Here is a 56777-nt window from a genome sequence, read left to right as displayed (position 1 = left end):
AGCTGCAGGAGGCCTACAGCAGGTTCCGGCGGACCCGGCTCGGCGCTCACCTGCGCCCGGTCTGGTCGGTGATGGCGCTGCACCGGCCGGCGGAGTTCAACAAGAGCCACATCCCGGCGTTCCTGGCCGAGGAGGAGTCGCGCCGGTTCGTCTGCGTCTACCCGTTCGTCCGGTCCTACGAGTGGTACCTGCTGGAGGACAAGGAGCGGCGCGCGCTGCTGGCCGAGCACGGCAAGATGGCTCGCGACTACCCCGACGTCCGGGCCAACACGGTCGCCTCCTTCGCGCTCAACGACTTCGAGTGGATCCTGGCGTTCGAGGCCGACGAGCTGCACCGGATCGTGGACCTGATGCGGCACCTGCGCGGCTCCGAGACCCGCCGGCACGTGCGCGAGGAGGTGCCGTTCTACACCGGCACCCGGCGCAGCATGGCCGAGCTGGTGGAGTCCCTGCCCTAGCCGGAAGCCGTCAGCTGGCGTCGGTGAACCGCAGGCTGATCGAGTTGATGCAGTACCGCAGGTCGGTCGGGGTGGCGTAGCCCTCGCCCTCGAAGACGTGCCCGAGGTGGCTGTGGCAGTTGGCGCACAGCACCTCGACCCGGCGCATGCCGAGGCTGTTGTCGACCCGTTCCACGATCGCTGAGCCGGCCAGCGGCGAGAAGAAGCTCGGCCAGCCGCAGTGGGAGTCGAACTTCTGATCCGACCGGAACAGCTCCGCGCCGCAGGCCCGGCAGGAGTAGACGCCGGTCTGGTGGTTGTCGGTGTACTCGCCGGTGTAGGGCCGCTCGGTGCCGGCCTTGCGCAGGACCGCGTACTCGGCGGGGGACAACTCGGCCCGCCACTGCTCGTCGGTCTTGGTGACCCGCGGGGCGCTCTGGTCGGTAGTCATGCTTTCAACAGTACGCAGCGAAGTGCCGCATGGTGTCTACAACGGCGGACTCACAAGCTGGTCAGGATGGCCAGCACGCTGAGCACGATCGGAGCCAGGATCAGGATCACCAGCATGATCGCCATCGGGCGCGAGACGGCGCCGCGACGGCTCAGGCCGGAGGCGAACTCACCCATCATCTGGATCTCGCCCTCCGGCGAATAGGGGCTTACCGCCCGATCCAGCTTGGGATCCAGGTACACGATGTGCCGCCCGGTGACCGGTGGCCGGCGCAGTTCTTCATCCACCTGCACAGCATGCCTTGTTTTGGCATTTGATGTCAGGCGCGGGTCAGTCGGTGAAGGCCAGCTTCCGAAACCGGGTCACCAGCTGCTCGGCGGCCGGCTGGTCACCCGAGCTGCCGGGCGTGATCGGCAGCGGCACCCGGCCGTAGAGCCACAGCAGCAGATCCGAGGCGGTGCCGGTGATCCGGGGCAGCCCGGGGTCGGCCGGCCCGGTGCTGAACTTCACCGTGCCGGGCACGCTGTCGTCGGCGATGGTCCACTCCAGGCCGGCGTCACTGGCCGCCAGCACCAACGGGCCGTCCAGGCGCGGCAGGACAGTCTCAGTCTCGGGCGGGTCGTCCACCGTGTACATCGAGAAGGTCAGGAACTCGTCGATGGCGTCGGCCGACATCGCCGTTCCCAGCGCGATCTCGCGACCGGCCGCGTGCTCGGCGTCCCAGCGGTGCACCGCGGCCTCCTGCACCTGGTGCCGCAGGACGAAGCCGGCGTTCTGCTGGGTGGGCGCCCAGGTCCAGCACGCGGCGGCCGGGTCAGCCTGGCCCAGCACCCGCACCAGGTGGGCGGCGCCGGCCGAGAACCGGCTGACCAACTGGTCGGGCGCCGCCCGCTCCGGCCGCTGCAGGTCCTCCGGCCGCTCGGACGGCAGCTCGGCCACGATCTTGGCCCAGAACCAGTGCACATCACTCAGGTGCCAGACCAGGTCGGCCACCGTCCAGCCCGGACAGTGCTCGACCGGCGCGTCCAGGTTGGCCTCGGCGGCCCGGGCCAGCCCGGCGCTGTGCTCGGCGATCTCGGCCAGCGGGTCGAACCCGGCGAAGGTGGGTGGTGTCGTTCCTGTTGCGACGTGGGGTTTGGTCACGGGGTGGAAAGTAGCGGCCGGGTCCGACATCCACCATGGAATATCGCCTACCGTGTCGGATATGGCATCGCCGTTCATCGAGCTCGAGGTCGGAGACCGGGTGGTCAAGATCACCAACCCGGACCGGGTGTACTTCCCGGCGACCGGCGCCACCAAGCTGAACCTGGCCGAGTACTACCTCGCGGTCGGCGACGGCATCGTCCGCGCGCTGCGCGAGCGGCCGTGCATGCTGCACCGGTTTCCCGAGGGCACCGGCGGCGAGCGGATCTATCAGAAGCGGATTCCCAAAGGAGCCCCGGACTGGGTCGAGACGGTGCAGGTGCGCTTTCCGTCCGGGCGCGCCGCCGACGAGCTGTGCGTCACCGAGCTGGCCAGCGTGATCTGGGCGGTGCAGATGTCCAGCGTCGAGTTTCACCCGTGGCACTCGCGCCGGGCCGACACCGAGCGTCCGGACGAGCTGCGCATCGACCTGGACCCGCAACCGGGAACCGACTTCGCCGACGCGGTCGAGGTGGCCGGCCTGGTGCGCGAGCTGCTGGACGAACTCGGCGCCGTGGGCTGGCCCAAGACTTCGGGGTCCAAGGGGCTGCACATCTACCTGCGGATCCATCCCGAGCACGGCTTCACCCAGGTGCGCCGGGCGGCGCTGGCCTTCGCCCGCGAGGTCGAGCGGCGCGCCCCGGAGCTGGTGACCACCAAGTGGTGGAAGGAGGAGCGCGGCGAGAGCATCTTCATCGACTACAACCAGAACGCCCGGGACCGCACCATCGCCTCGGCGTACTCGATCCGGGCCAGCACCGGCCTGGTGTCGGCGCCGATCAGCTGGCAGGAGCTGGCCGGGGTCCGGATGGAGGACTACACGATGGCCACCATGCCGGCCCGCTTCGCCGAGCTGGGCGACCTGCACGCGGGCATCGACGACAACCCGTTCGACATCTCCGTGCTGCTGGACTGGTCAGAGCGCGACGAGCACGAGTTCGACCAGGGCGACGCCCCCTACCCGCCGAACTTTCCGAAGATGGAGGGCGAGCCGATGCGAGTGCAGCCCAGTCGGGCCAAGAAGAGCTGAGCCTGCATGTGGGGGGCTGGAAACCTCTTCGCTGATCGAGTCGAGGCCGGCCGGCGGCTGGCGCGTGCGCTGGAGTCGTCGGAGAACCTGCCTGGGGGAGACCCGGTCGTCCTCGGACTGCCCAGGGGCGGCGTGCCGGTGGCCTTCGAGGTCGCGAAGGCCTTCGCCGCTCCGCTGGACGTCATAGTCGTGCGCAAACTCGGCGTGCCGTACCAGCCGGAGCTGGCGATGGGCGCGGTGGGCGAGGACGGCGCGCGCGTGATCAATGCCGAGGTGCTGTCCGGCTCCGGCGTCTCGGCTGCCGGGCTTGCGGAGGTGGAGCGACGCGAACGGGCGACCCTTGAGGCTCAAGTCACCCGGCTGAGGCAGGGACGCACGCGCGTCGAGCTGACCGGCCGGACGGCCGTGCTCGTCGATGACGGGATAGCCACCGGAGCCACCGCTCGGGTCGCCTGCCTGGTGGCCCGCCAACTGGGCGCCGCCAGAGTCGTCATCGCAGTGCCGGTGGCCCCCCTCGCGGCGCTCGGGGAATTCCCCGAGGCCGACGCCGTCATCAGCGCCTGCACCCCCCATCCGTTCCGAGCTGTCGGGGTCCATTACCGCGACTTCTCCGCGGTCAGCGAGGACGCGGTGATCGACCTGCTCGACGAGGCCACCCGGTGGACGCGCGACTGAGGCGAGACATGGGTACCCCGAGTCAGCGGCAGACCGTACTTAAAAGAGATGATCAGCGCTGGGTGTTGGTGAGCGTGCGGTGTATGTCATCTACTTCTTACGGGTCACTCGACTAGCTCCGGCTTGCCTCAGAGAAGAAGTAGAGCTAGTCCTTCTCGAAGCAGCCGCCTTAGGTACGACCCTCCCAGTGCGAGCCGATCTTGCTACTTGGGCGGGTTTCTGGTCGTGGGACGTACCGGTGGATTCCGAACGGGATGACTCAGATGTCTTATTCGACTCGCCGGGTGCTGGGGTGCGCGGCGGGGGTGGTAGCGCCCCCCGAGCTTTACCGCGGCTTGCGTATCCGCTACCTGGGATTCTGCGATCAACCATCGGAATACCCACCACGGCGTTCGATTTCGCTGTCTCGACTCCGCTCAGGTGCCATCTGCGCTCACCTCCGTAAATTCGAGTATTTCCAGTTCTTCCCAGCGTACGAGGAGCCACCCGTCGAGGGATTGTGCACTGCCGTCGGCCGCTGTCACATAGTCGCCTGATTCAGGATCGATGTCGACCCTACGAGTTATCAGTAGATCTTGGTCGTGAGGAAACCCGGCCGCATAAGACTTGCGCCCGTCCGGTGCTGTGCCGAAGTAGCCGGCGATCCATTGGCCCGACTTGAGCCGCGCACGTATGAAGCCCTCGGGGCCACGCGCGAAAAGGTCGTCCCAAGCTCGGGGAGCCTGCGCGTCACCGATTGCCCACGCTAACCACCTCGGTCGACTCCGCGCTGCTTGTCCGAGGAGGAAGCCTGCCACCGCTGGCACCAGTAGATAGGTCATGGCTAGCGCCTCGACCTGCCAGCCGCTTACTTCACCCCTGCCGAGTTTGCCGCTTCGGAAGAGTTCTACGTAGGCCCGGTACTCGCGAAGGCAAAGACTGCGTGAAATACAGCGCTGGCTGACAAAAACCGGATCACGCGGTCAGTGAAGTTGACGCCGAAGGACCCAACTTGGCGTTCGTAAGTGAACACATAAACCGCTCCTGGCAGCAATGCGAGGAGGGTCGCGAAGAAGGCTTGAAAGCTTGCGGGCACTACCTCTCCCGTCTTACCAGTCCAGTGTGTATGCGAACCGTATCGGGGATTCAGCTTGGACGGCTGATGATCCTGGAGGCTGTGCATGGCGGTCAGTCGTGCGGGCTTGGGATCACAAGCAGCACGATCGCCCGACGGTGATGCCCAGTCGGCTCGTTCGAGGGCACTGGTGTGCACCAGCACCAGGCGGTGCCGGTTGGCCAGCAGGAAGATGAGGGTTTACGCCCAGCCCAGGCTTCCTGCCAAGTCGAGTACCGGTCACGAGTAGCGTTTGGACACAGTGCTAGCGAGTCTTGGCAGGAGGTGAGTGGTCATGTTGTTCCCGCCGATGCCGCTGGCTGAGTGGCAGGACACCAAGCAGACGCTGCACCGCTTCCTGCAGATCGCCGGCAAGGTCCGCCTGGATCAGAGCCCGCTGCGCAATCACTGGTGGAACGTCCCGTTCCACCTGACCGCCCGCGGCCTCACGTCCCGGCCGATGGGTAGTGACACCTTCTTCTCGATCGACTTCGACTTCGTGGAGCACCTGCTGCGCGTCGAGTGCAGCACCGGGCAGCGGGTGTCGTTCTCGCTGACAGACCTGTCGGTGGCCGGGTTCTACCGGCAGCTGCTCGACGCGCTGGCCTCGGTCGGCTACCAGGTGCGCATCGCCCAGCCGGTGCCCTTCGACCTGGCCGACAGCACGCCGTTCGCCGAGGACGACCAGGACGCTAGCTACGTGCCCGAACACGCCAACCGGTACTGGCAGATCCTCGGGCAGGTGTCGCTGGTGCTGGAGGAGTTCGCCGGCCGCAGCTACGCCAAGACCAGCCCGGTGCACCACTTCTGGCACACCATGGACATCGCGGTGACCCGGTTCTCCGACCGCCCGGCCGACCTGCCGGACGGCGTCGACCCGGTCACCCGGGAGGCGTACTCGCACGAGGTGATCAGCGCGGGTTTCTGGTTCGGTGACGACGAGTTCGGCGAGCCGGCGTTCTACAGCTACACCGCCCCGGAGCCGGCCGGGCTGACCGAGGAGCCGCTGAGCCCGGCCGAGGCCGCCTGGGTCCCGAGGGGCAGCTCGCATCTGGCCCTGTTGCGCTACGACGACGTCCGGGCCAGCGCCGACCCCCGGGCCACCGTCCTGGAGTTTTTGGAGAGCGCCTACCTGGCGGGAGCCCGCCGGGCCGGCTGGGATGTCGAGAGCCTGCGCCATCCGCGGGCAGCGCCGTCCTCAGCCTGATCATCAGCCCACCGCATGGCTGACCATCGCGATCAGCTCCAGCGGAGCAGGGTATGGGCGATGTCGTCCAGCGCGAGCTGACCTTGGCACACCGCAAGCACGAACTGCTCGCCCTCAGCCACGCTCGGCGCTGTCACGATCATGTCGTTGAACAGGCAGAACACCATGGTCGCGAGCCAGGCCAGCCGCTTGTTGCCATCTACCAACGCATGATTGCGGGCAAGGGACTCCATCAGCGCGGCGGCCTTGAGCGCCACGATGGGGTAAGCGTCGCGCCCGAACGCGCTTGCTTGCGTGCGGGCGACCGCCGACTGCAACAGCCCGAAATCTCGGACGATCACGTCCGCCGGGGCGACGGCATCGGAGGCCAACGCCAGGATGTCGTCGAACGTGAGATGGACGATCACTGCGCGAGGCGGTCCAGAAGTTCTCGATCACGCTCGCGGATCATCCGGCTGAAGGTGTCCCGGCGCTCGCTGTGCGTGAGCTGGCGAACGGCCTCCCGGGCTGCTTCCTGCATGGAGACCCCGTGAGCCTGCGCGTATTCGCGTAGCGCAATCGTCTCTTCCTCGCTGAGGCGCAAAGTCATAGCCACAACCAAAACGATACCAGGCATGGTATCAGCCAGTGCGGCAAGTTCTGTCACTGCCCGCGAGGCCTCTAACAGGCTTGAGTACCGGTGCTAGCGGGTCAGCAGCACGACCGCGGCCGCGGCGACGCCCAGCCCGACCCGCTGAACGGCGCCGGTGCGCTCCTTGAGGATCAGCACCGCCAGCAGCACCGTGCCGGCCGGGTAGAGCGCGGTGATCACGCTCGACAGCGACAGCAGGCCGTGCCGGCTGGCCAGCAGGAAGGCCAGGTTGGCGACGGCATCCAGGATCCCGGCCACTGCCGCCAGGGCGAGCACCGGCCGCGGGATCCGGACGAAGCCCGCGAGCGCGGCGGCCAGCGGCACCACCAGCAGCACCGCCATCATCCGGGACAGCACCACCGGCCACAGGCCGGAGTCCTCGTCGGTGCGGGCCAGGCAGATGAAGTAGGCGCCGAAGCCGACCCCGGACAGCACCGCCATCGTCAGCGGCCGCCAGCCGACCGGCCCGTGCGGGTGGTCGGCCGGCTGGCGGGTGATCAGCGTCACCGCCACCAGGCCGAGCACGATGCCGATCCAGGCCAGCAGGCGCGGCCGCTCGCCTTGCAGCACCCCGGCCACTATCGGGACCACCGCCGTCATCACCGCGGTCACCGGCGAGATCACGTTCATCGGCGCCTGGCCGAGCGCGTAGTAGAGCAGCGCCACCCCGACCAGGCCGGCCGTGCCGCCGGACAGGCTCCAGGCCAGCGTGCCTGCCGAGATCGGGCCGCCGTACACCGGCAGCGCCGCCGCTATCAGCACCGTGCCGATCGGGTAGCTGGCCAAGAGCACGGTGATCGCCGGGATCCGGCGGGACGCCAGGCCGCCGACGAAGTCGCTCACCCCGTACGCGGCGGCAGCAAGCAGCGCGAAGAGCACCGCCATTCAGACCGTGCCCCGCCTCAGCCGCGGGGGCAGCTCTCACCGGACGCGGGGGGCGTGGCGGTGATCAGGTAACTGTCGACCTTGGTGGTGATGCAGGCGGTCTTGGGATAGGCGGTGTGGCCCTCGCCCTCCCAGGTCAGCACCACCCCGGAGCCCAGCGCTTTGGCCAGCACGCCGGTCGCGGCGTACGGGGTGGCCGGGTCGTTCCGGGTGCCGATCACCAGGATCGGCGGCGCGCCGGGCGCCGACGCCGGTGGCAACGGGTGCTCCGAGCGCGGCCAGGAGTAGCACGAGTACAGCGAGGCGGCGGCGTTCGGCCCGAAGATCGGGTACTTCGAGATCCACTTGGAGGCCACTGTGGCGACCAGCTCGTCGGTGACCTGCAGGGTCGAGTCGTTGCAGTTGATGGCCAGGTTGGCGTCCAGGATGTTGGAGTAGTGCCCGGTCTCCGGGTCCCGCTCCAGGTACTGGTCGGCCAGGTCGATGATCTCGGCGGCGTCGCCGTCCTGGGCCGCGATCAGCGCCTGCCCCAGGTCGTTCCACTGGGACTGGTCATACAGCGCCGAGGCGACCCCGATCGTGACGATCCCGCCGGTGGCGCGCCGGCTCGCGGTCTCGCCGCTGCCCGGGATCGGCTCCCGGTCGGCCCCGGCGATCAGCGCCCTGACGGCCGAGCGTGGATTGCCCAGCGTCGCGCAGTCCGGGCGCTTGAGGCAGTCGGCGGCGAACTGGTCGAAGGCGTCCTCGAAGGCCTTGGTCTGGCGCTCGCTGACGGTCAGCTCGTCAGCCACCGGGTCGACCGCGCCGTCGAGCACCGCCGTCCGGATCCGGGTCGGGAACTGGTGGGCGTAGGCCGCCCCGAGCCGGGTGCCGTAGGAGTAACCCAGGTAGTTGAGCTTGGCGTCACCGACCGCCTCGCGAATCAGGTCCATGTCGCGGGCGGTCTCTTCGGTGTTGAAGTGGCCCAGGTCCGAGCCGTACTTGCTGACGCAGGACTTGACGACCGCGGCCGAGAGGGCCCGGGACTGGGCCCGGCCGGCCGCGGTCCGGACGTCGGGGTTGGCAGCGGTCAGCTGGTCCTTCTGCTTGTCGCTGATGCACTGCACCGGGTCAGACAGGCCGACGCCCCGGGGGTCGAAGCCCACCACGTCGAAACGATCGAGCAGGTCCTCGCTCAGCGCGGTCACCAGCCCGGCCGCCAGGTTCACCCCCGAGCCGCCCGGGCCGCCGGGGTTGACCAGCAACGAGCCCAGGCGCTGGCCCTGGTTGTCGCTGCGCACCCGGACCACGAAGATCTCGGCGGTCTCGCCGTCGGGCGCGCTGTAGTCCAACGGCACCGCCAGCTTGCCGCAGGAGAACGTCATGCTCTTGGCCCTGGCCGAGCTGATCGCGGCCTGGAACTGCTGGCTGCAGTCGGAGAAGTCGATGCTCGCCGCTGGCTGGCTCGAGGACGAGCTGGCCGAGGCCGAGTCGCTGGCCGAACTCCCCGCGCCGGCTGACGTCGCCGAGTTCGCGGTGCTGGCCGGCGGGTCGGCCTGGTCGGTCGAGGTGCACGCCGCGGTCACCAGCAGCGCCGCACCCGCGACGAGCACGGACAGGCGGGTCATAAGGCGAGTGGCGGGCACCTGTTGAGGTTACCCAAGGGTTGTCACTCAGCACGCCTGGCTGAGCACCACGCCAGCCACCGTGTGAGCCGGGCGGCCACACTAGGGGCCGGCAGCCCACGGACTGCCGGCCCCAGCACTGCTCGGGTGGCGCGTTATCGCCGCCTGTCCGGCGGCGAGTCGTCAGGCGTAGTCCCGGGCCCAGCCGGTGCAGGCGACGAACGAACCGTTGTCGGTGAGGCAGACCTGGTAGTTCACGGCCCTGCCCTCCGCGATGCTGGAGTTCTGGGTCGCGCAGTTGCCGTTGTTTCCGTCACCGTCGCGAACTGAACCGCTGTTGGACGGGTTCGCCACGACGTACCAGTTGACCTGCACGCCGTATCCATCGGTTTTGACGTCGCATGCCGAGAAGATCTCACCACTGCTGTTGAAGTGTCCGACGCCAGCAGCGGTTCCGTTGCTGTAGACGGTGATCTGGCTTGTGGCGCTCGCCGGAGCAGCGAGTGCGAGCCCGGCCACCACCACCGCGCTTGCCGTTGTGCTTACCAATGCGGCACGTTTCCACATGAGAACCTCCAGGGTTGTCGTCCTGAGCCGCGAGCCGCGGCTCGGAAATTCGTTGAACGCCAGCACTCCGGAGTACCTGACAACAATGTATATCTTCGGCCTAAAACGGTCAATAGCCTCACTTGACCGACTGTGTGCTCAGCCGTCGGCCGGCTCGCCCAGGCCGGGGACGATGTCGCTCAGCTGGAACTTCAACGGCCGCTCGAGCTGGGAGTAGGTGCAGGACTCGGGCGTCCGGTCGGGGCGCCAGCGGATGAACTGGGCGGTGTGCCGGATCCGATCACCCTCCATCTGGCTGTAGCGCACCTCGACCACCCGCTCCGGGCGCAGCGGCACGAAGGACAGGTCCTTGCCGACGCTCCAGCGCGATTGCTCGCTCTTGCGGGGCGTTCGCTCGCCTGCCTCGTGAGCTGCCCAGTTCCACGGATGCTCCTCGAAGGTGGTCACCAGGGGTTGCAGTTCTTCGAACAGCTCGCGCCGCCGGGTCATCGGGAAGGAGCCGATCACCCCGATCGAGTTCAGCACGCCCCCGTCGGTGTAGAGGCCCAGCAGCAGGGAGCCGACCACGTCCGGGCCGCTCTTGTGTACCCGGTAGCCGGCTACCACGCAGTCGGCGGTGCGCTCGTGCTTGATCTTGAACATCACGCGCTTGTCGGGCTCGTAGACCCCGTCCAGCGGCTTGGCGATCACCCCGTCCAGGCCGGCGCCCTCGAACTCGGTGAACCAGCGCTGGGCCACTGCCAGATCGGTGGTCACCGGGGTGAGGTGGAGCGGGGCCGTGACCCCGGCCAGGGCCGTTTCCAGCGCGGCCCGGCGCTCGGTGAACGGCCGGCCGGTGTAGTCCTCATCGCCGAGGGCGAGCAGGTCGAAGGCGATGAACGAGGCGGGGGTCTGCTCACTCAGCAGCGTCACCCGCGACGCGGCGGGATGCAGGCGCAGTTGCAGGGTCTCGAATTCCAGACGGGCCTTGGTGGCCACCACGATCTCGCCGTCGATCACGCACCGCTCGGGCAGTTGCGCCTTGACCGCCTCGACCAGTTCGGGGAAGTACCGGGTCATCGGCCGCTCGTTGCGGCTGCCGAACTCGACCTCGTCGCCGTCGCGGAAGACGATCGATCGAAAGCCGTCCCACTTGGGCTCGTAGGACGCGCCGGGCGGGATGGTGGTCACCGACTTGGCGAGCATCGGGGACACGGGCGGCAGCACGGGCAGTCTCATCGGCTCATTGTGACGCCTCGCCCGCCCGGCCAGGCCTCAGGTGGCGCCTTCTGCCGCCGGGCGCTCGAGGAGGTAGCGGCAGAACAGCGCGCTGTCCTCGGTGAGCAGGCCGGTCAACCGCAGCCGGGGAGTCAGTTCGGCAGGCCACGGCTGGCCGGTGACGATCCGCGGGCCGTCCGGCCCGGTGAGCATCGGTGACACGGTCAGGCACAGCTCGTCGACGGCGCCGCCGGCCACCCCGGCCGCGAACAGCCGGGGGCCGCCCTCGCAGAGGATCCGCTGGTAGCCCAGCTCGCGCAGCCCGGCCACCGCGCCGGCGAAGTCCACCCCGCCGTCGGCGTCGGAGGGCGCCTGCACCAGCTGCAGCCTGGTCTGCTCGGTGCCGGCGAGGTCGATGATGTCGGTGCGCGCGCCCATCGGCGCCGCCGATCCGGTGACCACCAGGGTCGGGGCCTGCGTGGCCGCCGAGAACAGCGGCACGGACAGGTCCAGCTGCAGGCTGGCCGACATCACCGCGATGGCCGGCACCTCTTCAAGCCCCAGCCCGGCCCGGATGGCGCGCCGCCGCGCGGACGGGCTCGCCGGGCGGTAACCCTCGGCGGCGGCGGTCGCGGCTCCGACCAGGATCACGTCGGCAAGGTCGCGCAGCACCGCGAACACCGCGTTGTCACCGGGGGTCTGCAGCCCGCGGGACAACCCGGCCGCGGCGGCGGCGCCGTCGGCGCTGCACACGAAGTTGACCCGGACGCCCCCATCGGGCAGCCAGCCTTCGGCGTAGTGGGCGTGCAGGTCGACGGAGGCCTCGGAGGCCGCCGCGTCGGGCGGGGAACCGGCGGATAGCAGTGCGCGCATGGCTGCTATCTCAACACAATCCAGGCTCAGCGCCGTTCAAGCCCGCGGCCTCGCCACGCTCATTTCGGGCCTCGGGGGCGCATCTTCGAAATTGCTCGTCACATTCAGGAACGATTTCCGCGGGTACGGAGTTGCTAAAGATTCAGACTAGTCAGCCGACTAATGTGCTTATTACGACACAAGGACTCTCCATGACGATGATCGTGCCTTCCCTCTCACCGTCAGCCCATGCCGCCCTGATGGCTCGGTTGGAAGACCTCAAAGCACAGCGGGTGCAGACCGCGCTGGAGAGCATTCCGCCCGGCGGCTCCGGCGACGCGGCCGACCACGCCGGCAACGTCGAGGCGCTGATCCGCCTCGGCGAGCTCGACACCCGGATCGCGGCGTTGCAGGTGCAGCTGCAGGCGCCGATCGCCCAGGCCTCCGCCGGGCAGGTGGCCGAGATCGGCAGCCTGGTGACCCTGCGGTTCTCCGACGACGACGAGGACCAGCAGTTCCTGATCGGCCTGGTCGAGCAGGCCGGCCCCGGCGTCGAGGTGATCACCCCGACCAGCCCGCTGGGCGCGGTGCTGCTGGGCGCCCAGCCCGGCGCCGAGCTGACCTACCGGGTCGCCAGCGGGGCGAGCATGACGGTCACGCTGGTCGAGATCGCCGCCTGAGCACTCCACGGGCGCGCCCGCCCAGGCCGTAGGGTGGCCCCATGACCCCAGCGCCAGTCCCGAAGGCCATGTCGCTGCGTGAGGCGCTGCGGGTCGCCGAGGGTCCGGTCACGCTGCTCGGCTATGACCCCGCCAGCAAGCCGATGTCCCCGGGGTCGAAGGTCAAGGCGCTGGCCGAGCTGGCCACCACCGGCGAGGTGCTGGCCAGCCAGCAGGAGATGCTCTACGCCAACGGCGTCAGCGGTGACCCGCGTCGGGTGCTGCTGGTGCTGCAGGGCACCGACACCTCGGGCAAGGACGGGGTGGTCCGGCATGTGGTGGGCCAGGTCGGGCCGGCCGGGGTGAGCATCAAGTCGTTCAAGCGGCCGACCGCCGAGGAGGCGGCGCACCACTTCCTCTGGCGGATCGGCCGGGCGCTGCCGGCAGCCGGCATCATCGGGGTCTTCAACCGCTCGCACTACGAGGACGTGTTGGTTCCCCGGGTGCACGGCAGCATCGACGCCGACACCTGGGCCGAGCGGATCGCTGACATCAACGCCTTCGAGCAGCAGCTGGCCGACTCCGGCACGGTCCTGATCAAGTGCTTCCTGCACATCAGCTACAGCGAGCAGCGCAAGCGGCTGCTGGCCCGGCTGGACGATCCGAGCAAGCACTGGAAGTTCAACCCGGCCGACATCGACGAGCGGGCCTACTGGTCGGACTACCAGAGCGCCTACGCCGCCGCGATCGCCGCCACTTCCACCAAGTCCGCGCCCTGGCACATCGTCCCCAGCGACACCAAGTGGTATCGCAACTGGGCGGTGAGCCAGTTGCTGCGCGACGCGCTGCTCGGGCTGGACCTCAGCTACCCGCCGGCGGACTTCGACATCGAGGCCGCCCGGGTGCGGTTGCAGCCGCCGTTCTGACTTAAGTGCCCCGCCGGTTGTCAGAGCATGCTCGTACTCTGAACGCATGCGGGTAGACAGCGACATCATCCCCTCGAGCGGCAAGTTCGAGGTCATCAGCGACTTCACGCCCTCGGGTGATCAGCCCACCGCGATCGCCGAGCTGGAGAAGCGCATCAGGGCCGGCGAGAAGGACGTGGTGCTGCTCGGCGCGACCGGCACCGGCAAGTCCGCCACCACCGCGTGGCTGATCGAGCGACTGCAGCGGCCGGCCCTGATCATGGCGCCGAACAAGACGCTGGCCGCCCAGCTGGCCAACGAGCTGCGCGAGATGCTGCCCAACAACGCCGTGGAGTACTTCGTCAGCTACTACGACTACTACCAGCCAGAGGCCTACGTCCCGCAGACCGACACCTACATCGAGAAGGACTCGGCGATCAACTCCGAGGTCGAGCGGTTACGGCACTCGGCGACCATGTCGCTGCTGACCCGCCGGGACGTGGTGGTGGTGGCCACCGTCTCCTGCATCTACGGCCTGGGCACCCCGCAGGAGTACGTCGACCGGGCGGTCCGGCTGCGGGTGGGCCAGCAGATCGAGCGCGAGAAGATCCTGCGAGGTCTGGTCGGGGTGCTCTACGCCCGCAACGACATCGCCTTCACCCGCGGCACCTTCCGGGTCCGCGGTGACACCGTCGAGGTGTTCCCGGTCTATGAGGAGCTGGCGATCCGGGTCGAGATGTTCGGCGACGAGATCGAGCGGCTCTACTACCTGCACCCGCTGACCGGTGAGGTGATCCGCGAGGTCGACGAGGTCTTCATCTTCCCGGCGACCCACTACGCCGCCGGCCCCGACAAGATGGAACGGGCGATCGCGGGCATCGAGAAGGAGCTGGAACAGCGCCTGGAGGAGCTGAACAACCAGAACAAGCTGCTCGAGGCCCAGCGGTTGAAGATGCGCACCAGTTACGACGTCGAGATGATGCGCCAGGTCGGCTTCTGCTCGGGCATCGAGAACTACTCGCTGCACATCGACGGCCGCCAGCCGGGCAGCGCGCCGAACTGCCTGCTCGACTACTTCCCCGAAGACTTCCTGCTGGTGATCGACGAGTCGCACGTGACGGTGCCGCAGACCGGTGGCATGTACGAGGGCGACATGTCGCGCAAGCGCACCCTGGTCGACCACGGTTTCCGGCTGCCCAGCGCGATGGACAACCGGCCGCTGAAGTTCGAGGAGTTCGTCGAGCGGATCGGCCAGACCGTGTACCTGTCGGCCACCCCCGGCAACTACGAGCTCGGCCGCACCGGCGGCGAGTTCGTCGAGCAGGTGATCCGGCCGACCGGGCTGGTCGATCCCGAGGTGGTGGTCAAGCCCACCAAGGGCCAGATCGATGACCTGGTGCACGAGATCCGGGTTCGGGCCGAGAAGAACGAGCGGGTGCTGGTCACCACCCTGACCAAGAAGATGTCCGAGGACCTGACCGACTACCTGCTTGAACTCGGGGTCCGGGTGCGCTACCTGCACTCCGAGGTCGACACCCTGCGCCGGGTCGAGCTGCTGCGTGAGCTGCGGATGGGCGAGTACGACGTCCTGGTCGGCATCAACCTGCTGCGCGAGGGTCTGGACCTGCCCGAAGTGTCGCTGGTGTCGATCCTCGACGCCGACAAGGAGGGGTTCCTGCGTTCGGGCACCTCGCTCATCCAGACCATCGGCCGAGCGGCGCGCAACGTCTCCGGGCAGGTGCACATGTACGCCGACAAGATCACCCGCTCGATGGCCCAGGCGATCGACGAGACCAACCGGCGCCGGGCGATCCAGGTCGCCTACAACACCGAGCACGGCATCGACCCGCAGCCGCTGCGCAGGCGGATCGCCGACATCACCGACATGCTGGTCCGCGAGTCCGAGGACACCGAGGAGTTGCTGGCGACCGGGGGATCGGGCCGGTCCCAGTCGCGGGGCAAGTCCCCGACACCGGGGCGCTCCGGTCGTGGCGCCGGAGCGGTCGGCGTGGTCGGGGTCGGCGCCCATGCCGACGGCAAGCTCGACGTGGCAACGCTGCCGCGCGCCGAGCTGGCCGACCTGATCCAACAGCTCAACGAGCAGATGATGGGCGCTGCCCGCGAGCTGCAGTTCGAGGTGGCCGCCCGGCTTCGTGACGAGATCAGCGAGCTGAAGAAGGAGCTCCGCGGCATGGACGCAGCCGGCGTCCGGTGAGCTTGCGGGCTGGGCGTCAACGTGGGCGCCGGGCTGGACGGCGACGCGCGCAAGGCAGCCGTTCGCGAGCATGCGCACCGCCTGGTGGCTGCAGGCGCCACACTGGTGGCCGAGCGCGATGAAGCCATGAGCTGGTGGATAGTCCTCACTGATCCGGAAGGCAACGAATTTTGTCTGCAGTGAGGCCAGCGCGGCCTGCCAGGTCGAGATCGCTCCTGCGTGGCCTGCTCGTCTTCGCCCTCGTCCTGGCGGTGCTGGTCGTCGCGGCTGACCGGATCGGCCTGCTGGTGGCAGAACGGCAGATCGCTTCCAAGGTGCAGTCGTCCCAGAACCTGAGCAACCGGCCTTCGGTCGACATCGAAGGCTTTCCCTTCTTGACCCAGGTGCTGGCCAATCACTACCCCGCCGTGCGGCTGCAGGCTCAGGACATGGCGGTCGGTGACCGCGACCGCAAGGTCCGGTTGGCCGATCTCGATGCCCACCTGCGTGACCTGCGCACCATCGAGAGGTTCTCCGGCGCGACCGCTGAGACGGCCAGCGGCACCGCGCTGCTGACCTATCAGGAGCTGTCCCGGGCCCTCGGTGTCGAGCTCGGCTACGCCGGCGGCGGCCGGGTGCAGGCCAGCAGCTCGGTCGAGGTGCTGGGGCAGAAGATCACCGGCACCGCCAGCGCCGAGGTGGGCATCAAGGGCGGTGACGAGCTGACCTTCTCCTCGATCCGGGTCGGGGTGCCGCAGGCCGGCATCGCGGTGCCCGAGCAGCTCACCGACCAGTTCAGCTCGATCTTCGCCAACAAGCTGTCACTGCGCGGCCTGCCCTTCCACCTGCAGATCCAGAACCTGGTCGCCACCGCTGACGGCGTCCGGATCTCGGCGACGGCCCGCGGCCTGACGCTCAGCTAGGGCTCTCACCCTCAATGCTGCCGGCTGCTGAGGCGGCCAGGCCAGAGCGCAGCAACTCCTGCTGCAAGTTATACAGCTCAGCGTAATGGCCGCCGCGGGCCAGCAATTCGGGATGAGTGCCCCGCTCGACAATGCTGCCCCGGTGCAGCACGCAGATCAGATCGGCATGCTGCACGCTGGCTAGCCGGTGCGTGATCAACAAGATCGTCCGGCCGTCGGCGAGCCTGCGCAGCGCGTCATAGACCGCACGCTCGGCCCGGGCGTCCAGCGGGGCCGTCGGTTCGTCGCAGATCAGCACCGGGGCGTCCCGGAACAAGCCGCGCGCGATCGCCATCCGCTGCCACTGGCCGCCGGAGAGCTCCTGGCCGTCCCGGAACTCCCTGGACAGCAGGGTCTGCCAGCCGTTGGACAGGACGGCCACCACCTCGTCGGCACGGGCCTGCTCAGCCGCTTGGCGAAGCAACGCGTCGTCCGGATCGTGCCGATCGTGGCGGCCGAGCCGGACATTGACGCGTGCGGTGTGCGGCCACCGCAGCGGGCTTTGGGAGACCATCACGATCCGGTCGGCGACACCGGACCTGTCGAGCTCGGTCAGCGGCCTGCCATCCCAGCGGATCTCGCCCGAGGTAGGCGCGTACAGGCCCGCGATCAGCTTGGCGAGCGTGCTCTTGCCCGAGCCGTTCTCACCCACCAGGGCGATCGTCCGTCCGGCGTCGACGCACAAGCTGACATCCGAGATCGCCTCAGTGCCGGGACGACCGCCCGGATAGCTGAAGCTGACCCGGTCGAGGTCGATCCGTTGAGGGTCGGCGGTCACCGGGGTGCCGTCCCGGCGTGGGATGCGCCGGCCTGCGGTGGTGAGGAAGTCCTGGTAGTCACCGACGAACAGGCCTTGCTCGAACAGCTGATTCACCGCGACCACCACCCGGCCGAGCGCGCTGGTGGCCACCCGGATCGCGATCGCCGAACCGCCTGCCACCGCTAACGGGATCCAGCCGGCGTGCAGCAGCAACCCCAACATCACGAAGGTGGCCGCGGTGCCGGCGCCGGCCAGCGCCCGGCCCAGCGCGCGGGACCGCGCCTGGGCCGTCTCGATCCGCGTCTCCTCGGCACGCAATGTCTCGGTGACCTGCCGGTACTCGGCGAGGACGAACGGCTCGGCCTGATAGGACCGCAGCTCGGTGGCCGCGGCGCGGTCGGTGAGCAGCTCACCCAGCATCCACATCCGGCGGCTGAGGGTGGTCATCCGAAGCCTGCCCAGGTACCCCAGCCGGGCGGCGCGCAGCACCGACCATGCTTCGGGCACGACACTGAGCACCAGCACCGCGACCAGCAGCGGGTGCAGGATCAGCAGGGTGCTGGCGGCGGCGAGCATCCCCACCGCGGCCGCGATCAGTTCGACCAGGCTGGTGACCGAGCGGTCCAGGTGCAGCAGGCCCCGGTCACGCGCCCGGTGCAGCCGGTCATAGAAGCCGTCGTCGTCGAAGGCGGCCAGCTCGACCCCCACCGAGGCCTCCATCAGCCTCATCGCGGACAGCCTGCGCACAGCCGGCCCCACCCGGGCCTTGGCCAACCCCACCGCGGCCTCCAGCCCGCCCCAGGCGCTGTAGATGACTGCCACCGCGATCAGCGCCGGCGTGGCTGCCGCGACCCGCTCGGAGGTGGGGCCGGCGGTCAGCAGCCGGTCCAGCACGGCAGTCGTGGTCAGCAGCCCGAAGGCCGACACCACCCCGGCCAGCAGCTGCAACACCAGGATGCTCACCGCCGCACCCGGCGCTGCCCGGAACACCATCGCCAGGATTGGACGGGTCGAGCGTGGCAGTTCGCGCACCATGGCAGCCAGGCGTGGCGCGGTGTCGGCGCCGGTGTCCAGCGCCCAGTACGGGGGTGCGACGTCTGCCATCCCAGCGGCTGGCTCGTGGTCGCTCACAGGCGCCAGACCTCAGCTAGGGACCAGGAGTGACGGCAGTTCCGATCGCGGGCCCATCCGGAGCAGCTGATAGGCCACCCCGCCGAGCCCAGGCATCAGGCCTGGACAGAAGGCAGCCCGGGCCAGGCCACTGGCCGGACCGTACTTCTCCAAGCTGCCGATGATGTAGGCCGACACTGCGAGTGAGTCCAGACCGGCCGGGGCCGCGCCCAGCTTCAAGGCGCTGTTCAGCAACTCCCAGCAACCGAGGTCGCCGTGGCAGAGAGTGTGGTTCCAGCCCATTCCGCGCGTCCAGCACGCGCTGGCGGCTCGCCGGACGGTCTCCAGGTGCTGAGCCGTGTCGCCGAAGCCGCGCTCGATCAGATCGGCCGAGGCCAGCCCGATGCCAGTGGCGCCGTGGCACCACGCCATCCCGACGCCCGTCTCCTCGCGCACGTCCCGCCAGCTGCCCTCGACCGGATCCCACAGGGTCTGTTCGAAGGCGAACGCCGCTTCGGCCAGAGCGGCGAAGTCGTTACGCCCGGTGGCCTGGCTGAGCCGGGCCAGTGACCAGCCGATGCCGGTGGCGCCATGCCCGAAGCCGCCGAGCCCGGCCGGCCACAGCGGGGAGCGCCAGCGAGCCAGGCCGCTCTCCAGCAGGGCCAGCTCGACGAGTTGCTCGCCGGCGGTGATCGCGAGCTCGAGCCACCGGCTTTCCGATGTCAGAGCAGCCATCCGAAGCGATCCGATGACAGCGCCGGCCCGGCCGCCGAGCAGGTCGGAATCAGCAGCTTCGGCGAGCGCCTCGGGCAGCAGCTCGGCGGCCCTGGCTGAACGGTGGCTGGACTCAGCCGGATCGACGGCCCCCAACTCGGCCAGCAGGGACCAGCACCAGATCTGGGAGTGCAGCCCGACGTAAAGGCCTGGCGGCTCGGGCCTGGTGCGGTATCCCGACTGCTGGCTGGTGTGTTTGAAGTCATCAGCTGCTCGCATGCTGGCAATGGTGGCCGCCAGCAGGTCCGGCAGGCCGGCGACCGGCAGCGCCCGGCCAGCAGCCACCTCCCGCAGGTAGCCGGCCATCAGCACCGCGATGCCCGGCGCGCCGGAGTAGCCATCCATGCTCATCGGTTGCACCGACCAGCCGGTCTGGTTCATGACCGGCGCGATCCAGGTTGCCGTTCCGTCCTTGCCACGTAGGGCAGTGGCGACCAGACGGCCCAGGATGTCAGCGGTCAGCCGCCGCCGACGCCCGTCCAGCGCGTCGGTGACCGGCCGCTCCACCGACATCGGCGTCTTGGATGGCATGAAGCCGTCGTTGATGTAGGCGCAGACCAGTGAGGACTGGATCAGCTCGTGCTCGACCTGCTGATCGGCTGACCGCCAGCGGTCGAGGGTTTCGGCCAGCACGTCGCGCGGCTCGCCCCAGCTGGTGTTGCGCGGTCCGCGCAGCCAGCCGGTGCCAGGGGTGGTGGCGAAGAACGGGATGTCACCTTCGAGCAGCTCGGCTACCTCAGCGGCGATGACCGCGCGATCGCTCGGCGCCGACAGGATCGTCTCGCTCTGCTTGGCGAGCAGTTCAACCGCCTTCGCCACCGCGGTGGTCTCGTCGTGCAGGGACACCGGGTGCCACAGCATCCGGCCCAGCTCGGCGTAGGCCTCGGTGGAGCGCAGCACTGCCCGGATATCGACATCGTTGAACGCGGCGAAGGACGACTGCAGCCAGCCGGACTTGTCCAGGGCAAGCAGCCGGTCGGTCAGCTCGTCGAAGCCCTCCAGGACGTTCGGCCAGTAGACGTCGAGGTCGGGGCTGGAGCTGGGGTGGTTCAACGCGACCGGCTCCGGCACCGGCGCCATCGCCAGTCGTGCCAGATCAGTGCCGGCATCGACGATCGTCGGCGCATGCATCATCGGCTGCTGGCCAGGCAACGCGCCCGCCGCTGAGATGTCCACGCCTCGCCAGCCCAGGCCGACCCCCCGGTTGGGGAGCAGTCCGGACTGCAGCACGGTACCCGTCAACATGACCGCTGCCTGATCCAGGGCGTCGCCCATCCCGGCCGGCTTGAAGGCCTGGTTCGGCGTGAACAGCGTTTCACAGTCGATCACCACTGGCGTCGGACCGGACGCGATCAGGTTCTCGGCGTGCAGATCGGTGGTGCCGAAGAGCCTGGCAAGCGCGAGCCAGTGCCCCAGACGCGTGTAGTAGGTGCGAAGCTCGGCGGCTGATTCGCAGTAGCGATGTTCGACGAATTCCGAGAATCCGTACGTGCCGCACAGGATCACCTCGGGGACCCGGATCCGGTCCATAGCCGGGGTCGAGTCGAACAACCGGCTCAGGAAAGTGGCGATGGCCGAGTCGACTCCCAGTGATCGAGGCTTGTAGATCAACCGCCGACCCTGCAATTCCAGCATCACCACCGAACGACCACCCCGATGGCTGTCACCCTCGCCGAAGCTCACCTTGCTGAGCTCACCGGCCTGTGGAACCAGCGTGCCGAGCCGGCTGCGATTGGCGGCGAAGCGACGCGCGAGCTCTGCCGCCGCCGAGAGCCGCCCGCCGATCACGGCCTCCAGCCGGGGGAGCAGCGTGGGGTAGTGCGGGGTGAGTGAGTCCCAGAAGCCCCGGTGCGCGGATCGTTCGAGGAACTCAGACCAGCGACCCGCGCTGTCCGGCGCCTGCAGGCTGCCGGTGACTCGGGCGGCATTGAGTTCCAGCAGCAGCAACCGGCTGACCTTGCGGCGCACCGCGTCGGTGATCGATGCCGAGGCGCCGGCCAGCACCGCCTGCCGCTCACCGGCGCCGAGGAGGGTGACGTGCTGCAGCTCGACGGCCAACTCAGTGAGTGCCGGGTCGATGAGGCAGCGAAAGCTGGAGTCGAAGTCACCCTCCTCGGTTTCCACGGACGCTCAGCCTTGAATCAACAGCACTGGGCAGTGCGGGAGGCCGAACACCACGAGCACGAGCTCATAAGCGGGTCCGAGCTCGTCAGGTCGGCTTCGGCGAACGGGGTGGAGAACAGCGGACCGGCCGGGTTGTCCTCGGCGCTGGTGCGCCATGCGGCAATGAGCGAGTCGGAACTGGTGATCATGACAACTCCTTAGGAGAGAAGGATGGTTCCACTTGTGAGAAGGAACCAACCTTCACGTTAAGAGAGCTGCATAAACCGGACAATAGGCTTAATGTCCAGGCAAGTAGGCTTTCCGTCTCTGTTCGGGCATCCGCGCCTGCCGAGCGGCAAACTCAGGGTCGTCCGCCTAGCCGGCCGACCGCCGTCGCGCCGAGCCGGTTCCCCTCGACCAGCGCCTCGATCAGCTTGGCGCCATTCCACAGCGCCGCCAGCAACCCGGCGGCGAAGGCATCGCCGGCTCCAGTGGTGTCCAGCACCTCGGCAGGCTCGGCGGCCGAGTGCCAGCGTCCGGCCGCGGTGGCCAGCACGCTGCCCGCGCTGCCGCGCTTGAGCACCACGCTCAGCTGCCGGGCCACCAGGGCTTCCAGGCCCGCGTCCTGGTCGCCGGCGCCGGTCAGGGCGGCCAACTCGTCGGTGTTGGCAAGCAACAGCACGCCGGGCTCGAGCCAGTCCAGGAACCGCTGTGCTCCGAGCGCCAGGATCGGCCCGGCCGAGGCCGCGTCCACCGACACCGAGGCGCCGACCGAGCCCGCCAGTCGCAGAGCGAACAGCGCCGCCGCTCGGGAGCCGGGGTTCAGCAGGGTGTAGCCGGACAGGTGCAGGTGATCGGAAGCCGTCAGCAGGTCATCTCCCAGGTCGGCCGCGCTGAGGGTGGCGTTGGCGCCCGCCGAGGGCACCATGGTGCGCTCGCCGTCCGGGCTCACCAGCACCAGGCAGATCCCGGTCGCGGTGTCCGGATCTGTCGACACCTCGGTGATCACGCCGTGCGAGCGCAGCGCGGCGACCGCGTCCTGGCCGAACGGATCGTCGCCGACCCGGCCGGCGAACACGCACGGCACCCCCTGCTCGGCCAGCCAGGCCGCGGTGTTGGCGGCCGAGCCGCCGTGGCCGAAGCTGATCGGCGCCGGGGTGTCCGAACCCATCGCCAGCGGGCCCGGCAGCGCCGCCGAGATGTCGAGCATCACATCGCCGACGCAGACCACCCGCCCGCCTGGCCCCATCAACCGCACCGCCGGATCACCCGGCGGCCGAGGCCGCGTAGGCCACCGCGATCTCGGCCGCGACCCGGGCGTTGTTCAACACCAGCCGGACGTTCGCCCGCAGCGAGGCGCCCTCGGTCTCGCGGTGGAAGAACTCCAGCAGGAACGGCGTCACCTGCTTGCCGGTGACCCCGCCGCGGCTGAGGGCCGTCAGGCCGGCGGCCAGGGTGCGGTCGTGCAGTTGCCGGTCCAGCTCGTCGGCGGCCGGGATCGGGTTGGCCACGATCAGCCCGAACCGGTCGGTTCCCAGCTCGGTCCGGGCCCGCATCACGGCGGCCACCTCAGCGGCCGAGTCGACCCGCCAGTCCAGCCGGTGCCCGGAGTCGGCGAGGTAGAAACCGGGAAAGGCGTCCGTGCGGTAGCCGAGGACGCCGACGTTCAGCGTCTCCAGCCGTTCCAGGGTGGCCGCCACGTCCAGGATCGATTTCACCCCGGCGCAGACCACGGTGATCGGCGTCCGGGACAGCGTGCCCAGGTCGGCGGACTCGTCCCAGGACTCGCGGGCCTGCCGGTGCACGCCGCCGAGACCGCCGGTGGCGAACACCGCGATGCCGGCCCGCGCGGCCAGGTGCGCGGTCGAGGCCACCGTAGTGGCGCCATTTCCCTTGCGAGCGGCGATGGTCGCCAGGTCGCGGACGCTTACCTTCACCACGTCGTCGGAGGCCGCGATCACCCGCAGCGCCTCATCGTCCAGGCCGACCCGTGGCCGGCCGTCGACGACCGCGATCGTCGCGGGCACCGCGCCGGAGTCGCGGACCGCCTGCTCGATCTCGCGGGCGATGTCCAGGTTGGCCGGCCGGGGCAGCCCGTGGCTGATGATCGTGCTCTCCAGCGCCACGACCGGACGGCCGGCCGCGAGCGCGGACGCGACTTCGGGGTGTACCTGCACGGTGCGTTTCCTCGATCCGGTAGAGATGAGGTCATGCCGGTGAGCACGACTCTGGATCACGTCACGATCGTCGCCGAGGACTTCGAGGCCAGTCGGGCAGTATATGACGCCTTGCTGGGCTGCCTCGGCCTGGTCCCGACCGTCGACTTCTCCGACCCCGAAGGCGACTCCGACGACACCGGCACCGTCGCGGCGGTGGGCTACGGCAGCTCCGCCGGTCGGCTGGTGCTGTGGCTGGTGGCCGGTCCGGCCCCGACCAGCGGCGCGCATCTGGCACTGGCGGTCACCGAGCCGGCGCTGGTGCGCCAGGTGCACGCAGTGGCCCGGGACGCCGGCATCCCGGTGGTGCAGGCGCCTCGGGACTGGGAGTCCGCTCAGCTGGACTACTACGGAACCCAGTTCACCGACCCGGCCGGCAACCTCATCGAGGTGCTGTTGCGCCAACCCGGCAGCGCCCGCCCGGCCATGCCCTGAAGCCGCTGACCCTGAAGCCGCTGACCCTGATCCGCCACGATCTGATCCGCCACGATCTGATCCGCCCCGATCTGATCGCTACGACCTGCTCGCTCCGACCTGCTCGCTACGTCCTGATCGTGACTAGGGCCCATCACGCGAAGAACTTTCGTTATGGGATAGACACATAGCAAAGCAACGGATCCGGGTAGTTGCGACTCTTTAGCTACATGCAATGTATAGAGCCGGCCGGACGTGCTCCGGTGAGCGTGCCGACGCCCGCGCGGTGGGTCATCAGCCCGCAGTGGGGAGCTCCGCTGCTGCTCGCGGCTCTCAGCGTTTCCCTTGTCGCGCAAGGGGCTTTCTACCCGCGAGCGCAGCTCTGGGTGGCCGCGTTGCTGGGTGCGGCGTTGCTGGCGCTACCCGGCTTGCACCGGCTCGCGCGTGCGGACCGCCCGGTCACGCTCGCGCTGGCCGGCCTGGCGGGGTGGGCGGTGATCGGCGCGGCGCTGCATCACGATCCACGCGCGGCTGTTCCCTACCTCGCTCTGCTGATCGGGATACTCGCAGTCTTCATAGCGTGTCGCGGGCTGGACGCCGGCGCCCGTGACCTGGTGCTGACCGGACTCGTCGGCTGCGGGGTGCTGATCGCGCTGCTTGGCTGGCTGGGACTGGCGCTGCACTGGCAACGGTGGACCTGGCAGGGCCAGGGGTTGTGGCGGGCCTCGTCGACCCTCACTTATCCGAACGCAACGGCGATCATCCTGGCGATGCTGGCCTTGATCACGTTGGCCTGCCTGACCGAAACGCCGCGCTCGACGCGGCTGGCGCTCGGCACGACCGTGTTGCTCACCGGGCTGATCGCCACCCTCAGCCGCGCCGGCCTGATGGCGGTGGCGGTAGGGCTGCTGGTTCTCGCCGCCGCGCGCGGACCACGGGCGCTGCTGCGTGCCGGGTGGGGACCGGTGCTCGGGGCGGTGGTCGCGGCGTTCGGACTGGTCCCCACCATGACGGCGAGCAGTCCGCGGCCGGTCCTGGCCGGGATGGCCCTTGCCGCCGGCCTCGCGATCAGCGTTGGTGCGACGGCTCTGCGGCCCAGCCGACACAGCCCGTTCAGCCGGTACAGCCTGGTCGCCGTCGGCGGCCTGGCGTTGCTGGCACTCGGATTCAGGTTGCCGGGGTGGAGCGGCGTCACGGCTGTCACCGGCGCCCGGTTGACCGTCGATGACCCTGAGCGGGCTGCCTCGTTCCATGCGGCTCTAGAGGTTTTTCAACAGCACTGGCTGATCGGCGCCGGGCCCAGCCTGCCCAGCCTGACCTGGGCCCCGGGCACCGGTAGCAAGGTTTACCGCTACGCCCACAACGAGTACCTGCAGGTGCTCGCCGAACTCGGCATTGTCGGGGGAGTACTGCTGGCCACGCTGCTGGTGACCCTCCTGCGGCGGCTCTACCAGCGCCGCCGGACCGGCGGGGCGGTGAGCGCGGGCGCCCTGGCGGCAACTGCCGCGCTGGCCTTTCACGCCGGCTTCGACTTTGTCTGGCATATCCCGGCCATCCCGCTATTGGCAGCGGCACTGGTCGGTCTGGCCTCACCGGAAGCGCCGGCTGGCCGCATCACCCAATCAGCGGGGGAGACTTCGCGGAAGGAGTTCCGATGAACACCAACAAGATGAAGGCAGGCGTGATCGGCGTCGCACTGGTCGGCGGGACCGCGCTCGCGCTGCTCAGCCCCAGCTCACCGGCGGTGGCGTACTACTCCGGCGGCCTGCACCTCGACGTCACCCCACTGTCGCCGGCCAGCCTGGTCAGCCGGGGCGCGGCGGTCGACGTGCCCGTCGACGTCTACTGCAACGCCACTTACGCCGAGGTGTACCTCAGGGTGACCGAGCGGGTCGGCAGCGCCACTGCTGTGGGCGCCACCTACCAGCGGGTCTCCTGCACCGGAAGCCACCAGCGGATCCTGATGCGGGTCACGGCGAGCCCTGGCAAGGCGTTCGCCAAGGGGACGGCAGTCGCGACCGCGGAGATTTGGGGCTGCCGGAACCACTGCGGCGACGAGATGAACAGCGTGACGATCGAGATCACCAGGTAGGCGCAGGGTGTTCCGCGGTGGCGTCGCTCGGGGGACGACGCCACCGCGGTGCCCAGCCGCAGCGCCGTCGCCTGAGTGCTCAGTTGGTCTGTCTGATCAGACATTCGACAAAGCGGAGTTTCCGGTGTGCCGACAGCCTTTGCGGGTTTGGCTGCCTCAGCCCACGTCGGTGAAGTGCTCCACGTGCGGCGGCTGGGCCAGGTGCGGACCGATCCCGGAGCGCCAGACCGGAAACCGGTCCGAGTCCCGGAACGCCTGGTGGGCTTCCAGGGACTCCCACTCGACCAGCAGCACGAAGCGGGTGGGGGTCTCGACCCCGTGCGTCATCCGCAGGCTGAGCAGGCCGGCCGACTCGCGCAGCACCCCGACGACGCCGCGGTAGCCGGCCTCGAAGGCGGCCTCGCTGCCGGGCTGGACGTCGATCAGGGCGATTTCGAGGACCATGTGCTGATCCTGGCAGACCGGGCCAGGACCGACGCGGCCGGGACTCAGCGTCCGAGCAGGTCCGAGACGGCGGCGGCGAACAGCTCGGTGTGCAGGTCCACATCGGCCACTTCGGTCGCCGGGCACATCAACGCCATGTTGTGGAACGGCGTGAGCAGCACGCCCCGATTGGCCAGGTACAGGTGTAGATACTCGTCCAGCTCGGGGTCAGCCGCCGCCGCGGAGTCGTTGCCGGTGCGGGGCGCGGGCGAGCTGAACCGGTACTCCGCGCGGGCGCCGAGCCGGCTGATCGACCACGGCAGCCGGTGCTCGTCGATGCTGGCCTGGACCCCCGCGGTGTAGCGGGCGGCCAGCTCGCCCATCTTCTCGAACGCCTGCTCGGTCAGCACCTCGGACAGGGTGGCTCGCATCGCGGCGGTCGACAGGGCATTGCCGGCCAGCGTGCCACCGACGCCACCCACGTCCACGATGTCGGCGGCGCCGCTGCGGGTGTGCTCGGCCAGGCGGGCGGCGACCTGCTCGGTGATGCCGTACGCGCCGCACGCCACGCCACCGCCGATCGACTTGCCCACCACCACGATGTCGGGCCGCAGTCCTTCGGTCGCGGTCATGCCGCCCGGCCCGGCCGACAAGGTGTGCGTCTCGTCTATCAGCAGCAGCGCGCCGTGCTGGCTGGCCAGCCGGCGCAACCCGTCCAGAAACCCCGGCTCGGGCAGCACGATGCCGATGTTGGTCAGCGCGGGCTCGGTGACGATCACCGCGACGTCGCCATGCTCCAGGCCGGCCCGCACCGACTCCAGGTCGTTGAAGTGGGCGACCCGGGTGGTGCTGGCCGGATCGACCGCCGGTCCGACGTTTCCCGGCCGTGACCGGACGTCGCCGGCGTCGTCGAGAATCGCGAAGGTCTCATCGACGCTGCCGTGGTAGCAGTAGGAGAACACCAGGATCTTGCCGCGTCCGGTGACCAGCCGGGCCAGCCTGATCGCCCAGCGGTTGGCGTCGGTGGCCGACAGCGAGAACGACCAGTACGGCAGGCCGAACCGCCGGGCCAGCTCGGCGGCCACCCATTCGGCGTCCTCGGTGGGCAGCATGGTGGTGATGCCGCCTTGCTGCCTGGCCCGGCGGTTGATCGCCGCGGTCACGGCCGGTGCCGAGTGCCCGGCCATCGCGCCGGTGTCGCCGAGCGCGAAGTCGGCGTAGCGATGGCCGTCGACGTCGGTGACCCGCGCGCCGGCGGCGGTGTCGAGATAGAGCGGGAAGCCACCGGACCACTTGCTCATCCAGGTCATCGGCACCCGCCCGATCAGGTGGTCGGCCTGGTCGAACAGGGCTCTGGACGTCGGGTGGTCGGCGGCGTAGCGCTCACGCTCCCGCGCGGTCAACCGGCGCAGCCGGTCGCGCGGCACCGGCTCATCGCCGCGCGGGGCATCGCGGCGCGGCTTATCGCCGCGTGGGGCATCGGGGTTCGGGGCGGCCATGCTGCCTCCAGCCATCACGAGAACTCCAGCAGGACTAGTCCGACAGGGCCGGGGTGATCCGGCCGCGCACCTCGGCGATGCCGATCCGGACGCCGTCCGGACCGGGCGCGGTGGCGGTCATCACCACCTCGTCACCATCGGCCAGGAAGCTGCGCTGCGACCCGTCGGCCAACTCGAACGGTTGGCTGGCGCCCCAGCTGAGCTCCAGCAGGCTGCCCCGCTGGTCGCGCTCGGGCCCGCTGACGGTGCCCGAGCCGTACAGGTCACCCGGTCGCAGCGAGGCCCCGTTCACCGTCAGGTGCGCCAGCATCTGGGCCGCGGTCCAGTACATGGTGGCGAACGGCGGCCGGGAGATCAGCTCGCCGTTGAGCCGCACCTCGATGCTCAGGTCCAGGTTCCAGGAGTCGCCGGTGTCATCGAGGTAGGGCAGCGGCGCGGGATCGCGCGGCACGGCGGGCACCCGGGCCGCCTCCAGCGCGGCCAGCGGGGTGATCCAGGCCGAGATCGAGGTGGCGAACGACTTGCCCAGGAAGGGCCCTAGTGGCACGTACTCCCAGGCCTGGATGTCGCGGGCGGACCAGTCGTTGAGCAGCACCACCCCGAAGACGTGCCGGGTGAAGTCCGCGATCGGCACCGGGCGGCCCTGCGGCGAGCCGGGGCCCACCACGAAACCGACCTCGGCCTCGATGTCCAGGCGCTGGGACGGCCCGAACTCCACCCCGTCCCCGGCCTTGCGCTGGCCCCGAGGTCGCCGGACGTCGGTGCCCGAGACCACCACGGTGCCGGCCCGGCCGTGGTAGCCCACCGGCAGGTGCTTCCAGTTCGGCAGCAGTGAGTCGCTGTCGGGACGAAGCATCTGCCCGACGTTGCGGGCATGGTTCTCCGAGGCGTAGAAGTCGACGTAGTCAGCCACCGAGAACGGCAGCACCGTCGGCAGGCCGGCCAGCGGCACCAGCATCGGTTCGAGCTGCTCGCGGTAGGCCTCGTCGGTCAGCCAGCTGGTGACCGAGGCGCGCACGTCCAGCCAGCTGTCCGGGCCGGCCGCCAGGAACGTGCCGAGGTCCGGGCCCGCGAACAGCCCGGCGTGCTCGGGCAGCAGCGCCCCGGTGGCCGGGCGCAGCAGCAGCGCCGACTCACCGATCCGGACGGCCGGCTGCGGCTCGCCCGCGACGACCACCACGCCGTAGGGCAGCGTGGCGACTCCGAACGGGTGATCGGCCGCGTTGGCCGCCCCGCCCAGCCAGGTCTCGGTCATGCGGCGCTCACCAGTCTCAGGTCGGTCAGGTCGGTCAGGGGCTCGAGGATGCTGCAGCTGCCGATCGAGGCGAACTGGGCGCGGACGGCGACGACCTCGGCGTCGGACAGGCCACGGGCCTGCTCGGCCAGCACGGCGCCGTCCCGGACGGCCAGCGGGCCGGATGCCGCGCCGCCGGTCTGGGCGGCGTGCACGGCGAGCAGGACGTTGAGAAAGCCGTGATGGGCCCAGCCGGTGGCCTGCTCGACGTGGCCGACGGCGTTGTGCAGGCCCGCGGTGCACTTGAACCGGACGCCGGCCCCGACCGCCGCCTCGATGGCGCCCGCCAGCGCCCAAGTGTCGGGGAAGGCATCGGCCGTGGTGCCGCCGGTCCGCAGCTTGAGCCCGAGGCCGGCCTGCCGCAGCGCCGCCGCCAGCTCCCGGTCCACCTCGGCGACCGGGACCTCGGCGAACACCGCGATGCCCCGCTGCGCGGTCCGGGACAGCTCGTCCAACGCCGCGGGCAGTTCGGCCGCGGAAACCGGAAGCTCGACAGCGCTGATCCGCAGCCGCGGCAGGCCCTCGGCGACGGCGAAGGCGGGCGCCAGTTCGGCCGGCCCGCCGGGAACCGTCATCGAGACCTGCGGCATCGAGACCGCCAAGTTCGAGGACGCGGGCGCGGAGATCTCCGGCGAGGACATCACCGCCGCGGCCAGCGCGCCGTCGAGTTCAGCGAGCCGGCCGGCCGGGCAGACGAACCGGGCCACCAGGTCGGCGTACCACTCGCGCTGGTAGCGGGCATGGCCGGTGATGGCCTCGGCCATCGGCGCGTTGCCCGGCGGAAACAGCGCCGCGTCGTCGAACAGGCCTGAGAACAGCGGCGGAACGCTCACCCACGACCGCCGGACCAGCTCCAGGCATAGCGGCCGTCGTCGGCGGCCTGGCCGCCCTCGCCGAGCTCCAGGGGCCGGAACGTGTCCACCATGACCGCCAGCTCGTCGAAGAACTCCGCGCCGATGCTGTTCTCGTAGGCGCCGGGCTGCGGGCCGTGCGAGTGGCCGCCCGGGTGCAGCGAGATCGAGCCGGGGCCGATTCCCGAGCCCTTGCGGGCCTCGTAGTTCCCGGCGACGTAGAACATCACCTCGTCGGAGTCCACGTTGGAGTGGTAGTAGGGCACCGGGATCGACAGCGGGTGGTAGTCGACCTTGCGGGGAACGAAGTTGCAGATCACGAAGTTGGCGGCCTCGAACACCTGGTGCACCGGCGGCGGCTGGTGCACCCGTCCGGTGAGCGGCTCGAAGTCGGAGATGTTGAAGGCGTAGGGGTAGAGGCAGCCGTCCCAGCCGACGACGTCCAGCGGGTGGTGGGCGCTGACGTGGACGGTGCCGGCGATGCCGCCGACCGCGGTGGGATCGCGGTGCTTGATGTAGACCGGCACGTCGCTGCCCTCGCCGAACAGCGGCTCGGTCGGCCCGCGCAGGTCCCGCTCGCAGTACGGGGCGTGCTCGAGCAGCTGACCGAACCGGGACAGGTAGCGCTTGGGCGCGGTGATGTGGGAGTTGGCCTCGATGCAGTACAGCCGCAGCGGCTCATCGCCGGTGGGCAGCCAGCGGTGGGTGGTGGCGCGCGGGATGATCAGGTAGTCCCCGGGGCCGACCTCCAGCGCCCCGAACACCGTCTCGACCCGCGCCGTGCCGGACTGGACGAACACGCACTCGTCGCCCACGGCGTTGCGGTAGAACGGCGAGGGCCGGCCCGCCAGCACGTAGCTGATCCGGACGTCGGCGTTGGCCAGCACCAGCCGCCGGCCGGTGACCGCGTCGATGCCGGCCGCGGCCTCGGCGTCGAACAGCGACGGCAGCACCAGGTGCCGGGGCAGCAGCGGGCGGTTGGCGATCCGGCGCTGGTCGGGCAGCTGCCACTCGGAGGCCTCGGTGATCGCCGACGGGATGTTGCGGTGGTAGAGCAGCGAGGAGTCCGAGGAGAAGCCCTCCTCGCCCATCAGCTCCTCGAAGTACAGGTTGCCTTCAGGGTCGCGGTGCTGGGTGTGCCGCTTGTGCGGAACAGCTCCCACGCTGCGGTAGTGCGCCATCTGTCGGACTCCTTTGTCGCCGCTCGTGCACCCCAAACGTATCGCGCAGGGCTGACGAGGGTGTAGACGCGCCGTGCCGCTCGACCGCGTGCGCCCGTCGTGAGCCTAGGTGGGCCTAGGAGGGTCTAGGTGGGCCTAGGAGGGCCTAGGAGGGCAGCGGGGAGATCTTGCCGGTGACGTCAGGATCCGGCCGGGTGTCGGGCGCGAGCTCGGTCCGGCCGCCGATGTAGAGCCAGCCCCGCAGCTGCTCGCCGTCGCCGACCCCGATCACCCGGCGCACCTCGGCGAGCTCGATCGCCGGCCCGGTGCGCCACATGGCCGTCCAGCCGGCCTCGAACAGCACCAGCTGCAGGGTGCTGACCAGGGCGGCGGTGGCCGCCAGCTGCTCCCAATCAGGCACCTTCGGGTGCTCGACCGGGGTGCTGATGATGCTGAGCAGCAACGGGGCGCGCAGCGCCTTGGACGCCGTCCTGGCCGCTTCGGGGGTGCCCGGCGGGTCACCGAAGCCGGCTGCCATGGCGGCGCCGAGCCGGTCCCGGTCGCTGCCGCGCACCGTCACCAGCCGCCACGGCCGCAGGCCGGCATGGTCGGGGCTGTGCGCCGCCAACGCCAGGTAGCCGTAGAGCTCGGCGTCGGAGGGGGCGGCCTCGGTCACCGGGGCCGTGCTGCGGCGAAGCCGGACTGCGTCGATCAGTTCCATCCATGGTCCTTACTCCTCCGGGCCGCCCCGTTCGGCAGGCTCAGGTGGCAGTGCGCGGCCGCTCGGCGCACCCACTCGACCACGCAGCCTAAACGCCTGCCGGCCCACCGGACGTGGGGCAGGCTGTGATAGGCCTCTCCAGCCCTGGCTGGCTAGTCTGGCGTTCGTGAACGACGACATGGTTGCGGCCTTTCGACCAGATCTGCGTGGTCCGGACGCCGACCTGTTGCGGCACGTCCTGGGGCATTACCCGACCGGCGTCGCGGTGATCACCGCGCACACCGAGCACGGCCCGGTGGGCATGGCGATGAACTCCTTCACCTCGCTGTCGCTGCAGCCGCCGCTGGTGCTGTTCTGCCCGGCCGCCTCCTCAGCCACCTGGCCGGTGCTGCGCGAGGTCGGCAGCATCGCGATCAACGTGCTGTCGGCGGGGCAGGAGGCGGTCAGCCGCCGGTTCGCCGCCAAGGCCGTGGACCGGTTCAGCGGGGCGTCCTGGTCGGTCGGTGAGAACGGCGCGCCGCTGCTGCACGACGCGCTGGGCTGGCTGGAGTGCACCGTCCAGAGCGAGTCCGAGGCCGGTGACCACACCGTGGTGATCGCCGAGATCGAGCGGATGAACGTGCACTGGGAGATCACCGAGCCGCTGGTGTTCTTCCGCGGCAGGTACTACCAGGGGATGGTCGAAGCGGTCGAGTCAGAGATCGCGTCAGCTGAGGAAGTGCGCTGACTCGGCCGACTCTTCCAACGCGTCCATCGCGCTCTGGATCCGCGGCACCGACACCGGGTAGGCCGTGCCCAGCTTCTGGGCGAACAGGCTGACCCGCAGCTCCTCGATCATCCAGCGCAGCTCGGCCACGCCGTCAGCATCCTCACCGAGCTTGGCGCGCAGCTCGGCCAGGTCGCGGCAGACCACCTCGACCTGGGCCTGGCGGTCCCGGTCGCGGGCCAGGTTGCCGGGCGCGTCGGTGAGCCGCTGGGTCATCGCCCGCAGGTAGCGCCGCAGTTGCGGCAGCTGGGCCGCGCCGGTGTCGGTGACGAAGCCGGCGTAGATCAGGCCGTCCAGCTGGGCCCGGACGTCGGCTGCCACCGGTTTCAACGCCGGGGTGGTGCACGCCTCCAGCGCGACCTCCACCTCGTGCGCCGCGGCCATCACCTTCTCCACGACGGCCACGATGCCGGCCGCGGTGGCCGGCAGCTCGGCGCTGACCTGCTTGCGCAGTTCGAGAAAGCCGGCCCGGTCCCAGCGCGGGCCGCCGGCCGCCGTCATCAGCTGGTCCACCGCGGCCGCGACGCAGTCGGCCAGCAGCGCGGCCGGCGAGCCGTGCGGGGTCCGGCTCAGGGTCAGCCGCTGCTGCAGGCTCAACCCCCGGATCAGGTGCTTGACCGGCGAGGGCACGGTGTTGACCAGCAGCTGCCGGGTGCCGGCCCACATCTGGCGCCGCTGCTTGGCCGCCGAGTCCAGCACCCTGATCGCGACCCGGTCGCCCTCGGCCACCAGCGCCGGGTAGCCGGTGACCGGGTAGCCGGCGACCTCGCGCCGCACCGAGCGGGGCAACTCGTCGAAGTCCCAGTCGGCCAGCCGGTCGCGGGCCAGGTCGGCGGTGACGCTTTCCAGGGTCGCGGTGACGGCCGGGGCGAACCGGGCCTGCAGCTCGGCCAGGTCCTTGCCCTGACCCAGCACCGCCCCCTGCTCGTCGAGCACCTGGTAGGTCGGGCGCAGGTGCACGGGCAGCTTGTCCAGGTCCCAGGCGTCCTCGGGGATGTCGACGGCCCGCAGCTGGCGCAGCTCGGCGCTCAGCACCTTGGTCAGCCGGGCCGCCGAGCCGCCGACGTCCTCGGGCAGCGCCGCGACCAGGGCCGCCGCGGTGTCGGGCACCGGGACCACCGAGCGCCGCAGCTGCTTGGGCAGGGTGCGCAGCAGCGCGGTCACCAGTTCGGTCCGCAGCCCGGGCACCTGCCAGTCCAGGCCGGCGGCGGTGGCCTCGTTCAGCACCGGCAACGGGATGCCCACCGTGACGCCGTCGGTGGCCGCGCCCGGCTCGAAGCGGTAGCTCAGCTCCAGCTGGTAGTCACCCGAGCTCCACCGGTCCGGGAACTGCTCGGCCGAGATCGACTCCGCGCCGGGCCGGACCAGCTGGCTGGTGGACAAGTCGAGCAGGTCCGGTTGTGAGTGGCGGGCCTTCTTCCACCAGGCGTCGAAGTGCCGCCCGGTGACCACTGAGGCGGGGATCCGCTGGTCGTAGAAGGCGAACACCGACTCGTCATCGACCATGATGTCGCGGCGGCGGGCCCGGTTCTCCAGGTCCTGCACCTCTTCCACCAGGGCCCGGTTGGCGGCGAAGAAATGGTGCCGGGTCTGCCAGTCGCCCTCGACCAGGGCGTGCCTGAGGAACAGCTCCCGGCACAGCTCGGGCTCGATAGCGGCGTAGCCGACCTTGCGGGCCACCACCAGCGGCACCCCGTACAGGGTGACCCGCTCGTAGGCCATCACCGCGCCCCGGTTGCGCTCCCAGTGCGGCTCGCTGTACGTCCGCTTGACCAGGTGCGGGGCCAGCTCCTCGGCCCACTCGGGTTTGATGCCGGCGTTCACCCGGGCCCACAGCCGCGACGTCTCGACCAGCTCGGCCGCCATCACGTAGTCCGGCTGCTTCTTGAACAGCGCCGAGCCGGGGAAGATCGCGAACCGGGCGTTGCGGGCCCCGAGGTAGTCGCGGCGGGCGGGGTCCTTGAGGCCGATGTGGGACAGCAGGCCCGACAGCAGGCTGCGGTGCACCTGCTCCTCGTCGGCCGGCTGGTCGCCGATCCGGACGCCCATCCCCTTGACGATCTGGCGGAGCTGGCCGAACAGGTCCTGCCACTCCCGGATCCGCAGGTAGTTGAGGTACTCGGTCCGGCACATCCGGCGGAACTGGCTGGAGGACAGCGACTCCTGCTGCTCGCGGACGTGCCGCCACAGGTTGAGGTAACCGGCGAAGTCCGACTTCGGGTCGGCGAACCGGGCGTGCTGCTGGTCGGCGGCCTGCTGGTGCTCGACCGGGCGTTCCCGCGGGTCCTGGATGGACAGCGCCGCGGCCAGCACCAGCACGTCGCGCACGCAGGCCCGCCGGTCGGCTTCGATGATCATGCGGGCCAGCCGCGGGTCCACCGGCAGCTGGGCGATCTGGCGTCCCAGCTCCGTGAGTTTGGGTTGCTTGGGCTGTTGCTGTTGCGCGCCCGGCTTCCCGGCGGTCTGCAGCGCGCCGAGTTCGGTGAGCAGCCCGATGCCGTCGGCGATCTGGCGCGGGTCGGGCGGGTCGAGAAAGCCGAACTGCTCGACCGGGCCGAGTTCGAGCGAGGCCATCTGCAGGATCACCGAGGCCAGGTTGGTGCGCAGGATCTCGGGGTCGGTGAACTCCGGGCGGGACTCGAAGTCCTCCTCCGAGTACAGCCGGATGCAGATGCCTTCCGAGGTCCGCCCGCAGCGGCCGGCCCGCTGGGTGGCCGACGCTCGCGAGATCGCCTCGATCGGCAGCAGCTGGACCTTGGTGCGCTGGCTGTAGCGCGAGATCCGGGCGGTGCCCGAGTCGATCACGTACTTGATGCCGGGCACCGTCAGCGACGTCTCGGCGACGTTGGTGGCCAGCACCACCCGCCGGCCGCGGTGGCCGGCGAACACCCGGTGCTGCTCGGCGGCCGAGAGCCGCGCGTACAGCGGCAGCACCTCGGTGTCAGGCAGCTTCAGGGCGTTGATCGCGTCGGCGGTGTCACGGATCTCGCGCTCCCCGGACAGGAACACCAGCACGTCACCGGCCGGCTCGCGGCGCAGCTCGGTGAGCGCGTCGCAGATCGCGGTGACCTGGTCGCGGTCCTCGTCGTCGGATTCGGGGTCGACGATCGGGCGGTACCTGACCTCGACCGGGTAGCTGCGTCCGGACACCTCCACCACCGGCGCCTCATCGAAGTACTCGGCGAAGCGCTGCGGGTCGATGGTGGCCGAGGTGATGATCAGCTTCAGGTCGGGCCGGCGGGGGAGCAGTTGCTTGAGGAAGCCCAGCAGGAAGTCGATGTTGAGGCTGCGCTCGTGCGCCTCGTCGATGATGATCGTGTCGTAGGCGCGCAGCATCCGGTCGCGCTGGATCTCGGCCAGCAGGATGCCGTCGGTCATCAGCTTGACCAGGCTGGTGTCGCTGACCCGGTCGGTGAACCGGACCGCGAAGCCCACCGTCGCGCCCACCTCGGTGCCCAACTCGTCGGCGACCCGCTCGGCGACCGCGCGGGCGGCGATCCGCCGGGGCTGGGTGTGCCCGATCATGCCCTTGACGCCGCGGCCGAGTTCCAGGCACAGCTTCGGGATCTGGGTGGTCTTGCCCGAGCCGGTCTCGCCGGCCACCACGACCACCTGATGCTCGCCGATCACTTTCAGCAGGTCCTCGCGGCGCTGGCTTACCGGCAGGTCTTCCGAGTAGCTGATCTCCGGCACGGCGGCCCGGCGCTGGGCGAGCCGGTGCTCGGCCCGCTCGACGTCTTTGGCGAGCGCTTGTACTCGGTCGGGGCTTGAGCTGCTGCCGGCCAGCCGGCGGCCCAGCTGGTGCCGGTCGCGGGGGCCCAGCTCGTCGATCCGGCGGGTCAGCTCGCGGACCTGCTCGGCCGTTGCCGGGGTAGCGGCGGCGGCACGTTCGGACTTCGGCCGCTCAGACTTCGGTCGGTCCGACCTCGGGTGCTTGGATTTCGAATCCTCGGATTTTGGCTGTTCGGTCCTAGGCCGGCGGGACGGTCCTGACCGCCGTGGCCGGGGTGGCCGGGACGGCTCGGGCGGCTGCGCTGGCGAGGACATGTGATTTCCCAGCGTAGTGCCGCTAGATGAAGGTTTTTCCGAGACTGCGGGCGGCGTCCGCCACCGCAGGGTGGTTGACATCCAGGAAATCCCAGTCGACCAACTTGTGGATGGGGGCCTCTCCGCGGCTGTACCAAAGTCCGTAGACGGTCCAGTGTGGGCGTTGAAATGACCACCACTGAACGCCGGCCCACTGGCGGGCACCGGTGTCCTCACTCTCCTTGAAGATGTCCAGCGCCCAGGATTGAGTAACCGCACGGCGGCGGGCGATGACCTGGGTTGGACGAAGCCGGCGCTCGTAAAGAGCCTTGGGGTCGTCGAGGTCAAGCAGGTTGGCGGAGTCGGGAAGTTCGAAGATGCCTAATACCCGCAGTGCGTTCGGTAATGCTGGGAGTTCAAACATGTCATCGCCCCACGTGGTGAGGTCTCCGAAAACCTCGCCCACTGCCGCCTCGGGGGTCGCAGCGAAGTACCACGTGTCGTATGAGGCCGGGTTGTCGAGACGGCCTTGTCCTTGGGGCTTGTGGAGATACTCGGGATGGCCTGGCTCGCCTGGCAGGGCGTCCTCGTCAAAGGGAAACACTCGATATACAAGCATTGCGGTCAGCCGAACGCGCCGGCAGAGGCGGCATCGAGCGAAGCGATGACGTCAGCGGACCCTCTCGTTTTCACAACGTCGATCGGCCGGGCGCCATCGAGGTAGGAGTTGCTGCTGTACAGCCAGTCGATCGCCACCCGCTCGGGAAACAGCATCAGTGCGCGGGTGAGGACGTGATCGAGGTCGACAAGATTGCGCGCTGCGTCAGGGCCAGGACTCTCCTCGCCGCTTCGCCACCTGGTCGGCTGGCTTCGCGAGACACCGATGAGACGCGCCAGCTCAGCACTTCCGAGATGATCGGCGAGGAACGCAGTGCGTTCTTGGGCGAGGGGGGTCTTTGCTGGCGTACTGGCTTGCCCGGTGGGCGTACGTCGTTTCCGGGGGACTGGCTTAGTCGACTTAGGCTCTTTCAAGTCGATCCGAACATCACCGGAGCCCTCTAGCGCGGCTATGGGGAGGGCCGCAATGTATTCGACGAGTTCGTGGAGACTCGCCCGCATCCGTGCTAGCTCGTCCATTTCTACAGTGCCAGGCACGTCGCTTTGTGGGAGGACGGGCTCAGCCGAGCTTTCCGTAGCGCTCATTAGGTTAGAGTACCCCAACGAATTCGTTGGGCGGTAGCACAACGCGAGGCCCAAGTGAAGGATGCACTAGCTTGGTGCGCAGATATGAAGGAGCCAATGTGGCAGACCGGCCTCGATTCCTTGCCGCGGTGCCGGCGCTGGCGGTCTCCGATGAGCGGCGCGCGGTCGCGTTCCTGCAGGACGCGCTGGGGTTCACAGAGCTGCGGCACGAGGGCCGCGGCCTGGGCATCCTGCGGCGGGACCAGGTCGAATTGCATGTGTGGGTGGCCGACGGCAGCGCCCCGGGCGCGGAGCGGCACCTGGCGGGCAGCGTCTCCTGCCGGATCGAGGTCACCGGCGTGGACGAGCTCTATCGGCACTGCCGCGAGCTCGGGGTGGTCCATCCCAACGCCCCGTTGAGCGAGAAGCCGTGGGGGACGCGCGAGTTCGCGGTCCTGGACCCGGACAACAACCTGATCGCGCTGTACGAGCGGACCGCTGACTGACTGTGCGAGGCTCTGCAGGTGGCCGGCTTCCGAATGCGTAACCCTCCGCCCTACGCTGACTACTTGCACGAGCCGACCTGGCAGGTGGGTCTGGAGATGTGCGACGGGGTGCTGAACCGCAACGTCGACGACCTCACCCCTGAACTGCTGGCCCGCTACCTCCGCTGGATGACCGACGAGGCGCGACTGCTGATCGCCGCCCTTGAGGAACGCGGGGTTGAGTTTCCTGAAGACTGAATTCGGACGAAGAGGGGCTTCGCCATGACAGGCCTGTCTCAGCGGCCCGGTGACTGGATCGTCGGGTGGGCCGCCTTCATCTGCGGCGCTATCGGCCTGGTGACCGGCCTGGTGTGGGGCCTGACCGTCTACGTTCCGACCGCCTGGGCCGCGGCGTTCGAAGTCGGCATTCCCGCCGCAGTCCTCGGGGTCGTCATCGGGCTCGGCATCGTCGGCGTGCGCGGCATCGTGCGGTGGATTCGCGCGCGTTCCGCGTAGGCCGGCGTCAGCCGCCTATATGACGGATCATGAAGTCGCGGTTGGTGTCGCGGCCGCCTTCGGGGTCTCGCGCGACGGTCGTGTCGTGAGTCTCTACGGTGTCTTCCAACCTCACGCGCTCAGGCAGCCGCTTGAAGCGCTGGGAGTCCGGCGCCGGCTCGGCGACGGCGTCTCGTTCATCCTCACCCATGCTCGGATTATGCGCCCTGGTGCGGATGTTCAGCTCGCTTCTAGGGTCGAATCAAGGCTGCCCGCCCAGGATGAGGACTGTCCCGCCACCACGATGGGAGATCGAGATGAGCACGGTGATCATGCAGGCAGTGGTGTCGGTCGATGGCTACATCGCCTACGACGACGACCTGCCGGGCCACTTGTTCGACTGGTACGGCAACGGTGACGTTGAGCTATTGCCGGGCCTGCGGGTGTCCCAGGCGTCAGCCGATTACGTCCGACCGTTCTGGGAGGACATCGGGGTGATCGTGATGGGCAGGCACCTGTTCGACTTCGTGAACGGGTGGGAGGGCCGGCCGCCGACCGGCGAGCACGTTGTGGTGGTGTCGCACCGGCCGAAGCCGGAGGGCTGGCACCCCGAGGCGAAGTACCACTTCGTCGACTCCGTCGAGAAGGGGATCGCCAAGGCCAAGGAGCTGGCCGGCGAGCGGCTGGTCTGCGTCACCGCCGGGAAGGTCGCCGCGCAGGCGCTCGCGGCCGGACTGGTCGACGAGATCGCGATGGACGTCGCCCCCGTCGTGCTGGGCACGGGCAAGCGGTTCTTCGGCGACTACGCGGGGACGATGCTGCTGAGTGACCCCGTGCAGGTGGTGCAGGGCAACCGGGTACTGCACGTGCGCTACCGCGTCGAGGGGCCGGCGGAACCATCCGCGACGGACTGACAGCGTCGTCCAGGTCGGCGTGGTTGGTGAGTGGGTGCGCGAGCCCACGACAGTGCACCGGATCACAGGGTCGTCACCTGCGCGAACCTTGCTTAACCGCGTCAGGCCACACTGGATGCATGGTTGAGGTAGATCCCGTCCGCTTCGAAGAGATGGTCGGCGAAGCGCTGGACGGGTTGCCCCCGAATCTGGGCAAGCTGATGCGCAACGTGGCGGTCGTCGTCGAACACGACCCCGGCCCACCGGGCCTGCTGGGGCTCTACCGCGGGATCCCGCTGACCGAGCGCACCAGCCAGTACTCCGGCGCGTTGCCCGATCAGATCACCATCTATCACGAGGCGATCTGCCTCATCTGCGACACCGAGGAAGACGTCGTGGAGGAGGTGCGCCGGACGGTGATCCACGAGGTAGGTCACCACTTCGGCATCGACGACGATCGCCTGCACGAGCTGGGCTGGTGAGTTCATCCACGTTGTGATGTGAGCCCACCGCGCCGCGCCAGCATGGAGCCAACTGCGTCCTGCTAGCAGCCGCGGACGCGCCACTCCTCAAGGTTTGGACGCAGTCGGTCGTCACATAGCCTGACGTAGCATCTTGTGCGCCCAAGCGGCGGTCCCGATTAGCGAGAGCCATAAAGTCAGCGTCTTGATTTGGCTGTTGGTCATTCAATTACCTCTTCCTGTTACATCGACTTCGCGGGCGGTCCGCAGATAACCAGCATGACCTACCGCCTTGCCACAACCGCGCTCTTCATTGGGGGGTTAGCCTTAGTGCATGCCACGTCAAGATCGACTTCCCATCGCGGTGGCTACTGTTGATGTCCAGCTGTCAGAGTGGGCGGCCAGCCAGGGTCTCCTTGTGAGTGCAGGCAAAGTGAACCGCTGGCGTCGCGCTGGCTTGGTACCGGAGCCGACGCGGTTGGGCAATCGCCCGCCCGGAGCAGCACCGGGTAAACGGCCGCGCACCTATTCATCGGTGGAGAGAGATACCGCGGAACAGGTTGTTGCCTTCCTTTCCACCCATGCACGACGTGGCCGATCGTTGGACGACTTAGCGTTGCTAATTTTTGCGGCTGGTCTAAGGGTGACGCGAGACGCCCTGGTCAAAGCACTACGTCATCAGGTCGCACGTATGCGGATGCTCGTCGATAACCTCCTGCTGCCAGCGCCGGTCGAAGCTGACCCAGACTTCAGTGAGGTATCCTCGCGAGCGCTTGCTTCGGCCACAAGATCAATCGACGTTAACAATGATTTCGCCCGCTGGGTTCGCAGGCTTATAGGGAAATCCGGCAGGCCACACACTGATGACGAATTGCATATGGTGATGACCGCTCTGATCGGAACAGCTCAGGGCGAGCCGCCTGAAGAGCACGACGTGGAAGCACTGAGTTCGTTGCTGACCGCTTTTGGCGGCCACGGGCTGTTGGAGTCAATTAACGACGGCGTGCCACCGGTCTTAGCCAGCCTCGACGAGTGGCGCACGGCGTTAGAAACAAGCGTGCAGGACCAATTCGATTTGCCGTCAGACATTACTCTAGGCGAGCTGGAGCAGGCTCGTACCCTGTGCACGAACCTCGGCTTGATCATGTCGCTCGTTCCGCGCGAGTCCATGCACTATCTCGGCGGGCCGGCACTCACGTCGCTCTGGCAACCAGACAACCCTCAGCGACTTGCGCAGATCCTCATATGGGCGGTTAATGCACAACGAGCTGGCCGGATTGACGCCGAGCCGATGTTCGCTGCCGCACGAGAAGTTGGTTGGTTGCCCCCGAACGAGTAGCTCTCCCGTAGGTCGCTCGGTGGCGTTACATAGCTCGACGTTCATGGCAGTCTTGGGGAATGCCAGAGACGAAGCGCTTCGACCTACCCAGCGGCGCGTCTTACGTGTGGCATGAGGATCAACCTATCGGTCGTGGCGGGTTCTCCGTTGTGTACGAGGGTGAAGCGGGCGATGGGACGCGTGTGGCGGTAAAGGTCATTCGCGTGGTCGATGACGGGACAAGTAACTGGTACACGAACGCGAAGTCTTTTGGTCGCGAGATCGACATTGCGCGTCGATTGGCCAAGGTGGAAGTGGGGCATTTGATGCCACTGTTGGACAATTTTATGCCTAATCCTCAGCAAATCGTATTAGTGATGCCCAGAGCGGATTTCAGCCTAGCTGCTCGCCTACGGGATGCCGGACCACTCAGCGAAATTGAGACGCGGCTGCTTCTCTTAGACTTGATGGCCGGCGTGGAGGAACTGGCGCAAGCGTTCATCGCACATCGCGATATCAAACCGCTGAACGTTTTGCGTTGGCGTGACCGATGGGTGCTAGCGGACTTTGGTATCTCGAAGGGACTCAACGACAGCACCGGATCACATACGTGGGTGGGCCATGGGTCCCAGCAATACTGGGCACCAGAGCTATTCGACGCAGAACCTGCTTCGTTGCAGTCGGATCTATACGCAGCAGGCTGCACCGCGTTAGAGGCGTTGATGGGCCATTCTCCGTTTCCATTGCAAGGGGCCGCACACGCGCATCGATTCGAGATTCCTGCAATACCGATATTGGCGGATGCTGCGCTTGATCGAGCGTTACGAATGCTGTTGGCGAAAAATCCAAACGGCAGGCCGGAGGACCCCCGGCAAGTGCGTCAGATCCTCAGCCCGCCGACGGCTATTACTGACCTTCAAAAGAGCCTGCAGCGAATCGTATCGCGATCGGCCGCGAGAGCCCAAGAAGCGGAGGTTCTTGCCCGGATGAGTCAGCAGAGCGAGCAAAATCAAGAGAATGGATTAGCGCGATGGGCGGCGATTTGGGATGACATAGTTGAGTTGGCACAGCACGTAGTCCCAGACGCTACGGCGATGGTTCAGCCACCCAACTGGTTCTTGAATATTGGGGACGCTAGATTGAGCGTCTCGTTGACCTCTCCGGTAAAGGGTGTCGGTGACCTGATCGGAGAGATTAGCGTGCGGCATTATGACCATCAGCGCGTTGATCTGCTGATCGCTGGGAATTTGCGGTGCGTCGTGTCCGGGGGAAGTTCGTCGTGGGAGCTACTCACCTTTAGCCGAAATGACATGGCTAGAGGTGCGCCCCGATTGCGCGAGCCGGTCAACGGTGCTGAGGGAACCGGTGTGCCGCTGAGCGCGCTGGAGGACCTGCTATTGCAGGTGGACTCCCCTAAGATCGGTATGCATTACCCGGTGGTTCAGGTGCACCGGCAGAATTTGACCGGTGAGGCGATTGTGGCGATGTTCGTCGCTGAGGTAGACGCACTGGAGGCCTAGCTAGGCTATTCGCCGCCATCAAGAGCGACAGGGCCATTCCAACCGTTGTCAGCGATCTGCTGCCAGTGACGCCAGCGGTCTTGGACATACTGCTTACGCTCGGGCGTCCATAGCAACGTCTTTTTAATTGGTGAGGGGTCGCGTGCGACTTTGGCAACGTGCATTGTGCACGGTCCTGTGGTGAAACTCGGAGGAACGGCGTGCAGTTCCACGCCATGTTTATTCATCGAGAGCGTGACGAAGTCCTTTAGCGCATATCGGGGTTTAAGTGAGTCGAAAGTCATTGAAAGCTCATCGGATTTATTGCCTTGATCTCGTTGACGGCGTAGGTCGTCAGCATCCAGATGGATCCTGGCGGACGGGTCGAACTCGCGAGCGCGACCGTAGATAAGTATGTAGATAGGAAGCAGTTGTTTGTTTGAGTACTCATTGCCAACATATTGTTCGCGAAAGATCATTTGGTTCGGCGGTTGGCTGAACCAGTCGCGCCACTTGTTAATCTGGCTGCGTGCGTGAGTCAGTTCCGCTGTGGGGTCACCCTTGCTGGTGAACCAGGCGCGGTCAGGCTTCTCGATCTCGATGCAGATCGGAGTAAGCAAGGAAGTTGAGCGGGTAATCCACATGAAGTCGGGACGCTGGTCGCGGTTAAGACCTTTGAGCGGTACCTCACGGAATACGCCATCGAGATGAGGTCCATGATGACCGCCGGGCCCAGCATCACCGTCGCCCCCCGGTAACAAGACAGGATGAGATTCAAGAAACTCTTGCACTGTCAACTCGGATGGCCCAGATGCGAGAAGGCTCCGCCATTCTTTAACGAGCCATCGCTCGTAGTCCGGCCACGGAGTGGGCAACGGCCGGGCTGGGTCGAGGTCTGCACACAGCGTCTGCAACTGCTCTCCTACCGTGCCTGATTAGTCGTCGTGGCAAGTAATTGCCTGCCGGCCACTGGCCGTCCTAACAATATTTGAACCTACTAGCGGTACGACTTACGAACCGTTTGTACTATTCGCGCACCTGTTTTAGCTTGCACTATTCAATCTCCTGACGCGCTGTATCCTACGTAACCTTGACTACCAACCGCGGGCGCGCCACTCGGCTAGGTGTGGCCGCTCGGCCCCGAGAGTCGAGTCGTTGCCGTGGCCGGGGTAGAACCACACCTCGTCGTCGTAGGCGTCGAAGACCCGCCGCTCCAGGTCGTCCATCAACGAGTTGAAGTCCTTCGGCGACCCCGTCTTCCCAGGCCCGCCGGGAAACAGCGAGTCGCCGGTGAACAGGTGCTGCGAGCCGTCCGGGTCGCGGTAGTAAAGCGCCACCGAGCACGGAGTGTGCCCGCGCAACACGATCACCCGCAGCTCGGCGTCGCCGACATGCACGGTGTCGCCATGCTCCAGCCGCCGGTCGGTGGGCACCGGGATGCCGCGAGCGTCATCAGCACCGGCCATCGTCCGGGCCCCGGTCTGGGCCACCACGCCGGCCAGCGCCTGCCAGTGGTCGGGGTGCTTGTGGGTGGTCAGCACCGCCGAGGCGGTCTCGCCGCCCAGCCGGACCAGGTCCAGCAGCCGGCCCGGCTCGGCCGCGGCGTCGATCAGCAGCGCCTGGCCGCTGGCCCGGCACCGCAGCAGGTAGGCGTTGTTGGACATCGGCCCCACCGCGAGTTTGGCGATGCTCAGCCCGGTCAGCTCGCGGGTGTCCACCTCGCCGCCGACGCTCACCTCACCCGTGTACGTCATTCTCGGATCACCGGAAGCTCCTCAGTAATGGGATCGGTCAACACCTGCACGGAGGCGTCCGGCAGCTTGGACAGCACGGTCTTGACGTAATCCTCCACCGCTGCCTGCCGGCCGACATCTCGGCCGAGGTGCTCCGACATCAGCCACCGGTGCTCGGCGATCTCGTAGAACAGCTCCGCGTCGGGCATCTTGGCGCGCAACCGGGGCGGCACCATCGACAGCACGCCGTAGAACTTCTCGTCCAGCCACCGTCGCGCCGCCAGGTCCTCGGGGATGTCGTGCTCGACGCCCTCGATCCATTTTGCGCGGAACCTGGCCAGGTCCGACAGGATCTGGCGTGCCTGGTTCTCCTGCACCCGCAGCCCGGTGAGGGCGTACACCCGGCGCTGATGGTGGCCCGGCTCGACGATGTGGGTCTCGAACCGCAGCTTGCGGCCGGCGTCCTCGGTCCGGATGCCGATCTCGGAGACGTCGAAGCCGAGCGAGTTCAGCCGCCGGACCCGTTCCTCGATGCGGTAGCTCTCGGCGGTGGGGTAGACCTGGTCGTCGGTCAGCTCGGTCCACAGCTGGTCATAGCGCGGCTGCAAGCCCTGGGCCGTCTCGATCGGGTCGTCGTCGAGGGAGAGGTAGCCGCCGGCCTGCAGGTCCATCAGCTCACCGGCGATGTTCTCGGTGGCGATGGTCAGGTCGTGCTCCCGCTGGCCGCGCGACAGCTGCGGGTGCTTCTCACTGGTCTCGGCGTCCACCAGGTAGGCGGCCAGCGCGCCGGCGTCGCGGCGGAACAGCGTGTTCGACAGCGAGCAGTCACCCCAGAAGAAGCCGGTCAAATGCAGCCGAACGAACAGCTGGGCGAGGGCGTCCAGCAGCCGGGAGCGCAGGTCGGGCAGCGACCGCTCGGTGAACAGCGACCGGTAGGGCAGCGAGTACGGCAGGTGCTTGGTGATCAGCAGGCCGTCCAGGTGGTGGCCGTCGTGGTCGCTGCGGTCCAGCACGGTGCCGAAGGCGTCCACCACCGGCACCGAGGCCTCGGCCAGCTCGCGCAGCAGGTGATGCTCGCGAGTCACGTAGCGCTCGGTGGCCTCCTTGATCGCGAAGATCTGGTTGTGCGCCCGGATGAAGCGCACCACGTGCCGGGAGATGCCGCGCGGCACCTGCACCAACCGGGGGTCGGTCCACTCCTCCAGCGGCTTGTCGAAGGGCAGATCGAGCAGCTCGGTCGCGGCCCCGAGCGTGATGATCGTGTAGTTGCCCATGACACTCAGAAGCGTAGTGCCGGACAGCCTCGTGCCGCTCCGGCCCGGCGCCGGAGGCTGGCGCTACGGTGTCAGCCATGCCTGTGCGCTCCCTGGAAGAGATCGTCGAGACCGGTTGGGCCGGGGCATTGGAGCCGGTGGCCGGCGAGGTCCGGGCGATGGGGGACTTCCTGCGGGCCGAGCTCGCCGCCGGCCGGTCCTACCTGCCGGCCGGCGAGCACGTGCTGCGGGCCTTCAGCCAGCCCTTCGAGGACGTCCGGGTGCTGATCGTGGGCCAGGACCCGTACCCGACGCCCGGGCACCCGGTGGGCCTGTCGTTCTCGGTGGCCCCGGACGTCCAGCCGGTGCCGCGCTCGCTGCAGAACATCTACCGCGAGCTGCGCGACGACCTGGGCGTGCCGATCCCGTCCAACGGCGACCTGACGCCCTGGACCAGGCAGGGGGTGCTGCTGCTCAACCGGGTGCTGACCGTCCAGCCGGGCAAGTCGGGCTCGCACGCCGGCAAGGGCTGGGAGCGGGTGACCGACCAGGCCGTCCGGGCGCTGGCGGCACGGGACCAGCCGCTGGTGGCCATCCTGTGGGGACGGCAGGCGCAGTCGCTGGAGCCGCTGCTGTCCGACGCCGACTGCCTGAAGTCGGTGCACCCGTCGCCGCTGTCGGCCAGCGGCGGGTTCTTCGGCTCCCGCCCGTTCAGCCGGGCCAACGAGCTGCTGGTCAAGCGGGGCGGCAAACCGGTCGACTGGCAACTGACCTAGCCTGCAAACTGACTTGGCCCGGGCGACCCGGCCCGTGCGCCAGGCGTTTGCACCGGCCGGAGCGCTGGCCGGCAGCGCGATGTCGTAGCCCGCCATTACTCTTTCCAGTGCACGCCGCGCACCTCTGAGATTGGTGACGGCCGGATCCCAGCAAGACCGCCTGCTGAACCAGAGAGAAGACTGTGGCTGACCGTTTGATCGTCCGTGGCGCCCGCGAGCACAACCTCAAGGACGTCCACCTCGACCTGCCCCGGGACGCGATGATCGTGTTCACCGGGCTGTCCGGCTCGGGCAAGTCCTCACTCGCCTTCGACACCATCTTCGCCGAGGGCCAGCGCCGCTACGTCGAGTCGCTGTCGGCCTACGCCCGGCAGTTCCTGGGCCAGATGGACAAGCCGGACGTCGACTTCATCGAGGGCCTGTCGCCGGCCGTCTCGATCGACCAGAAGTCGACCTCGCGCAACCCGCGCTCCACCGTCGGCACCATCACCGAGGTCTACGACTACCTGCGGCTGCTCTACGCCCGGATCGGGCACCCGCACTGCCCGATCTGCGGCGAGCCGATCAGCAAGCAGACCCCGCAGCAGATCGTCGACCGGGTACTCGAGATGCCCGAGGGCACCCGGTTCCAGGTGCTGGCCCCGGTGATCCGCGAGCGCAAGGGCGAGTACGTCGACCTGTTCGCCGACCTGCAGACCAAGGGCTACTCCCGGGTCCGGGTCGACGGCACCAACCACTCGCTCACCGAGCCGCCGACGCTGAAGAAGCAGGAGAAGCACACCATCGAGGTGGTGGTGGACCGGCTGACCGCCCGGGCCTCCAGCAAGCAGCGGATCACCGACTCGGTCGAGACCGCGCTCAGCCTGGCCGGCGGCATGGTGATCCTGGACTTCGTCGACCTGCCCGAGGACGACGCGCACCGCGAGCGCCGGTTCTCCGAGCGGCTGGCCTGCCCGAACGAGCACCCGCTGGCCATCGACGAGCTCGAGCCCAGGTCGTTCTCGTTCAACGCCCCGTTCGGCGCCTGCCCGGCCTGCACCGGCATCGGCACCCGCAAAGAGGTCGACCCCGAGCTGCTGGTGCCCGACCCGTCGCAGTCCATCGCCGGCGGCGCCATCGCCCCGTGGTCCAACGGCCAGAACAATGACTACTTCCTGCGGCTGCTCGAAGGCCTGGCCGACCAGGTCGGCTTCAGCGTGCAGACCCGGTGGGACCGGCTGCCGGCCCGCGCCCAGAAGGCCGTGCTGCACGGCAGCTCCGAGCAGGTGCACGTCCGGTACAAGAACCGGTACGGCCGCGAGCGCTCCTACTACGCCAGCTACGAGGGCGTGGTGCCCTGGCTGGAGCGCCGGCACGCCGAGACCGACAGCGACTGGAGCCGGGAGAAGTACGAGGGCTTCATGCGCGAGGTCGACTGCCCGACCTGCGGCGGCACCCGGCTCAAGCCCGAGATCCTGGCGGTCACGGTGGCCGGCAAGTCCATCGCCGAGGTCTGCGCCCTGTCGATCGGCGAGGCCGCGAAGTTCCTGGCCGGCCTGCGGCTGACCGAGCGCGAAGAGATGATCGCCGTCCGGGTGGTCAAGGAGGTCAACTCGCGGCTCGGCTTCCTGGTCGACGTGGGCCTGGACTACCTGTCGCTGAACCGGGCCGCGGCCACCCTGGCCGGCGGCGAGGCCCAGCGGATCCGGCTGGCCACCCAGATCGGGGCCGGCCTGGTCGGGGTGCTCTACGTCCTGGACGAGCCCTCGATCGGCCTGCACCAGCGCGACAACCGCCGGCTGATCGACACCCTGATCCGGCTGCGCGACCTGGGCAACACCCTGATCGTGGTCGAGCACGACGAGGACACCATCCGGGCCTCCGACTGGATCGTCGACATCGGCCCGCAGGCCGGCGAGCACGGCGGCCAGGTGGTGGTCTCGGGCACCCTGGATGACCTGCTGGCGTCCAAGGACTCGATCACCGGCAGCTACCTTTCCGGTCGCCGGACGATCGAGGTGCCGGTGATCCGCCGTCCGGTCGCCCCGGGCCGCGAGCTGCTGGTCGAAGGCGCCCGCGAGCACAACCTGCGCAACATCGACGTCAGCTTCCCGCTCGGGGTGTTCGTCGCGGTGACCGGCGTGTCCGGCTCGGGCAAGTCCACCCTGGTCAACGACATCCTGTACGCGACGCTGGCCAACAAGATCAACGGCGCGAAGATGCCGCCCGGCCGGCACCGGCGGGTCACCGGCGTGGAGCAGCTCGACAAGGTGGTCGGGGTCGACCAGTCACCGATCGGTCGCACCCCGCGGTCCAACCCGGCCACCTACACCGGTGTCTTCGACCACGTCCGCAAGCTGTTCTCCGAGACCACCGAGGCCAAGGTCCGCGGCTACCTGCAGGGCCGGTTCTCCTTCAACGTCAAGGGCGGCCGGTGCGAGAACTGCGCCGGCGACGGCACCATCAAGATCGAGATGAACTTCCTGCCCGACGTCTACGTCCCGTGCGAGGTGTGCAAGGGCGCCCGGTACAACCGGGAGACCCTGGAGGTGCACTACAAGGGCAAGACGATCTCCGAGGTGCTCGACATGCCGATCGAGGAGGCGGCCGAGTTCTTCAAGCCGATCTCGAAGATCGCCCGGCACCTGGAGACCCTGGTGGACGTGGGGCTGGGCTACGTCCGGCTCGGGCAACCGGCGCCCACCCTGTCCGGCGGCGAGGCGCAGCGGGTCAAGCTGGCCAGCGAGCTGCAGAAGCGCTCCACCGGGCGCACCATCTACGTGCTCGACGAGCCCACCACCGGGCTGCACTTCGAAGACGTCTCCAAGCTGCTCGCGGTGCTGCAGTCCCTGGTCGACAAGGGCAACTCGGTGATGGTGATCGAGCACAACCTCGACGTCATCAAGACCGCCGACTGGGTGATCGACATGGGTCCCGAAGGCGGTTCCGGCGGCGGCACCGTGGTGGCCCAGGGCACCCCGGAGGACGTGGCGCGGGTGCCCGGCTCCTACACCGGGCAGTTCCTGGCCACCATCCTGGCCGACCGGCTGGAATCCGAGGCCGCCGGCAAGCGGCCCGCCGGGCCGGCCCGCAAGGTGCGCCAGCCGGTCGCCGCGGCCAGCAACGGCTCGGCGCCGGCGAAGCGGGCGGTGGCCAAGGTTGCCAAGACCACGGCTGCCAAGGCAACGGCCGCCAAGGCAACGGCCAACACCGGCACGGCCGGCAAGGCAACGGCCAACACCGGCACGGCCGGCAAGAGCACCGCTGCCAAGACCACGGCTGCCAAGGCAACGGCCAAAGCCGGCGCTGCCAAGACCACCGCCAAGACCGGAACGCGGGCGACCGGCACGGTTCGCAAGACCGCTGTCCGGCCGCCGAGCGCTGACGGCTACTAAAGCGCCGTCGGCTTCTCCAGACCCGATTTCCATCCCGGCTAACTAGGCTCTACTCGTGGCTGACCCGTCCTCATACCGCCCGGCTCCGGGCACGATTCCGGTCGAACCGGGCGTGTACCGGTTTCGGGACGGCACCGGCCGGGTCATCTACGTCGGCAAGGCCAAGAGCCTGCGGTCCCGGCTGAACTCCTACTTCGCCGACATCAGCGCCCTGCACCCGCGCACCCGGCAGATGGTGACCACGGCCGCCAGCGTCGAGTGGACCATCGTCAACACCGAGGTCGAAGCGCTGCAGCTGGAGTACAACTGGATCAAGGAGTTCGACCCCCGGTTCAACGTCCGCTACCGCGACGACAAGTCCTACCCGTCGCTGGCGGTCACCCTCAACGAGGAGTACCCGCGGCTGCAGGTGATGCGGGGGCCCAAGAAGCCCGGCGTCCGGTACTTCGGCCCGTACGCCCACGCCTGGGCGATCCGGGAGACCCTCGACCTGCTGCTGCGGGTGTTCCCGGCCCGCACCTGCTCCACCGGGGTGTTCAAGCGGGCCGGTCAGATCGGGCGGCCCTGCCTGCTCGGCTACATCGGCAAGTGCAGCGCGCCGTGCGTCGGGCGGGTCAGCGCCGCCGAGCACCGCGTCATCGTCGAGGACTTCTGCGACTTCCTGGCCGGCAAGACCGACACCATGATCCGCCGGCTCGAGCGCCAGATGGCCGAAGCCAGCAGCAACCTCGAGTTCGAGCGGGCGGCCCGGCTGCGCGATGACCTCGGCGCGCTGCGCCGGTCCATGGAGAAGCAGGCGGTGGTGCTGACCGACGGCGCCGACGCCGACGTGGTCGCCTTCGCCACCGACGAGCTGTCCGCGGCCGTCCAGGTCTTCCACGTCCGGGGCGGCCGGGTGAGGGGCCAGCGCGGCTGGGTGGTCGACTCGACCGCCGGCCTCAACGACGAGTCCTCCGTCGGCGAGCTGGTGGAGCAGTTCGCCCTGCAGTTCTACGGCCAGGAGGACGCCGTCGTCCCCCGCGAGGTGCTGGTGCCGCAGCTGCCCGAGGACCACCAGGCGCTGGCCGAGCTGCTCAGCGAGCGGCGGGGCAGCCGGGTGTCGTTGCGGGTCCCGCAACGCGGTGACAAGCGGGCCCTGATGCAGACCGTCGAGCGCAACGCCGAGCAGGCGTTCATGCAGTACAAGCTGCGCCGGGCCAGTGACCTGACCGCCCGCTCGCAGGCGCTGGCCGAGCTGCAAGAAGCGCTCAGCATGCCCGATGCCCCTTTGCGCATCGAGTGTTTCGACATCAGCCACGTGCAGGGCACCAACGTGGTGGCCAGCATGGTGGTGTTCGAGGACGGCCTGGCCCGCAAGAGCGAGTACCGGCGGTTCACCATGCAGAGCAGCGGCGGCGACACCGACTGGATCGCCGAGGTGATCCGGCGCCGGTTCGCCCGCCAACTGCAGGAGCAGGCCGCCGAGCTGGCCGCCGCCCCCGACTGGCAGAGCGGGGCCCAGCCCAAGCCGGTCAAGCGCTTCGCCTACCCGCCGAACCTGGTGGTGGTCGACGGCGGCGCCCCGCAGGTGGCGGCCGCGCAGAACGTCCTGGCCGAGCTGGGCATCACCGACGTGACGCTGGTGGGCCTGGCCAAGCGGCTGGAAGAGGTGTGGGTTCCCGACGAGGACTACCCGGTGATCCTGCCGCGCGCCTCCGAGGCGCTGTACCTGCTGCAGCGGGTCCGGGACGAGGCGCACCGGTTCGCGATCACCTTCCACCGGCAGAAGCGGTCCAAGTCGATGACCGAGTCGGAGCTGCTCGGCATCGCCGGGCTCGGTCCGGCCCGCCGCAAGGCGCTGCTGGCCCGGTTCGGATCGCTGCGGCAACTGCGCGCGGCCTCCGTCGAGGAGATCGCGCAGGTGCCCGGCTTCGGCCCCGAACTGGCCCAACGGGTAGCCGAAGCGTTGGTTGCCAACGCCGCTGACCGCGAGCCTGCCGTCAACATGGCCACCGGCGAGGTAGTCAGCTAGCACAATCAGCGCGTACCCCCGATCCCGACGTCCCGATCCCCACGTCCTCACCCGTCCCGACCCCGTCCCGATCCGCGTCCCCCGCACGATCGACCGTTACCTAGAAGGAGCCTTCTTGATGGCCAGCGCAGAGCGCGGCGCACTGGAGACGGTGATCGTCACCGGCCTGTCCGGAGCCGGTCGGAGCACCGCCGCGAAGTGCCTGGAAGACCTCGGGTTCTTCGTGGTGGACAACCTGCCGCCGGAGCTGGTCGCCACCATGGTCGACCTGGGCAGCCGCAGCCAGGGCGCGGTCACCCGGCTCGCCGTCGTGATGGACGTGCGCAGCCGGGCGTTCTCCACCGACCTCACCGGCGTCATCGCCGAACTGGAACGGCGCGAGCTGCAGCCCCGGATCCTGTTCCTCGAAGCCAACGACAACGTGCTGATCCGCCGGTTCGAGAGCGTGCGCCGGGCCCATCCGCTGCAGGGCGACGGGCGGCTGTCCGACGGCATCATCGCCGAGCGCGAGATCCTGGAGCCGTTGCGCGACATCGCCGACCTGGTGCTCGACACCTCCGACCGCTCGGTTCCGCAGCTGCGCCAGGCCATCGAGCAGGCCTTCGCGGTCGACGGCATGGACCTGCCCGAGCTGCGCGCGACAGTGGTCTCCTTCGGCTTCAAGTACGGGTTGCCGGCCGACGCCGACCTGGTGGTCGACGTCCGGTTCCTGCCCAACCCGTACTGGATCCCGGAGCTGCGGCTGCTGACCGGTGAGGACCCCGAGGTCGCGGACTACGTGCTGAGCCAGCAGTCGGCGGTGGAGTTCCTGGACATGTACCTGCCGATCCTGCAGTTGATCGGCGCCGGTTACCGCCGGGAGGGCAAGCACTACCTGACGCTGGCGGTCGGCTGCACCGGCGGCAAGCACCGGTCGGTGGCGTTGAGCCGCGAGCTGGTGCGCCGGCTGGTCGGCCTGGGCATCCGGGCGACCGTGGTGCACCGGGACCTGGGCCGCGAGTAGTGGCCGCCGCACCCCAGGACCCGCCCACCTCGCCGGCCGCGGGTCTCCGGCGGCCCAGGGTCGTGGCACTCGGCGGCGGCCACGGCCTGTACGCCTCGCTGTCGGCGTTGCGGCTGCTCGACGTCGACGTCACCGCGGTGGTGACCGTCGCCGACGACGGCGGCTCGTCCGGACGGATCCGGCGCGAGCTGGGGCTGCTGCCGCCCGGTGACCTGCGGATGGCGCTGTCGGCGCTGGCGACCGGGCAGCTGACCGGCATCGGCGACCCCGCGGCCGACCCCGCAGCCGGGCCCGCGGCCGGGCTGCCCTGGTCGACGGTGCTGCAACACCGGATGGGCGGCGCCGGGGCGCTGGCCGGGCACCCGATCGGCAACCTCTTGCTGACCGGCCTGATGGAACTGCACGATGACGCCGTGACCGCCCTGGACGCCGTCGCGGGCCTGGTCGGCGCGCGCGGCCGGGTGCTGCCGATGTCACCCCGTCCGCTGGACCTGATCGCCGAGGTCACCAGCGTGGACCCCGACGACCCGGTGCAGTTCCGCCGGATCCGCGGCCAGTCGGCGATCGCGGCCACCTCCGGCCGGGTCAAGGCGGTGCGGCTGCTGCCGGCCAACGCCCCGGCCTGCCCCGAGGCGGTGCAGGCCATCCTGGCCGCCGACGCGGTGATCCTCGGCCCCGGCTCGTGGTTCACCAGCGTGATCCCGCACCTGCTGGTGCGCGGGCTGGCGGCGGCGCTGACCGCCACCGGGGCGCGGCTGATCACCGTGCTCAACCTGGAGCCGCAGGTCGGTGAGACCGACGGGTTCTCCCCGGAGGAGCATCTGCGGGTGTTGCACGAGCACTGCCCGCGGCTGAAGGTCGACGTGGTGGTCGCCGACCAGGACGCGGTGCTGGACCGGCGGAGCCTGCACGCCTACGCCGAGGGCATCGGCGCCCGGCTGGTGCTGGCGCCCATCGCGGAGATCGACTCGCGGGCAAGGCATGATCCCTGCAAGCTCAGTCTGGCCGTCGCCGAAGCGGCCGGGCTGGACCACGCTCAAGGCGACACCCAAGGCGACACCCCGGGCGACGGTGGCCTGCACCGCGGCCCGACAGACGAAGGAGTGCTCTGATGGCGATGACAGCTGCTGTCAAGGACGAGCTCAGCCGGGTGACGATCACCCGGGCCTCGGCCCGCCGCGCAGAGATCGCCACCATGCTGCGGTTCGCCGGCGCGCTGCACCTGATTGCCGGGCATATCGTCGTCGAGGCCGAGCTCGACACCGGCTCGGTGGCCCGCCGGTTGCGCAAGGAGATCGCCGAGGTCTTCGGCCACACCGCCGAGATCCAGGTCGTCACCGGTGGCAGCCTGCGCAAGGGCACCCGCTACCTGGTCCGGGTGAGCAAGGACGGCGAGGGACTGGCCCGCCAGGCCGGCCTGGTGGACCTGCGCGGCCGGCCGGTCCGCGGCCTGCCCACCCAGGTGGTGGCCGGCACCCTGTCCGAGGCCGAAGCCGCCTGGCGGGGGGCCTTTCTGGCGCACGGCTCGCTGACCGAACCGGGCCGGGCGGGCGCCCTGGAGATCACCTGCCCGACCAACGAGGCGGCGCTGGCCCTGGTCGGAGCCGGCCGGCGGCTCGGCATCCTGGCCAAGGCCCGCGAGGTCCGGGGAGCCGACCGGGTGGTGGTCCGCGACGGTGACGCCATCGGCGCGCTGCTCACCAGGCTCGGCGCGCACGACTCGGTGATGGCCTGGGAGGAGCGCCGGATGCGCCGGGAGGTGCGGGCCACCGCCAACCGGCTGGCGAACTTCGACGACGCCAACCTGCGCCGGTCCGCGCGCGCGGCCGTCGCCGCCGGCGCCAGGGTCGAGCGGGCCATGCACATCCTCGGCTCGGACGCCCCCGAGCACCTGCTGCAGGCCGGCCGGCTGCGCCTGGAGCACAAGCAGGCCTCGCTGGAGGAGCTGGGCAGCCTGTCGGACCCGCCGATGACCAAGGACGCGGTGGCGGGACGGATCCGGCGGCTGCTGGCGATGGCCGACAAGCGGGCCCAGGACGAGGGCATCCCGAACACCGAGGCCGCGGTCACCCCGGAGATGCTGGCCCCCTGAGGCACGTCCCGGCCGCCGGACCCGCTCCCGGACCAGCCGCCGGGTTGCTCCCGTCGCAGCCGCCGGGCACCCCTACCGGTCGGTATCAGCCTGGTAACACCGCGCCCCAGCGCACCCGATAAAGTTGGTCACGGGCCCCGTGGGTCCGGCCAGCAGCGTCGCGGCCAGGCATGACCAAGCAGTACCTCGACGTGATCCATCTCGCCGAAGTACACGATGCACAAGGAGACCTGTAGTGACTGTTCGGGTGGGTATCAACGGCTTCGGCCGGATCGGACGCAACTTCTTCCGGGCGGTGCAGGCCAGCGGCGCCGACGTCGAGGTGGTGGCTGTCAACGACCTCACCGACAACAAGACGCTGGCCCACCTGCTCAAGTACGACTCGATCCTGGGCCGGTTCCCGGCCGAGGTCGGCTATGACGAGCAGAACATCATCGTCGACGGCAAGGCGATCCGGGCGCTGGAGGAGCGCGACCCGGCGAACCTGCCGTGGAAGGAACTCGGCGTGGACGTGGTCGTCGAGTCGACCGGGTTCTTCACCAAGGCCGCCGACGCCCGCAAGCACCTGGACGGCGGCGCGAAGAAGGTCATCATCTCCGCGCCGGCCACCGATGACGACATCACCATCGTGATGGGCGCCAACCACGAGCTCTACGACCCGCAGCAGCACCACATCATCTCCAACGCCTCCTGCACCACCAACTGCCTGGCGCCGCTGGCCAAGGTCCTCCACGACGCCTTCGGGATCGAGAAGGGCCTGATGACCACGATCCACGCCTACACCCAGGACCAGAACCTGCAGGACGCGCCGCACAAGGACCTGCGCCGGGCCCGCGCCGCCGCCATCAACGTGGTGCCGACCAGCACCGGCGCGGCCAAGGCGATCGGCCTGGTCCTGCCGGAGCTGAAGGGCAAGCTCGACGGCTACGCCATGCGCGTGCCCGTCCCCACCGGCTCGGCCACCGACCTCACCGTCCAGCTCACCCGCGAGGCCTCGGCCGACGACGTGGACGCCGCCTACCGCGCGGCCGCCGAGTCCGGCCCGCTGGCCGGGGTCCTCACCTACACCTCGGCGCCGATCGTCTCCTCCGACATCGTCACCGACCCGGCCTCGTGCATCTACGACGCGAAGCTGACCAAGGTCTTCGGGCCGATGGTCAAGGTGTTGGGCTGGTACGACAACGAGTGGGGCTACTCCAACCGGCTGGTCGACTCCGTCGAGCTCGTCGGCGCCTCCCTCTGATGCGGTCCCTCGACGACCTGCTCGCCGAGGGGGTGTCGGGCCGGCGCGTGCTCCTGCGCGCCGACCTGAACGTCCCCCTCGACAAGCAGACCCGGGCGATCACCGACGACGGCCGGATCCGGGCCAGCCTGCCCACGCTGCAGGCACTCCGGGACGCCGGCGCCCGCGTGATCGTGGCCGCTCACCTCGGCCGCCCGAAGGGCGCGCCCGATCCGCAGT

At 69.0% G+C, this 56777-nt stretch carries 58 protein-coding genes (1 of these 58 running past the window's edge); 29 read left to right on the top strand and 29 right to left on the bottom strand.

Annotation, left to right across the window (positions count from 1 at the left end; translation table 11 throughout):
* Positions 1–458: the 3' portion of a hydrogen peroxide-dependent heme synthase gene (gene hemQ / locus VF557_10435; protein ID HEX8080615.1), read on the top strand. It extends 247 nt beyond the left edge of the window; only the last 458 of its 705 coding nucleotides appear in the window; its start codon lies off the left edge, out of view; it ends in the stop codon at positions 456–458.
* Positions 459–468: 10 nt separating this feature from the next.
* Here the strand turns inward: hemQ and msrB are convergent, their stop codons facing one another.
* From msrB to VF557_10420, 3 genes are read right to left on the bottom strand one after another with little or no spacing between them, the layout of a single operon-like run.
* Positions 469–888: a peptide-methionine (R)-S-oxide reductase MsrB gene (msrB, locus tag VF557_10430; GenBank protein ID HEX8080614.1), complete on the bottom strand. Its 420-nt coding sequence runs from the start codon at positions 886–888 to the stop codon at positions 469–471.
* Between the two features lie 50 nt (positions 889–938).
* Positions 939–1175, bottom strand: coding sequence for a hypothetical protein (locus tag VF557_10425; protein HEX8080613.1), 237 nt, complete (start codon positions 1173–1175; stop codon positions 939–941).
* A 43-nt stretch (positions 1176–1218) separates the two neighbouring features.
* Positions 1219–2031, bottom strand: coding sequence for a maleylpyruvate isomerase family mycothiol-dependent enzyme (locus tag VF557_10420; GenBank protein HEX8080612.1), 813 nt, complete (start codon positions 2029–2031; stop codon positions 1219–1221).
* 61 nt (positions 2032–2092) lie between these two features.
* Between VF557_10420 and ligD the strand changes: the two genes are divergently transcribed.
* Both ligD and VF557_10410 read left to right on the top strand, forming a co-directional pair.
* Positions 2093–3100 carry a non-homologous end-joining DNA ligase gene (ligD, locus tag VF557_10415; GenBank protein HEX8080611.1) on the top strand — a complete coding sequence of 336 codons (1008 nt, stop codon included), beginning with the start codon at positions 2093–2095 and terminating at the stop codon, positions 3098–3100.
* Positions 3101–3106: 6 nt separating this feature from the next.
* The gene (locus VF557_10410) at positions 3107–3775 is read left to right on the top strand and encodes a phosphoribosyltransferase family protein (GenBank protein HEX8080610.1); all 669 of its coding nucleotides are present in this window, start codon (positions 3107–3109) and stop codon (positions 3773–3775) included.
* Positions 3776–4191: 416 nt separating this feature from the next.
* On the opposite strand, the gene VF557_10405 is transcribed toward VF557_10410, so the two are convergent.
* Positions 4192–4704: a DUF6338 family protein gene (locus VF557_10405; GenBank protein ID HEX8080609.1), complete on the bottom strand. Its 513-nt coding sequence runs from the start codon at positions 4702–4704 to the stop codon at positions 4192–4194.
* Positions 4705–5163: 459 nt separating this feature from the next.
* Here VF557_10405 and VF557_10400 point away from each other — a divergent pair, with 459 nt between their 5' ends.
* Positions 5164–6075: a DUF5996 family protein gene (locus VF557_10400; protein ID HEX8080608.1), complete on the top strand. Its 912-nt coding sequence runs from the start codon at positions 5164–5166 to the stop codon at positions 6073–6075.
* A gap of 32 nt (positions 6076–6107) precedes the next feature.
* Here the strand turns inward: VF557_10400 and VF557_10395 are convergent, their stop codons facing one another.
* From VF557_10395 to VF557_10380, 4 genes are read right to left on the bottom strand one after another with little or no spacing between them, the layout of a single operon-like run.
* A complete protein-coding gene (locus tag VF557_10395; protein ID HEX8080607.1) occupies positions 6108–6482 on the bottom strand; it encodes a Fic family protein in 375 nt (124 codons plus the stop codon).
* Complete coding sequence (locus tag VF557_10390) at positions 6479–6721, bottom strand: hypothetical protein (GenBank protein ID HEX8080606.1); 243 nt, start codon at positions 6719–6721, stop codon at positions 6479–6481. The genes VF557_10395 and VF557_10390 overlap by 4 nt, the downstream gene beginning before the upstream one ends.
* 36 nt (positions 6722–6757) lie before the next feature.
* The gene (locus VF557_10385; protein HEX8080605.1) at positions 6758–7591 is read right to left on the bottom strand and encodes a DMT family transporter; all 834 of its coding nucleotides are present in this window, start codon (positions 7589–7591) and stop codon (positions 6758–6760) included.
* A gap of 17 nt (positions 7592–7608) precedes the next feature.
* Entirely contained in the window at positions 7609–8955 is a 1347-nt protein-coding gene (locus tag VF557_10380; protein HEX8080604.1) for an alpha/beta hydrolase, read from the bottom strand.
* Between VF557_10380 and VF557_10375 the strand changes: the two genes are divergently transcribed.
* A complete protein-coding gene (locus VF557_10375; GenBank protein HEX8080603.1) occupies positions 8954–9223 on the top strand; it encodes a hypothetical protein in 270 nt (89 codons plus the stop codon). The genes VF557_10380 and VF557_10375 overlap by 2 nt on opposite strands.
* Positions 9224–9378: 155 nt before the next feature.
* Here the strand turns inward: VF557_10375 and VF557_10370 are convergent, their stop codons facing one another.
* The 3 genes from VF557_10370 to VF557_10360 all read right to left on the bottom strand — a co-directional run bounded on the left by VF557_10370 (position 9379) and on the right by VF557_10360 (position 11832).
* Positions 9379–9828 carry a hypothetical protein gene (locus VF557_10370; protein HEX8080602.1) on the bottom strand — a complete coding sequence of 150 codons (450 nt, stop codon included), beginning with the start codon at positions 9826–9828 and terminating at the stop codon, positions 9379–9381.
* Positions 9829–9900: 72 nt separating this feature from the next.
* Positions 9901–10980, bottom strand: coding sequence for an ATP-dependent DNA ligase (locus tag VF557_10365; protein HEX8080601.1), 1080 nt, complete (start codon positions 10978–10980; stop codon positions 9901–9903).
* A gap of 36 nt (positions 10981–11016) precedes the next feature.
* Positions 11017–11832, bottom strand: a complete 816-nt coding sequence (locus tag VF557_10360; protein ID HEX8080600.1) for a dihydrofolate reductase family protein — start codon at positions 11830–11832, stop codon at positions 11017–11019.
* A 191-nt stretch (positions 11833–12023) separates the two neighbouring features.
* Here VF557_10360 and VF557_10355 point away from each other — a divergent pair, with 191 nt between their 5' ends.
* From VF557_10355 to VF557_10335, 5 genes are read left to right on the top strand one after another with little or no spacing between them, the layout of a single operon-like run.
* Positions 12024–12491, top strand: a complete 468-nt coding sequence (locus tag VF557_10355; GenBank protein HEX8080599.1) for a GreA/GreB family elongation factor — start codon at positions 12024–12026, stop codon at positions 12489–12491.
* A gap of 41 nt (positions 12492–12532) precedes the next feature.
* Positions 12533–13396 carry a PPK2 family polyphosphate kinase gene (locus VF557_10350; GenBank protein ID HEX8080598.1) on the top strand — a complete coding sequence of 288 codons (864 nt, stop codon included), beginning with the start codon at positions 12533–12535 and terminating at the stop codon, positions 13394–13396.
* 46 nt (positions 13397–13442) lie between these two features.
* On the top strand, positions 13443–15590 hold the full coding sequence (gene uvrB / locus VF557_10345) for an excinuclease ABC subunit UvrB (protein ID HEX8080597.1): 2148 nt from the start codon (positions 13443–13445) through the stop codon (positions 15588–15590).
* A gap of 21 nt (positions 15591–15611) precedes the next feature.
* A complete protein-coding gene (locus tag VF557_10340) occupies positions 15612–15773 on the top strand; it encodes a VOC family protein (protein ID HEX8080596.1) in 162 nt (53 codons plus the stop codon).
* A complete protein-coding gene (locus VF557_10335; GenBank protein ID HEX8080595.1) occupies positions 15770–16492 on the top strand; it encodes a DUF2993 domain-containing protein in 723 nt (240 codons plus the stop codon). The genes VF557_10340 and VF557_10335 overlap by 4 nt, the downstream gene beginning before the upstream one ends.
* Here VF557_10335 and VF557_10330 read toward each other — a convergent pair.
* The 5 genes from VF557_10330 to VF557_10310 all read right to left on the bottom strand — a co-directional run bounded on the left by VF557_10330 (position 16485) and on the right by VF557_10310 (position 23455).
* The gene (locus VF557_10330) at positions 16485–18395 is read right to left on the bottom strand and encodes an ABC transporter ATP-binding protein (GenBank protein HEX8080594.1); all 1911 of its coding nucleotides are present in this window, start codon (positions 18393–18395) and stop codon (positions 16485–16487) included. The genes VF557_10335 and VF557_10330 overlap by 8 nt on opposite strands.
* 39 nt (positions 18396–18434) lie before the next feature.
* Positions 18435–21299, bottom strand: coding sequence for a type 2 lanthipeptide synthetase LanM family protein (locus VF557_10325; GenBank protein HEX8080593.1), 2865 nt, complete (start codon positions 21297–21299; stop codon positions 18435–18437).
* Positions 21300–21316: 17 nt separating this feature from the next.
* Complete coding sequence (locus VF557_10320; GenBank protein ID HEX8080592.1) at positions 21317–21487, bottom strand: DUF6229 family protein; 171 nt, start codon at positions 21485–21487, stop codon at positions 21317–21319.
* A 152-nt stretch (positions 21488–21639) separates the two neighbouring features.
* Positions 21640–22527, bottom strand: a complete 888-nt coding sequence (locus VF557_10315) for a carbohydrate kinase family protein (protein ID HEX8080591.1) — start codon at positions 22525–22527, stop codon at positions 21640–21642.
* Between the two features lie 16 nt (positions 22528–22543).
* Positions 22544–23455 carry a pseudouridine-5'-phosphate glycosidase gene (locus tag VF557_10310; protein HEX8080590.1) on the bottom strand — a complete coding sequence of 304 codons (912 nt, stop codon included), beginning with the start codon at positions 23453–23455 and terminating at the stop codon, positions 22544–22546.
* A gap of 39 nt (positions 23456–23494) precedes the next feature.
* On the opposite strand from VF557_10310, the gene VF557_10305 reads away from it, so the two are divergent.
* The 3 genes from VF557_10305 to VF557_10295 all read left to right on the top strand — a co-directional run bounded on the left by VF557_10305 (position 23495) and on the right by VF557_10295 (position 26000).
* Positions 23495–23929 (top strand): VOC family protein, encoded by a 435-nt coding sequence (locus tag VF557_10305; protein ID HEX8080589.1) that lies wholly within the window; start codon positions 23495–23497, stop codon positions 23927–23929.
* 242 nt (positions 23930–24171) lie between these two features.
* Entirely contained in the window at positions 24172–25566 is a 1395-nt protein-coding gene (locus tag VF557_10300) for an O-antigen ligase family protein (GenBank protein ID HEX8080588.1), read from the top strand.
* Positions 25563–26000, top strand: a complete 438-nt coding sequence (locus VF557_10295; GenBank protein ID HEX8080587.1) for a hypothetical protein — start codon at positions 25563–25565, stop codon at positions 25998–26000. The genes VF557_10300 and VF557_10295 overlap by 4 nt, the downstream gene beginning before the upstream one ends.
* 156 nt (positions 26001–26156) lie before the next feature.
* On the opposite strand, the gene VF557_10290 is transcribed toward VF557_10295, so the two are convergent.
* From VF557_10290 to VF557_10265, 6 genes are all read right to left on the bottom strand, one after another.
* Positions 26157–26444, bottom strand: coding sequence for an antibiotic biosynthesis monooxygenase (locus VF557_10290; GenBank protein ID HEX8080586.1), 288 nt, complete (start codon positions 26442–26444; stop codon positions 26157–26159).
* A gap of 44 nt (positions 26445–26488) precedes the next feature.
* On the bottom strand, positions 26489–27922 hold the full coding sequence (locus tag VF557_10285; protein HEX8080585.1) for a transaminase: 1434 nt from the start codon (positions 27920–27922) through the stop codon (positions 26489–26491).
* 34 nt (positions 27923–27956) lie between these two features.
* Positions 27957–29177 carry a fumarylacetoacetase gene (fahA, locus tag VF557_10280; GenBank protein ID HEX8080584.1) on the bottom strand — a complete coding sequence of 407 codons (1221 nt, stop codon included), beginning with the start codon at positions 29175–29177 and terminating at the stop codon, positions 27957–27959.
* Positions 29174–30049, bottom strand: a complete 876-nt coding sequence (locus VF557_10275) for a hypothetical protein (protein HEX8080583.1) — start codon at positions 30047–30049, stop codon at positions 29174–29176. The genes fahA and VF557_10275 overlap by 4 nt, the downstream gene beginning before the upstream one ends.
* Positions 30046–31248 carry a cupin domain-containing protein gene (locus tag VF557_10270; GenBank protein HEX8080582.1) on the bottom strand — a complete coding sequence of 401 codons (1203 nt, stop codon included), beginning with the start codon at positions 31246–31248 and terminating at the stop codon, positions 30046–30048. Before VF557_10270 ends, VF557_10275 begins: the two co-directional genes overlap by 4 nt.
* A 145-nt stretch (positions 31249–31393) precedes the next feature.
* On the bottom strand, positions 31394–31948 hold the full coding sequence (locus tag VF557_10265) for a nitroreductase (GenBank protein HEX8080581.1): 555 nt from the start codon (positions 31946–31948) through the stop codon (positions 31394–31396).
* A 166-nt stretch (positions 31949–32114) separates the two neighbouring features.
* On the opposite strand from VF557_10265, the gene VF557_10260 reads away from it, so the two are divergent.
* Entirely contained in the window at positions 32115–32675 is a 561-nt protein-coding gene (locus VF557_10260) for a flavin reductase family protein (protein HEX8080580.1), read from the top strand.
* Here the strand turns inward: VF557_10260 and hrpA are convergent.
* The 3 genes from hrpA to VF557_10245 are packed head-to-tail and all read right to left on the bottom strand — an operon-like array spanning position 32655 to position 37514.
* Entirely contained in the window at positions 32655–36761 is a 4107-nt protein-coding gene (gene hrpA, locus VF557_10255; GenBank protein HEX8080579.1) for an ATP-dependent RNA helicase HrpA, read from the bottom strand. The two genes, VF557_10260 and hrpA, sit on opposite strands and share 21 nt — an antisense overlap.
* Before the next feature lie 22 nt (positions 36762–36783).
* On the bottom strand, positions 36784–37344 hold the full coding sequence (locus VF557_10250) for an RES family NAD+ phosphorylase (protein HEX8080578.1): 561 nt from the start codon (positions 37342–37344) through the stop codon (positions 36784–36786).
* Positions 37345–37364: 20 nt separating this feature from the next.
* Positions 37365–37514 (bottom strand): hypothetical protein, encoded by a 150-nt coding sequence (locus tag VF557_10245; GenBank protein HEX8080577.1) that lies wholly within the window; start codon positions 37512–37514, stop codon positions 37365–37367.
* Between the two features lie 527 nt (positions 37515–38041).
* On the opposite strand from VF557_10245, the gene VF557_10240 reads away from it, so the two are divergent.
* The 3 genes from VF557_10240 (at position 38042) to VF557_10230 (ending at position 38923) form a co-directional block, all read left to right on the top strand.
* A complete protein-coding gene (locus tag VF557_10240) occupies positions 38042–38428 on the top strand; it encodes a VOC family protein (protein HEX8080576.1) in 387 nt (128 codons plus the stop codon).
* A gap of 63 nt (positions 38429–38491) precedes the next feature.
* Positions 38492–38665 carry a hypothetical protein gene (locus VF557_10235; GenBank protein ID HEX8080575.1) on the top strand — a complete coding sequence of 58 codons (174 nt, stop codon included), beginning with the start codon at positions 38492–38494 and terminating at the stop codon, positions 38663–38665.
* 24 nt (positions 38666–38689) lie between these two features.
* Positions 38690–38923: a hypothetical protein gene (locus VF557_10230; GenBank protein HEX8080574.1), complete on the top strand. Its 234-nt coding sequence runs from the start codon at positions 38690–38692 to the stop codon at positions 38921–38923.
* A gap of 7 nt (positions 38924–38930) precedes the next feature.
* Here the strand turns inward: VF557_10230 and VF557_10225 are convergent, their stop codons facing one another.
* Positions 38931–39113, bottom strand: coding sequence for a hypothetical protein (locus VF557_10225; GenBank protein ID HEX8080573.1), 183 nt, complete (start codon positions 39111–39113; stop codon positions 38931–38933).
* Between the two features lie 106 nt (positions 39114–39219).
* Here VF557_10225 and VF557_10220 point away from each other — a divergent pair, with 106 nt between their 5' ends.
* The 4 genes from VF557_10220 (at position 39220) to VF557_10205 (ending at position 43094) form a co-directional block, all read left to right on the top strand.
* Positions 39220–39816, top strand: a complete 597-nt coding sequence (locus VF557_10220; GenBank protein HEX8080572.1) for a dihydrofolate reductase family protein — start codon at positions 39220–39222, stop codon at positions 39814–39816.
* 119 nt (positions 39817–39935) lie between these two features.
* Positions 39936–40277 (top strand): metallopeptidase family protein, encoded by a 342-nt coding sequence (locus VF557_10215; GenBank protein HEX8080571.1) that lies wholly within the window; start codon positions 39936–39938, stop codon positions 40275–40277.
* Between the two features lie 670 nt (positions 40278–40947).
* A complete protein-coding gene (locus VF557_10210) occupies positions 40948–41595 on the top strand; it encodes a hypothetical protein (protein HEX8080570.1) in 648 nt (215 codons plus the stop codon).
* A gap of 59 nt (positions 41596–41654) precedes the next feature.
* The gene (locus tag VF557_10205) at positions 41655–43094 is read left to right on the top strand and encodes a serine/threonine-protein kinase (GenBank protein ID HEX8080569.1); all 1440 of its coding nucleotides are present in this window, start codon (positions 41655–41657) and stop codon (positions 43092–43094) included.
* A gap of 5 nt (positions 43095–43099) precedes the next feature.
* On the opposite strand, the gene VF557_10200 is transcribed toward VF557_10205, so the two are convergent.
* From VF557_10200 to VF557_10190, 3 genes are all read right to left on the bottom strand, one after another.
* Positions 43100–43864, bottom strand: coding sequence for a Shedu anti-phage system protein SduA domain-containing protein (locus VF557_10200; protein ID HEX8080568.1), 765 nt, complete (start codon positions 43862–43864; stop codon positions 43100–43102).
* Between the two features lie 303 nt (positions 43865–44167).
* On the bottom strand, positions 44168–44827 hold the full coding sequence (locus VF557_10195; protein HEX8080567.1) for an MBL fold metallo-hydrolase: 660 nt from the start codon (positions 44825–44827) through the stop codon (positions 44168–44170).
* Positions 44824–46080: a DUF4032 domain-containing protein gene (locus VF557_10190; protein ID HEX8080566.1), complete on the bottom strand. Its 1257-nt coding sequence runs from the start codon at positions 46078–46080 to the stop codon at positions 44824–44826. The genes VF557_10195 and VF557_10190 overlap by 4 nt, the downstream gene beginning before the upstream one ends.
* A gap of 77 nt (positions 46081–46157) precedes the next feature.
* On the opposite strand from VF557_10190, the gene VF557_10185 reads away from it, so the two are divergent.
* The 8 genes from VF557_10185 to pgk all read left to right on the top strand — a co-directional run.
* Positions 46158–46835: a uracil-DNA glycosylase gene (locus tag VF557_10185; GenBank protein ID HEX8080565.1), complete on the top strand. Its 678-nt coding sequence runs from the start codon at positions 46158–46160 to the stop codon at positions 46833–46835.
* 182 nt (positions 46836–47017) lie between these two features.
* Complete coding sequence (gene uvrA / locus VF557_10180) at positions 47018–50209, top strand: excinuclease ABC subunit UvrA (protein ID HEX8080564.1); 3192 nt, start codon at positions 47018–47020, stop codon at positions 50207–50209.
* Between the two features lie 55 nt (positions 50210–50264).
* Positions 50265–52220 carry an excinuclease ABC subunit UvrC gene (gene uvrC, locus VF557_10175; protein ID HEX8080563.1) on the top strand — a complete coding sequence of 652 codons (1956 nt, stop codon included), beginning with the start codon at positions 50265–50267 and terminating at the stop codon, positions 52218–52220.
* 118 nt (positions 52221–52338) lie between these two features.
* Positions 52339–53223, top strand: a complete 885-nt coding sequence (rapZ, locus tag VF557_10170) for an RNase adapter RapZ (protein ID HEX8080562.1) — start codon at positions 52339–52341, stop codon at positions 53221–53223.
* Positions 53223–54335, top strand: coding sequence for a uridine diphosphate-N-acetylglucosamine-binding protein YvcK (gene yvcK / locus VF557_10165; GenBank protein ID HEX8080561.1), 1113 nt, complete (start codon positions 53223–53225; stop codon positions 54333–54335). Before rapZ ends, yvcK begins: the two co-directional genes overlap by 1 nt.
* On the top strand, positions 54335–55315 hold the full coding sequence (whiA, locus tag VF557_10160; protein HEX8080560.1) for a DNA-binding protein WhiA: 981 nt from the start codon (positions 54335–54337) through the stop codon (positions 55313–55315). The genes yvcK and whiA overlap by 1 nt, the downstream gene beginning before the upstream one ends.
* Positions 55316–55550: 235 nt before the next feature.
* Positions 55551–56558: a type I glyceraldehyde-3-phosphate dehydrogenase gene (gene gap / locus VF557_10155; protein HEX8080559.1), complete on the top strand. Its 1008-nt coding sequence runs from the start codon at positions 55551–55553 to the stop codon at positions 56556–56558.
* Positions 56558–56777, top strand: a 220-nt coding sequence (gene pgk / locus VF557_10150) for a phosphoglycerate kinase (GenBank protein HEX8080558.1), incomplete at its 3' end; no start/stop codon positions are given. The genes gap and pgk, both read left to right, overlap by 1 nt.

The organism is Jatrophihabitans sp. (assembly GCA_036389035.1).
Lineage (GTDB): Bacteria > Actinomycetota > Actinomycetes > Mycobacteriales > Jatrophihabitantaceae > Jatrophihabitans_A.
The sequence above is the reverse complement of the archived record's forward strand: the minus strand, read 5'-3'. Positions and strand labels throughout refer to the sequence as shown.

Excerpts from the sequence above, each read along its gene's own strand:
- msrB (HEX8080614.1), bottom strand. The coding sequence starts at position 888 with ATGACTACCGACCAGAGCGCCCCGCGGGTCACCAAGACCGACGAGCAG.
- ligD (HEX8080611.1), top strand. The coding sequence starts at position 2,093 with ATGGCATCGCCGTTCATCGAGCTCGAGGTCGGAGACCGGGTGGTCAAG.
- VF557_10410 (HEX8080610.1), top strand. The coding sequence starts at position 3,107 with ATGTGGGGGGCTGGAAACCTCTTCGCTGATCGAGTCGAGGCCGGCCGG.
- VF557_10400 (HEX8080608.1), top strand. The coding sequence starts at position 5,164 with ATGTTGTTCCCGCCGATGCCGCTGGCTGAGTGGCAGGACACCAAGCAG.
- VF557_10385 (HEX8080605.1), bottom strand. The coding sequence starts at position 7,591 with ATGGCGGTGCTCTTCGCGCTGCTTGCTGCCGCCGCGTACGGGGTGAGC.
- VF557_10375 (HEX8080603.1), top strand. The coding sequence starts at position 8,954 with ATGCTCTTGGCCCTGGCCGAGCTGATCGCGGCCTGGAACTGCTGGCTG.
- VF557_10380 (HEX8080604.1), bottom strand. The coding sequence starts at position 8,955 with ATGACGTTCTCCTGCGGCAAGCTGGCGGTGCCGTTGGACTACAGCGCG.
- VF557_10365 (HEX8080601.1), bottom strand. The coding sequence starts at position 10,980 with ATGAGACTGCCCGTGCTGCCGCCCGTGTCCCCGATGCTCGCCAAGTCG.
- VF557_10360 (HEX8080600.1), bottom strand. The coding sequence starts at position 11,832 with ATGCGCGCACTGCTATCCGCCGGTTCCCCGCCCGACGCGGCGGCCTCC.
- VF557_10355 (HEX8080599.1), top strand. The coding sequence starts at position 12,024 with ATGACGATGATCGTGCCTTCCCTCTCACCGTCAGCCCATGCCGCCCTG.
- VF557_10350 (HEX8080598.1), top strand. The coding sequence starts at position 12,533 with ATGACCCCAGCGCCAGTCCCGAAGGCCATGTCGCTGCGTGAGGCGCTG.
- uvrB (HEX8080597.1), top strand. The coding sequence starts at position 13,443 with ATGCGGGTAGACAGCGACATCATCCCCTCGAGCGGCAAGTTCGAGGTC.
- VF557_10330 (HEX8080594.1), bottom strand. The coding sequence starts at position 18,395 with ATGGCAGACGTCGCACCCCCGTACTGGGCGCTGGACACCGGCGCCGAC.
- VF557_10320 (HEX8080592.1), bottom strand. The coding sequence starts at position 21,487 with ATGATCACCAGTTCCGACTCGCTCATTGCCGCATGGCGCACCAGCGCC.
- VF557_10315 (HEX8080591.1), bottom strand. The coding sequence starts at position 22,527 with ATGGGGCCAGGCGGGCGGGTGGTCTGCGTCGGCGATGTGATGCTCGAC.
- VF557_10295 (HEX8080587.1), top strand. The coding sequence starts at position 25,563 with ATGAACACCAACAAGATGAAGGCAGGCGTGATCGGCGTCGCACTGGTC.
- VF557_10290 (HEX8080586.1), bottom strand. The coding sequence starts at position 26,444 with ATGGTCCTCGAAATCGCCCTGATCGACGTCCAGCCCGGCAGCGAGGCC.
- VF557_10285 (HEX8080585.1), bottom strand. The coding sequence starts at position 27,922 with ATGGCCGCCCCGAACCCCGATGCCCCACGCGGCGATAAGCCGCGCCGC.
- fahA (HEX8080584.1), bottom strand. The coding sequence starts at position 29,177 with ATGACCGAGACCTGGCTGGGCGGGGCGGCCAACGCGGCCGATCACCCG.
- VF557_10270 (HEX8080582.1), bottom strand. The coding sequence starts at position 31,248 with ATGGCGCACTACCGCAGCGTGGGAGCTGTTCCGCACAAGCGGCACACC.
- VF557_10265 (HEX8080581.1), bottom strand. The coding sequence starts at position 31,948 with ATGGAACTGATCGACGCAGTCCGGCTTCGCCGCAGCACGGCCCCGGTG.
- hrpA (HEX8080579.1), bottom strand. The coding sequence starts at position 36,761 with ATGTCCTCGCCAGCGCAGCCGCCCGAGCCGTCCCGGCCACCCCGGCCA.
- VF557_10245 (HEX8080577.1), bottom strand. The coding sequence starts at position 37,514 with ATGCTGTTTCCCGAGCGGGTGGCGATCGACTGGCTGTACAGCAGCAAC.
- VF557_10230 (HEX8080574.1), top strand. The coding sequence starts at position 38,690 with ATGACAGGCCTGTCTCAGCGGCCCGGTGACTGGATCGTCGGGTGGGCC.
- VF557_10225 (HEX8080573.1), bottom strand. The coding sequence starts at position 39,113 with ATGGGTGAGGATGAACGAGACGCCGTCGCCGAGCCGGCGCCGGACTCC.
- VF557_10220 (HEX8080572.1), top strand. The coding sequence starts at position 39,220 with ATGAGCACGGTGATCATGCAGGCAGTGGTGTCGGTCGATGGCTACATC.
- VF557_10215 (HEX8080571.1), top strand. The coding sequence starts at position 39,936 with ATGGTTGAGGTAGATCCCGTCCGCTTCGAAGAGATGGTCGGCGAAGCG.
- VF557_10210 (HEX8080570.1), top strand. The coding sequence starts at position 40,948 with ATGCGGATGCTCGTCGATAACCTCCTGCTGCCAGCGCCGGTCGAAGCT.
- VF557_10205 (HEX8080569.1), top strand. The coding sequence starts at position 41,655 with ATGCCAGAGACGAAGCGCTTCGACCTACCCAGCGGCGCGTCTTACGTG.
- VF557_10195 (HEX8080567.1), bottom strand. The coding sequence starts at position 44,827 with ATGACGTACACGGGTGAGGTGAGCGTCGGCGGCGAGGTGGACACCCGC.
- VF557_10190 (HEX8080566.1), bottom strand. The coding sequence starts at position 46,080 with ATGGGCAACTACACGATCATCACGCTCGGGGCCGCGACCGAGCTGCTC.
- VF557_10185 (HEX8080565.1), top strand. The coding sequence starts at position 46,158 with ATGCCTGTGCGCTCCCTGGAAGAGATCGTCGAGACCGGTTGGGCCGGG.
- rapZ (HEX8080562.1), top strand. The coding sequence starts at position 52,339 with ATGGCCAGCGCAGAGCGCGGCGCACTGGAGACGGTGATCGTCACCGGC.
- whiA (HEX8080560.1), top strand. The coding sequence starts at position 54,335 with ATGGCGATGACAGCTGCTGTCAAGGACGAGCTCAGCCGGGTGACGATC.